Source organism: Lysinibacillus sp. NPDC097231 (genome assembly GCF_044761885.1).
Lineage (GTDB): Bacteria > Bacillota > Bacilli > Bacillales_A > Planococcaceae > Lysinibacillus.
Map to the genome: position 1 here is coordinate 1 of NZ_JBIWDH010000011.1, position 57,671 is coordinate 57,671.

Here is a 57,671-nt window from a genome sequence, read left to right on the forward strand (position 1 = left end):
CCAAAGAAACGAGTACTCCCATCATCTGTCACTGCAACAGCAGGGACTTTCAAACCCAAATCTACACCCATTATCTTTGTTCCTGTTTTTTCACTTGTCGGGATAGTGACAGCTATTTGTGCCATCCATTTATTCGCTTTTTTCGTGATACGAAGAGTACCTAATTTGTGTGTCAACAAATCCAAATTGTGGTTATCTTTATCGACCAGCAGAGCCCGAATAGGTGTTTTAGTTGCCTTGCCATCCATCATGATAGGCATTGAAATATGCGTGAGATCAAAAGAATAGTTTTGGTTATTCCACATACACACTGGCTTCTTTAACACAGGAACTATCTTGTATTTATTTTTCTTCACTTTCTTAAACACACTTTTAGCATCTTTAATCGCTTGGTTTTTAACAGCACTTGGCAGGTAAGCAGAAATATCCTTGCTTGATTTTTTTGTACTTTTCTTTTCTGCAACCATTTCAGAAACAAGGGTATTGATTGTATAAACATACGATTGACTCATAGTCTGTAAAATAGAAGCCTGTTCCTTTGTGGGAAGCAGTTTGACTTTAACGGTTATTGTTTGCGACACGTGATTCACCCCCTTGTTTTTTGTTGTTCCACATAACGTTTGATGGTTTCACTCGATAGGTTTCCTGCGGTAGAGACAAAATAGGAACGTGTCCATAGGCTTGGCAAATGTCCGAGATGAGGAAATTCCTCTCTCAACTTTTTAGACGTCACTCCTTTGATTTTTGCCATAATATCAGCAGGACTAAGCGTTGGTACGGTATTTAAAAACATATGTGTATGGTCTTTGTCACACGCCAAAGCAACAATGACAATCTCTAACTCTTCACATATTTCCTGTACCAACTGTTTAAAGCGTTCCTCTACATCTGCACGAAGGAAAATCTTTCTTCTGTATCGGGGACAAAAAACGAAATGATAGTTAATTAATGATACGGTTGTGTTTGTTCGTCTATATTCGTTCATATACACAATGTATCAGCTTTATTTATAAACTGCAACATTCATGCAAAAAAGAGTGGGCTTTCCTGTTTGGAAAATCTGTAACGTATTCTCTGCTATATGTATCGTCAAAGCAAGTGACTATTCGTCAAGAATAGTCCGTCTATTGGACCACTTTAACAGAACACTCAAGTTATTATCCAAAATGCTCGGCTCTACACTCTTTTCGCTCGGGTCAGACCCTGGACTCAGCGGTTGTTTTCTGTATGAAAGCGCAGTGACAGAAACAAAACGAGGGAAGCAGCTCGACCCCGCCCGCAGAAAGTATCTGCCCGTAGTGAAAATCAACGGCTTTATCTAGTTTCATTGTAAAAAAAGACTGTAGGCAAACTCGAAATTTTTGAGTTTGCCTACAGTCGGAGACGAGGATTTAATTCTCCTCGTCTATATCCTGTTATTTTAAGCGTTACGCATTTCATCTAAAACGCGATTCACACGTTTTTCTAGCATTTTCATGCCGCTTCCACCAGCTTGCATGTGACGAAGCTGACCATCTTTATCGAAAACATAATACGCAGGTACATATTGATTTTCAAATGCATCTGTTAGCTTTAATTCGTTATCAACAAAGATTGGTTGTACAATATCAAACTCTGCTGCTACCGATTTGATTGTTTCTAAATCTGTATCTTGCTCAGCACGAGGCATATGTACCGCTACAACGTTTAACTCATCTTTGTATTGATCACGGAAATTGTTCACATCCGGCATTGCTTCTTTACATAAATGGCAGCTAACTGACCAGAAGTGGATTAACGTTGGTTTTTCGCCTACTAAATCCGCTTTTGTTACTTCACCATTTAGCCAAGTCGTAGCGCCTGCCAGTTCAGGCATTTGTTCACGAAGTTTCATCAAAATATCCTCCTTTATTTTCCCTATCAAGTTTAAAATCCCCACAAAAGTTTCGTGGGGATTTTGAATTTTTAAAAGAACTCATTTCGCCAAGTTTCCGTCTCAAGACAAAACCTGACAAAGTTATCTACTCAGATTATAGAGTTGCTTGACCTGGACGCCAGTTTGCTGGGCAAAGACCACCAGTTTGTAAAGCTTGAAGTACACGTAAAGTTTCGTCAACATCACGGCCGATGTTGTTATCAAATACTGTTTGGTATTTCAATTCACCTTCTGGGTTGATGATGAATAAGCCGCGTAGTGCGATACCTTCTTCTTCGATTAAAACACCATATTCTTTTGAAATTTGGTGATTAGTATCTGCTGCTAATGGATATTTTAGTTCACCAAGGCCATTTTGAGTGCGGTCAGTGTTGATCCAAGCTAAGTGAGTGTGAATTGTATCAGTAGAAACACCGATTACTTCTGCATCTAAGTCTTCGAACTCATCGTAACGATCGCTCATTGCAGTGATTTCTGTTGGACATACGAAAGTGAAGTCCATTGGATAGAAGAAAAGAACTGTCCATTTGTCTTGTGCTTTAATATCCTCTAATGATACTTTACCAAATGATTTGTCTGGAAGTACTGCTTCCATTGTAAAGTCAGGTGCTTGTTTACCTACCATGCGTTCTGCCATAATAAATCCCTCCAAAAAATATGTAGTGTATATATTCCATTCGCACCAGCGAACTCGTCTTCTACGATAGCAGAGTAATCGTAGTTTTTCAAACAAGTAAACTTCACAAAAGTGCGCACTTTAAATTATCTGACAAATTTTCGTCAAATCCCAAAATGGAATTGCTACTACAGCTTATTTATTAACTATTTTTAACAGTTTTATTCTTAAATAAACAAAATTTTTCTACGCGCCATTTATGTATAATTTCTAAAAATTTTATCTACTATTTTTTCTTAAAAAACGATTGCAAATTTTTTATTTTTATGTATAATTGTAATGGTTTTAGTAAACTAAAAGTTTCGTTAAAGTAAACTTCATATTTCAAAAGTTTATGATTGCTAAACTTCTTCTAGGAGGGAAAAGATGCAAATAGGAGCAAAAATTAAAGCGCTTCGTTTAAAAAAAGCTCTTACCCAAGAGGAGCTTGGAGAACGTACAGATTTAAGTAAGGGTTATATTTCACAATTAGAACGTGATCTTAATTCCCCTTCCATTGAAACGCTATTTTCAATATTAGAAGTTTTAGGGTCCACACCAAAAGACTTTTTCGACGATGAAGCACCTGAACAAAAGGTTGTATATACAGAGGAAGATCAATCCACTTACACAGACGAAGACAAAAAATATGAAATTCAATGGCTCATTCCAACTTCGAACGAAAAAGAGATGGAGCCTATTTTCTTGACATTTGCCGCTGACGGTGAGTTCAAACAATTTGAACCCTCGCTCTCAGAAACATTTATATATGTGGTCAAAGGACGTATTCGTCTCATTTTAGGGAATGAACAGTATATCGCAAGTGAAGGCAATGCTCTCTATTTTGACGCGACAGATCATCACCAAATTTTTAATGCACATGCTGATGAAACAAAAATTTTACTTGTCGCAACGGATTCATACTTATAGCTTAAGGAGGCGCATCTATGACAACGAATTCAATTATCCGCTTTGAAAATGTTTCAAAATCCTATAATGACGGTACGATCGTCTTAAAAAACATTAACTTGGAGCTAGAGAAAGGAAAATTCTATACACTACTAGGTCCTTCTGGTTGTGGTAAAACAACCATTTTACGTATTATTGCTGGATTTACAGAGCCGACTACAGGAGATGTCTATTTCCACGATAAAAAAATCAACTCAGTGCCAGCAAATGAACGCCAAGTAAACACTGTTTTTCAGGATTATGCGCTGTTTCCTCATTTAAATGTTTTTGAAAATGTCGCATTCGGACTTCGCATTAAAAAACTTCCTGAAAGTGAAATTAAAAACCGTGTTGCTGAGGCACTAAAATTTGTTAACTTAGCAGGCTATGGCAATCGTGAAATTTCTGAGATGTCTGGTGGTCAACGTCAACGTGTAGCTATCGCACGGGCAATCGTAAATGATCCTGAAGTGATTTTACTCGACGAGCCTCTTTCTGCTTTAGATTTAAAGTTACGTACAGAGATGCAGTATGAGCTACGAGAATTACAGCAACGACTTGGTAAAACGTTTGTGTTCGTCACACACGATCAAGAAGAAGCGCTTGCCATGAGTGATGAAATATTTGTCTTAAGTGAAGGTGAAATTCAACAATCAGGTACTCCAGTAGATATTTATGATGAACCAATTAACCGCTTTGTTGCTGATTTTATTGGTGAATCAAACATAGTTCCTGGCGTGATGATTGAAGATTTCAAGGTAGAATTTGCTGGTAAAGTTTTTGAATGTGTCGACCAAGGTATGAAGCCTAACGAAAAAATTGATATTGTTATTCGTCCAGAGGATTTAGAAATGACAACAATAGAAAAGGGCAAACTTGTCGTTAAAGTTGATACTCAGTTGTTCCGTGGGGTACATTATGAATTATCCACATATGACAAAGATGGCAACGAGTGGCTCGTGCATTCATTGAAAAAAGCTGCGGTAGGGACAGAAATTGGCTTAGACTTTGACCCAGAAGCAATTCATGTCATGCGCTTAAATGAAACAGAAGAAGAGTTCGATAAACGTCTAGAGGCGTATGGAGACGACGAAGATGCAAACTAAGACTTCGAAATCAGCCTTATTTCCTTATGTTTTATGGATTGCATTTTTCGTTATCGCGCCAATTGCACTGGTTGTTTACTATTCCCTACTAGATATACACGGCAATTTTACGCTCAATAACTATAAAGCATTCTTTACTTCAGTCTATTTAAAAATGACATTAAGTTCATTCTGGTATGCATTCTTAATTACGTTCTTTACGTTACTTGTTTCGTATCCAACAGCCTATTTTTTAACTAAGACGAAACATAAACAGCTTTGGCTTTTACTAATTATTATTCCTTCTTGGATTAATCTTTTGTTAAAAACATATGCCTTTATCGGAATTTTCGGCTTGTATGGCCCATTAAATGCATTTATCGAAGTATTTGGTTTTGATCCGCAGCAAATGCTATTCACTGACATTAGCTTTGTGTTCGTATCCGTTTATATTTTTATTCCATTTATGATTTTACCGATTTTCAACTCATTAGATCGTTTAAACCCGGCACTTATTTATGCAGCACGTGATTTAGGAGCATCTGCCTTTACTACATTCCGTCGCGTTATACTGCCATTAACAATGGACGGCGTAAAATCAGGTATTCAAGTTGTATTTATTCCTGCATTATCACTCTTCATGATTACTCGTTTAATTGCAGGAAATCGTGTCATTACACTTGGTACAGCTATTGAGCAACAATTCCTGGTGACACAAAACTGGGGTATGGGTTCTACAATTGCTGTTTTCTTAATTTTATTTATGGTGATTGTGATGTTAATTACGGGACAAAAAGATAAAGGAGGTCGCGTACGATGAAAAAACTATCTGCTACAGCAAGAGTGTATTTAGCGATTGTTTTTATCGTTTTGTATGCACCTATCTTCTATTTGGTTTTCTATTCATTCAATAGTGGCGGATCAATGAATAATTTTGAGTCCTTTACGTTAGAACATTATAAAGCAGTGTTTGAGGATTCACGCCTACTCGTAATTCTAATTAATACAGTCATCGTGGCATTACTTTCTGCATTGATTTCTACAATCATTGGAACATTAGGAGCTATAGGCATTGTTACTGTTAAAGATTCAAAAATGCGCAATACATTACTTTCTTTAAATAATGTATTAATTGTTAGCCCTGATGTTATTATCGGTGCAAGCTTTTTAATTTTATTTACAATGATCGGTATTAAATTAGGTTTTACTTCAGTGTTATTAGCACATGTAGCGTTTAGTGTGCCAATTGTTGTATTAATGGTCTTACCGAAACTATTAGAAATGAATAAATCATTAATCGATGCTGCATTAGATTTAGGTGCAACGAAGAAAGATGTAATGATGCGTGTTATTTTGCCGTATATTCAACCTGGTATTTTTGCAGGGTTCTTCCTTGCCTTAACGTATTCTCTTGACGATTTTGCGGTAACGTTTTTCGTGACAGGTAACGGCTTTAGTACTTTATCTGTTGAAATTTACTCTATGGCACGTGCCGGTATTTCCTTAACGGTTAACGCTATCTCTGGTTTAGTATTCTTTGTAACGGTTATAGTCGTAGTTGGCTATTACTTCATTACAAGCCGCGCCAATAAAAGAACGGGGGGGACTCAATGAAGCAATTAATTCAAGCAACAATCGCAATCCTTGTCGTTTCCGCCCTTCTATTCTATGCTGCTGACACCCTGAGTGCAGGTGGTGGGAAAAGTGGAAAAAATACGTTAACGATTTTTAACTGGGGAGAATATATTGACCCCGATTTGCTAAAGCAATTTGAGAAAGAAACAGGCATCCACGTCATTTATGAGACATTCGATTCCAATGAAGCGATGATGACAAAAATTCAACAAGGCGGTACGGCTTATGATATTGCAGTACCTTCTGAATATATGATTGAAAAAATGAAGGAAGAAAACTTACTTATTCCTTTGGATAAAACCAAACTCCCTAATTTTAAAAATATCGATCCTTATTTTTTAGACTTACCATTTGATGAGGACAATAAATATTCTGTTCCATATTTCTGGGGAACAGTTGGCATTGTCTATAATCCAAAACTCATTGGTCATCTCGATTTCTCATCTTGGCAGGACTTATGGGACTCCTCGTTAAAACGAAAAGTCTTTTTAGTTGACGGGGCACGTGAGGTTATCGGTATGGGCCTAAATAGTCTTGGCTACTCACTTAACTCTCTAAATGACCATGAGCTACGTGAAGCAACTGATAAATTAATTACATTGGCACCAAATGTTAAAGCCATTATTGGGGATGAAATTACGCCATTGATGATTAATAACGAAGCAGCAGTAGCACTCACTTGGTCTGGTCAAGCAGCTGATATGTTGTCAGAAAATGAAGACTTAGACTTTGCTGTACCAGAAGAAGGCTCGAACTTATGGTTTGACAATATGGTTATCCCAAAAACGTCAAAAAATATAGAGGGTGCACATGCCTTCATTAATTTTATATTGAACGCTGAATCGGGTGCTAAAAATGCTGATTATGTAGGCTACTCTACCCCTAATATTGCAGCAATGAAATTAATGGATAAAGAAGTTGTGTCTGATGAACGCTTCTATCCTTCTGAAGAACAACGTAAAACATTAGAAGTTTATAAAAACTTAGGCCCTGATTATTTAGGTAAATACAATGAGCTGTTTTTAGAATTTAAAATGGGCATTCGATAAACCATTTAAAGCTGTTCTCACGTTATTGACGTAGAGAACAGCTTTTTCCTCATTTAATACGAATGCACTCGATCATGTTAGTATGAAGCTTTTCCATTCATTAGATTGCAACCCTATAACCTTATTTCAGACTTCTAGTCAATAGCAAAGGTACAAGCCTTGTGGTAGACTGTAGTATATTTGATTAGAAAAGGGGGATATTCGATGACCCAGCAGAAGTCTAATAAGGCGGCTTTGTATATTTTAATGTTTAATATGTTTATCGCAATGGGGAGTATTGGGATTATTATTCCTGTTATGCCTGAGTATTTAAAAATATTCGGTGCTGCAGGCCAAGTTCTTGGCATGCTTATTGCAACGTTCGCCTTTGCACAATTCGTATTTTCTCCAATTGCTGGGAATCTTTCGGATCAATACGGTCGGAAGAATCTTATTATTTTCGGCCTAGTAGTAACAGGGCTTGCACAAATTGGTTTTGGACTTTCTACAGACGTGTGGATGCTCTTCCTGGCACGCTTTTTAGGTGGCCTCGGTTCAGCATTTATTGCACCTCCTATTATGGCTTTTGTAGCAGATGTTACAACATATGAAGAACGAGGTAAGGGGATGGGAATGCTAGGAGCAGCCATGTCTCTTGGCTTTATGATTGGACCAGGAATCGGTGGCTTTTTATCAAAAGTAAGCTTACATTTCCCATTCTATACGGCTGGATTTGCTGCTATTTTAGCAGCGTTACTATCATTTTTCTTATTACCATCAACAAAACCAAACTCTGCGAAAAAAATACAAAAACAAGACAATCTAGTGAAGCAAATGGCACGTTCCATACATATGCCTTACTTTGTTATGCTTATTATAATGTTAGTATTCTCGTTCGGTATTGCTAATTTCCAAACAACTCTATCGCTGTTTGTTACTGAAAAATTCAATTACACACCCGTGGATATTGCCATTATCTTAGTTGTAGGTGGTGCTTTCGGTGTAGTGGTACAAATGTTTATTATTACACCGCTCTTTAATCGTTTCGGTGAGATGAAAGTGGTATTAGTCAATTTATTTATTGCAGCCGTTTCTATTTTCTTAATTTTATTTGTTTCTGGCTTTGCACTTGTTTTAACTGTAGCGACAATCTTCTCTACTGCCACTACATTAATTCGCCCTGCTGTTAACACGCTCATCTCGAAGCTCGCTGACAATGAGCAAGGGTTTGCGGCTGGTCTTAATAATGCATATATGAGTCTTGGTAATATGATTGGTCCAGCTTTAGCGGGTATCCTATTCGACTGGAATATGAACAGTCCTTACATTTTCGGGGCTATCATTCTAATGGCCTGCTTCTTCCTTGCCCTTATTTGGACAATGAAAAGAGCACCACATCTTATGCAGTCTGATTCGAAATAGTCTGACAAGTCATTGACTATTTGTAGTAGTATGTTACATTTATGTTGTTACGCTGCTCAACAAAAAAATGAAATAATTATTACCACTAGGGGAGTCTTTAAAAGGCTGAGACGTGTATTGTTATATACGGACCCTTTGAACCTGATCTAGTTCACACTAGCGTAGGGAAGTGGCGACGCTTGCTTTTTAATATGTAAATGCAAGGCCGCTTCCTATTGTTTTTCAGGAAGTGGCTTTTTTTCGTGCTAGAGGTCTAAGCGGCGATAACAATTAAATTTAAATATTTTAAAGGAGCGGACATTATGTCAATTCGAAAATTAACCATTATGGCCTTATTAGTGGCAATTGCTGTAGCAGGCTCTGCCTTTGTTTCAATTCCGACAGGCATAGCACGTGCATATCCAGTGCAGCATGCCATTAACGTTATTGGCGCTATTTTTCTTGGACCAGTGCCTACTGTTATGGTCGCCTTTGTTACTGCGATTATTCGTATTTTAACAGGCACAGGTTCATTGTTAGCTATACCTGGTAGTGTCATTGGCGCACTGTGCGCAGCCATTGCTTTTAAATATAGCGGCAAGCAATGGCTAGCAGGTGTTGGTGAAATGTTTGGAACAGGAATCATTGCCTCATTCATTGCAGTACCTTACGCACATTTATTAATGGGAACATCCGTAGCTGCATTATTTTTCATGCCAGCCTTTTTAACATCAAGTACTATTGGTGCCATCTTAGGCGTTGTCGTTGCTAGTAATCTGCGAAAGACCGTATTTGTAACTAACCTTAATACAATGCTTAAATAGCCTGGTTTATAGAAACAAATTAGAGCATTATCGAAACTATTTGAGCTTTTATCGAAACATAATGTCATTTTATCGAAACTTTTTGTGCCTTTATCGAAAAAATTCCTTAACAAAAAAAGAAAAGATGGCACATTGCTAAAAGCGATGCACCATCTTTTTGTGTTTACTATCTTTTTTTCATGCCCTTTAATAGCTGGGCAACATTTGTATCCTCTGCCTGCAGTTGTTTTTCCTCTACAAGCTGTTCGTTTCTCTTCGGCCTTGTTAGGAAGCCCCAACCAAAGCGTCGTATTGTTATATCAATGAAGAACAGTAGCATCCCCGCTAATAAAAGCCAGGTTGTAATATTTTGACGTTCTGCACCTTTTTTCGTAAATTCACGGAATACTTCCTCCGGCTCTTTCAAAACGGAGCCGCCTGTTTGTTTTGTCAGCTCTTCTGTTAGCTTGTCATTCACTGGACGTAACTCATATTCGGCACTATACGGAACACTTAAGCCTGCCTGGTAAATAGCTTCGTCTTCATCTGCAATGCGGAAGAAGATCAGTCCTGGTTCTGCCTGTACAACCGCTCGAACTTGTGACGCTGAAATGGTTTCAAGTTGTGTTTCAAGTTCTTCACCAGATTCGTTAACAGCTACAATATCTAAAAACGCTACTTCATTTGTTGGATCAGTTATCATAAATGAACCGTCTGACTCTAGACGTACATCATAGGCTACATCATTATAGCTCGGTAGCATCTGTGAAATAAGCGTTTGCCAAAACGTACCCCAGTCTTGCCATCTTGCCCAGTCTCCTGTCCATTTTCCTGTCGAATCAGTAGTGAAAGCGAATGTCTTGCCAAGGCCATATTGCCACTGCGCTAGCACGGGATCCTCCTTCTCACTTTCAGCGATCACAGAAGCCCCCTGCTTTGCTGTCGTACCGATATAAGCATTCATTTGAGGTACACCATTTGCAAATAACGTGTTCCATCCAGATGCATTATAGATAGTTGGATAAAATGGGCTATCCTCTATATATGTGCGTGAAATCATTGCCGTTTCACGAGATAAAATCGAAGGGATGGTCTGCTCATCAACAACGTCGTAGAATCGTCCACTGCCCATTTCACTAAGTGCTTCAAGTAAATTGGCATCTGCATCTTGTCCAATGGCTACAGTAGACAATGTCACGCCATTGTCTTTTCCTTCAGCGATTAAATCTTCGTAATTCCCTGGCTGTGACTGTCCATCCGTTAATAGAATAATATGCTTACGCTGTAGCTTTAAATCAGCTAGGTTTTCATAAGCTTTTGCAAGTGAACCATAGATTTCTGTTCCTCCACCTGGTGTTACAGATAAAATGGTGTCTACAGCTTCTTCCTTATTGCCAAGCGGTCCAGTTTCGATAATTTCCCAAGGTCGATCATCGAAAGCAATAAAGCCGAGTGTATCTTCTTCTCTTAACATTTCAACTGAACGAGCAGCCGCCTCCTTAGCGAGCTCTAGCTTCGCTCCAGACATACTGCCAGAACGGTCAAGCACGATAACAAGTCCTAATGATGGTAATTGTTCCTTACCTTTAATCTCCATTTCAACTGGTAGTAACGTTTCGATTGGTGTTTTAAAATAGCCACCCAAGCCAAAACTATTTTCGCCACCGACCATTGTAAAGCCGACACCGAAGTTTTTCACTGCCTGTTCAATTACATTCATTTTTGCCTCGCCTACTAAATGCCCTGGCACATTATCAAAAATAATAGCATTGTATTGTAAATAACTTGAAAGTTCATTTGGTAAACTTTCAGCACCCACAACATCATAGGAAATGGATTGGCTACCAAGTGATGCAGCGATAGGTGATGCTGTGTCATAGCCGTTAACGATTAATAAATGTGGTTCACTTTGCACCATCGTAACACTTGTTAGTTTATTATTTTCAAAAATGGCATCTTGTTCAACTTGCATGAGTGCCTCATATTTTACAAGTCCCTCTGCTGTTGCTGTATGTTTATACGTAAATACATTTGAACCTTGTGCAAGCTCCACTGCCTCACGATGAATGAGTTTATCATTTTCATATAATAATAATTCCCCTTGTCCTGCCGCAGTTGCTTGAATTTCAGTCACCAACTGCTGCTGCTCCCCTATATAAGCCACTTGTGGGGTTACAAAGCTTTTAAGTGATACATCGTTAGCAACAGGTTGGCTAAACGGTACTACATCAACACTAATGTTTGAACCTTTAAACTTTGAAGCAAAATCTAAGGCATCTCCCTTTGTTTCATTGCCATCCGTTAACAATACTAGGCGTGTTGCTTTTTTTGGATCTACGATACCTGAAGCGAGCTGTAGGCTTTGCTCAATATTCGTTTGATCTGTTGACTTTATGGCTGTAAATTTTGGTACTTCCTTTAATGAATTTGATAAAATGGCTTCCGTTTGCAGTGTCGATGAAAAAGAATAAATCCCTGCAAGCTGTTTATCCTTTTTCGACTGTAAACTTTCCTCTATAAAATGAGCCATCTCATCCTCTGTACCATTCATGGAAGCAGAACGGTCAACTAAATATATTATTTGTTCTTCCTTTACAGGTAATAAAATATAAGGCCCTGCAAGTGCGAAAACCAAGCAGCAAATTGCTACAATGCGTATACCTAGTACCACGATATGGCTCTTTTTTAGTCGCTGACGTTCACGCCAATAGGTCCAACCAAAATACGCAAATAAGGGAAGTAACAGCAACAATGCTAATGGCATATCAATTCGTAAATCCACGACGTCGTTGCACCTCCCACTCTGAAACAAGTAATACTAAAATAATGAGGATGAGCCAAGGCACGAACGAAGTTTTCGCTATTTCTTCTTTACCATTGTCCTGAAGCTCTCCCAATGTATAACTTGTCCCTTTTTCAATGACACGCTCTTGAGCTTGAAGCTGTACAATAAAGTGCTTTTCTTCATTGTTTGAACGTGCTGTATAGATCCCTGGCTTCATTGGAGCTGTTAATAAACCATTCATAACAGACGATAAAAACTGATCATCTTGGGAATATACACTCCATTCACCCTGTGCTAAAGCCACAGCACGTTGCTCATTTGGTGTAAAAATACCGAGTGAACCAATTGATTGTGAAAGCTGTTGTTCAACACTCCATAAAAATAACGGAAATGAAGGATAAAGTGGCCAATCTGTATCTGCAATATCAGCTAATACTACAATATCTCCTTCAGGTGAACGCTGTATAAATGGCTGATCTCCAACCGATGCAATCGTTTTATAGCCATCGAAACCAGGATATACAACACTGATGTATATATCCTTTAGCTCGCTAAAGGCAAATAACGAATCACTTGTTGTTGTTACTTTCCCAGAAGCTTCAAGCTTTTCAGCATCATCACGTCCAAATAATATAATCGGCTTGTCCATCTTTTCGAGTAGCGCCGTTTGATTTGTTACAGCAGTGGCATCTCGATTATCAGCTACTTGTAAAGACGGAACAATTTTCACACCACTATTAATCGTCTGCAAACCTTTTTGAATGAGTTGATGCATGCCTTGATCGACAACTAGTTTTGAAGAAGCTGTCTGTAGCAACACTGTTTGCGAATTATCAACAGCAAAATCATCATTTGCATCTATCTTAGCAGTCAATGAATCTTCTAATGGTAAATCTTTAAATGTTTTCGTCACTGCTTCATTCGGTGGTAATGTGACACCCTCTGTAGTAATCTCATTCCCCTTCCCATTTTGTAGAGAAAGTGTTACTTTTTGCTCTCGGTCAGTATCATTTTGCAATTGTACAAGCGCCATCGTAGATTGACCATCTGTAGTAGCAGCAAAGCGTGTTATGGAAATATTCATTAAATCCTTAGCCGCGCCTTTGACAAACCACTTCACTGTATCCTTTTCCATTGGTAAAAGCTTTTTATCAAGAGTATCTGTAAAGACATAAATAGATGTTGGTGTATCTCCGACAAAAGCCTGTGCCACATCAAGAGCCTTATTCATTTGAGCTGTTTCATATGTTACTTGTAACTCTTGAATGGCCTTCTCAATATCTTTTGTATTCGTTTCCTGCTGTAATATCGCTTTTGGTATATTACCTGTTGTAATAAGCGTCACTGGCCTTCCGTCAAGCTGATGAACCAATGACAGCATTTCCACTTTATGTGTGTCAAACGTTGACTGCTCTTTCCCTGCTAACATCGTAGCGGATGTATCCACAATGAAAATCGTTTGTGCACCAACAATTGTTGGTTTTTTAACATAAGGATTCATTAATGCAAGTACAAGTAAAAGAAGTGCTAATAGTTGCAAATAAAGCAGTGCATTTTTTTGTAAATGCTTTAAGTACGGTGATACACGTGTTTCCTGCATAATTTCTGACCAAAAAAGTGTCGAGGACACGGTTTGATCGGTATATTTTTTCCGAAAGAAATAATATAGAAGGACAATGACCGGGATGATGGCCGTCCAGCTAAAAAGTAATTGACTAAAGCCCAATACGGCTCACCTCACCTGATCCAGTATGCTTTTAATAGTTGCTGAAAGATGGCATGCTGTAAACCATCCTCCACTTTAAGCTGTAATTTTCGAACGCCAAAGCGTCTACAAATTGCTTCCAATTCCTCTTCGTGTAATAAACGTCGAGCTGTATACGTGTCTAGTACTTTGGAAGACATTGTAACATTCACATCTTTACCAGTTTCACGATCCAAAAGGCGAACATCACCCGTATAATTTGGTGCTAATTCCTCTTGGGTTACTATTTGCAATATGCGTACATCCCCTGCATAACGTGGTAACCTTTTTAAAAGCTGTTCCCACTCTTCGATTGGCTCTAGCCCATCTGTAACAATAAATAACACTGTACTATCCTTTGGTAATGCTTTTAAAGCTCCCTGTGCAAAGCTACCCGTATAATCCGCTTGCTCTATCTCTGTTACGATTTGTAAAAAAGCACGTCGATACATAGCTCCTTTACGGCGAAATGGTGGTTTCATCTCATCTTGTACAAAAGAAAATGATAACCGATCATCTCGTCCAAGCACCATTAAACCAAGGGAAGCAACAATTTGACGAGCAAATGTCCATTTGGCGTCATCACCCATGGATTTAGTGGCATCTAACAAAATGTGTACACGCATCTCTTGTTCATCTAAAAATCTTTTTATAAAGTATTTATCTGTTCTTGCAAAGACGTTCCAATCGACCTGACGTACATCATCACCTAAATGATATTCACGAAAATCCGAAAAATCGAGGGATGCTCCGAAGCGCTGCGAACGGTGCGAGCCCTTATGCTGCCCACGTAATTTGGAGGCCGTCGCCACTTGGAAGCGACTAATTTTCGCTAACCAATCCTCGGGCAATAATAATTTTTGCGTCACCTGCTAACACCTTGCTGTACCTTTTCTAAAATTACATCAATGACATCATCTGCTGTTTTACCTGAAGCCTCCCCTTCATAATTCAGCAACATACGATGACGTAATACTGGCTTTGCAACAGATTTTATGTCTGCCACGGAAACGTGGAAACGCCCATTCATAAGCGCTCTTGCTTTCGCTAACTTTATTAAGCTCTGTAAACCACGGGGACCACTTCCATACATGGCATATTGCTTGACCTCATCAATTGCATCGGCTCTATCAGGATGTGTAGCCACAACTAGGTCCGTCGCGAATTCAAGCATTTCATCAGCGACAAGTATTTCCTTTACCATTTGCTGTGCTTCAATCAGTGTGTCCGTATTCATGATCTTTTGTAAATTAATTTCCTTGGCGCCTGTTGTACGCTTCATAATTTCCATTAGCTCACTTTTCTCCGGATACGGTACTAGAATTTTACATAGGAAACGGTCCATTTGTGCCTCTGGTAAAGGATATGTTCCCTCCATCTCAATCGGGTTCTGTGTTGCTAATACGAAAAATGGTCTAGCCATCTTCTTTGTATCTCCCAAAATCGTGACTGTTTTTTCCCCCATCGCTTCCAGCAAGGCACTTTGTGTTTTGGGTGTTGCACGGTTAATTTCATCTGCTAGTACCATCTGACTAAAAATCGGACCTGGTTGGAACGTAAACTGCTGCTTGCCATCAGGTGTACGTTCAATCATACTTGTTCCCGTTATATCTGCTGGCATTAAATCCGGTGTAAATTGAATTCGTGAAAATGATAGATCAAGTACTTCAGAAATTGTACGGATTAACATCGTTTTCCCTAAACCTGGAAGTCCCTCTAATAAAGCGTGCCCATCAGCGAGGACAGCATATAATGTATAATCAATTGCTTCCTCTTGCCCAACGATGAAACGATGTATTTCTTCCTTTACTAGCTGTAATTTCGTACTCATTTCAACATACTGTTGCTCTGTAAATGCCATTCCTTTTCCTCCTACTGCGACTCAATTGACGTGAAATAAGATTGCACGACATTTTGTAAATCTTTCGGTAATTGTAAACGCTCTGAGCTTTCTAAATAGCTATCTTTATAGGAGCCAATAACTTCCTCATACGGGCGGATTGACCCCTTTGTAATAGGGCCATTTCCTTGTTGTTCTGAAACATGCGAGCCATCTCCTAATGCTCCGCCATCAACTGACGCCTGGCTAGAACCACCAATTCTATTCGGTGTAGTTAATAAATCGCGACTGCCCTGTCCTTTACCTGCACCACTACCTGAACCTGTGCCATTCCCTTGTCCTTGTCCTTGTCCTTGTCCTTGTCCCTGTCCTTGCCCTTGACCGTTTCCATTTCCTTGCCCTTGTTGATTGTTCTGTTTTGAACCCTGTCCCTGACCATTGTTATTCGACTGTTGAGAACTTTTTTGGGAATTATTTTGATTCTGTTGTCCTGCTTGGCCCTGCTGATTGCTTGACTGTGGACTCCCCGTCGAATTTTGATTTGAATTAGCATTATTTTGTTGATTGCTATTTGTATTATTGGCACTCGCAATAGCATTTTGTAGTGTGTTACTTGCGGGTTTCCCAAGCTGACTCATAGCTGTCTGGGTAGCATTTGCATTTTGTGTTAGCTCTTGTTGCATTTGAGCAAGCTCCTTCAGCTGCTCAACTTCTTCCTTCGATAAGCCTTGGCCTTCAGCAGCACCATCCTTACTCGCTGTTTGCTTATCTTTCAATTGCTGCTCCTTTAAGGCAAGCTCTTTTTGTTTTTTCATGACTTCACGCAATGCCTCTTCAGCTGTTTCTGTCTCTTTTAACGTATTTTGTAATTCTTTTAGCTGCTCTTTCACTTCTTTTGTTTCTGCTTTTTTCTCTAGTTTTGCAACTTCCTTCTTTACATCCTCTATAACGGCCTTTTCTTTCTCCGCCTCAATGGCTTCAATTTGAGTCGCAGCTGGGAACATATAAAGAATTGCCAGCACAACAGCTGTCACAAATAATCCAATAAATGCTTTAGGACGGAACAAAATTTTCTTTCTAGCTTTAAAATTAGTAAACGCCTTTTCGACGCTTTGTATCGCTTTAGTGAGTAAAGATTGCACAAGCGGGTCCTTATCGTCCTCAAACGATAGGGCTGTCACGAGTTCATTATGAGAAAAATAATCATCCAATATATGCAATGCTTCCTTTATTTTCACACGCTTCCACCACATAAACAGTACGGTGGCTAGTATAACAACGATAAAGACAGCAAGAGCTGTTTGGCGATAATAAGGCCATACGAATAATCTTGAGACGAGAACAAGAGAAGCACTCGAAAGCGATGCCAAAAACAAGCCGTACTGTGCAATAGGAATGCTTCTTTCTACTGTCAAACTCGTCTTTGCACGTTGAATATATTTTCGTAATTGCTTACGGCGCTCCATAAGATATCCTCCTCATCGGTTACTTTTCATATTGGCACGTAATTTTTTAATCGCAATTGTTAAACAAAAAACAATAATCAATGAATACGCTATTAAATAGGTAATCCAAACAGGTAATTTCACACCTGAAAGTTCTCTTAGCGCATCTCCCATTTCTGGTGAAATAAGTGTTAACATCAATGCACCTGGGTTAATAGAGGCCCAGAAGTAAGTCATGTAGGAAGTGTTAGTACCAATGGCATTCCCCATTTGATGGAAAGCCATTGTTAAAAAGAAGAAAAATGCCGTAATCCCACCTAAAAAGATGATTGAACCATATGTTGCAATCATGGCAACGATTGTTTTTTTTGTAATAGTTGAAAACATTACCCCAATACTACCTATTGCAACTACTGTTACTAAGTAAAATAAAAATATTGAAATTAGCTGAGATGGTGATACCCCACCAAATAAAAATACTAAACTATATAATGGTAGCCCTGCGATTAGCATTAATACTAAAAATGCTACTGAAGACAATAGCTTTCCAATAACAATTTGCGTAGAGCTTTGTGTCGTTGTTAGCAAAATATTTAAGGTTTGCTTTTCCCGTTCACTACTAATTGCCCCAGCAGTTAAGCTAGGTGTAATGAAAAGAACAAGAGCCATTTGCAGTATAGTTAATACCGTAAACATCATAAAGCTTGTATCTGGTCTAAAAAAACCTTTACCTGTGAATCCAGTTGTTAATAAAAGGAATCCCGCTATAAAAATGCAAAGTACCGCTAAATAAAACATCAAGCCTGAAAAGCTTTTAAAAGATCGGAAACGTAACTTCAATTCTTTTACGAATACCGGATTATTAAATCGTTCCATCATTGATTGTCCGCTCCCTTCGTAATAGCCATAAAGACATCCTCTAAATCTTTCTCCTCTTCACTTAATGCATAAATAGGTAAATTTGCTAGCATCGCTTTTTTCAAGAGTGCTACTTGATTAGCATCCGTTCCACGATAGTTAAAGGCAATTTCTAGACGGTTATCTATCACATCTATCGAGGAGATTAAAGGATCCTCCTCTAAAAATGCACGTACCTCATTTACTTGGTCTGTAACCTTTATAACAATTCTCTTCTCACCTTGCAGCTGTGCCTGGATGGAAGTGACATTACCATGAGCAATCAGCTTTCCATTGTCAATAACGCCAATTTCATCACACATTTCCGCAAGCTCTGGTAGAATATGCGAGGAGATTAATATTGTTTTACCCATTGATTTTAAATTTCGTAAAATATCTCGCATTTCTACACGTGCACGTGGATCTAAACCTGAGGCAGGCTCATCCAATATTAATACCTTTGGATCATGGATAAGAGCACGTGCTAAACATAGACGCTGCTTCATCCCACGTGACAGTAAGTCTACATATTCATAACGTTTACTTGTTAAATTCACAAGCTCAAGTAGCTGTGGAATAAGTACTTTTCGCTCGGCTGCCCCAATGCCGTAGCTTGCACCATAAAAATCGAGATACTCATCTACTTTTAGCTGATCATACACGCCAAAGAAATCTGGCATATAACCAATTTGTTTTCGAACTTCCTTTGGTTCCTTAATCACACTTTTTCCATTAATCAGGGCATCACCAGAAGTTGGAGACAGCAGGGTTGCTAAAATCGAAAATGTTGTCGATTTACCAGCCCCATTTGCACCTACAAAGCCAAATACAACCCCTTCCTCCAACGATAGATTTAAATGATCTAGTGCTGTAAAAGAGCCATATTTTTTCGTTAAATCACGAATTTCAATCATTATTTCGCCACTCCTTTCAGCTCTACTTCTGGTAATTTTGTTTGCTCACCTGTTTGATCTGGTCCGAATTTTACCTCAATCAGCAATTCACTATCTTCATTGAAGTATTTTGTAATGTGATCTGTAAACACCTGTTTCGTATCTACCAACGGCTCATAATTTTTCGTTTCATTATTCCAAATCGATAGCTGCATACGGTTAACATCTTTATTTGAAACTGTCAGTTCGTTTAATGTTTGAACTGAACTCATAAAATTATCTGGCATCGCAATGGATACTTCATATAAACCATCAGACAACTGCCATTTATTTAACTGCTCATCCATTTTTTCATAATACGAATTAGTAGATTGTGGGTTTACAGAATACGTAAAGTTGTTGCGCTTCATCGTAAATGGACCTGATAGCTCTACTTTTCCGTCAAATGGCTGAATAAAATATGAAATTGGTGACATATTAGCACTTGTTTCGAGCTCCACCCCAACGATTGCCTGATCTGCCCAAGCTGTAATGACAGGTTTCTTTTCATTTTCTACAAGTGGTATTGCCAATGATTTCATACGCTCGATGCGTAGAGGATTCACTTCTTCCTTCTTTGTTGGATAATTATAATTGTAAGAAGTAAATGTAGATGGCTTTTGAAGAACAGTTGTTGTTAGCTCATTGTCCACTTTAAGTGTTCCGTTCGCTTCAATGTCGCCCAGTTTAACTTCCTTAATGCCAGAGATTAACGTAACATCCTTTAGTGCAAACGGGAAATTGTTCTTAATTGTCCCAGTTAACTTTTCATTTTTTAAGGTAATATCGATATCCATCTTGCCAATATTTTGTGCCGCTGATTTACCCGCAAAGGACTGAACAGACCAATAGCTTAAATTCCGTAATGTTAACGTAGATCCATTTGCATTTTCTTTAATATAGGATGTTTCATGTAAATTCCCCGTTGTCCCTGAGAAATTATTGTAATTTCTTAGCCCAAACGCACTTGTATCCTTATCTACGTTCACTACAAAATCACCGCTACGATTTGTTAAAATGGATTCTACATAATAACCATTTAAACTACTATCCTCATTTACTTTATAAAATGCTGATTGCTGAACTTGCGGTTGAACAATTCGATCTTTAGCACCAATAATAAATAGAGCAATAGATAACACAACTGATATTGCAGGGATTATCCACCATGCATGCTCTCGCTTGTCTATTTTCTTTAAGACGAAATATAAAACAGGTCCAATAATTAAAATATATAAAATAATAACAATTAATATATAACTAACAGATACCTCAAACGAAGGGAATAGTTCATTCACATCACGAAGATCATAAGAAACTTGATTTATTGTTGACTGACCACGCATCATCATTCCCTGTTGTGAAATGCCTTGAATATTCACCGTTTTTGCCATTAATGCTGCATAGCCTTCCATGGATGCCAGCGGTTGATCTCCTAATGAAAAGGTTGTTTGAATAATTTCCCCACTACCAACCTTTTTCTTAGAAGCTAGAATAGTATTATTATCTGTCAATACAGGTATACTTCCTTGATTTTCAGTTGCTGCATAAACCGAAATAGGTTGTGAGAAAATGCCTCCACCTGATAATTTGGATAAGCTATCTGCAGAGATACTTATCATTTGCTGTGATAATGTAAGCGGTAAGTCCTCTTTAAAAATGCCAGCTGTAGCATTTATTTGATCGGCAGCTCCCACTAATAATGTACCGCCATCCTGTACCCATTTTGATAAAGCCTGTTGCTGTTTTTGCGATAAATCAGCAATGGCAATTTCATCAATGACAATGATATTCGCCATCGCAAAGCCTTGCGCTTCTTCAGGCAATGTATATTCTTTTATTTGCTTTAAATTAAAAACCTCAACGTTGTTTTGAGCAGCAAATTGAGAAAGACGTAAAAATGCAGATAGGCGATCACTTTTATCTGTTAGCGTATAGATAAATACCGATGCAGGATCTAAAAAGTTACCTTGTAGGCGCTTTGTTCCTTTATAATCAACCTTTTTCCCCTTTTCAATGCTTCCTTCATAAAATGCAAATAAGTCCGCATCCGAATAACTATAGTCAGCTAAACCATCTAGATAGAAATCAAATGTTTTTTCTTCACCTGCCGCTATATCTATTGGAAGCACTAGTGCTGAAGCAGCCTGATAGGAACCTGAAGCATTGATGGCCATATCTCCAGAAAAATCAGCACCATTATTTTTCACTGTTACATGAAGTGGCACAAGTGATTCATATTTAGCTTTACCCGAAACCCCTACCTTAGCTTGAACCTCTAACGTAGCAGCCGCTTTTGCTTGCTCCATGGGTAAAATAAAGCTAATAACAAGCATGAATAATAGTATGAGTGCCGTTATATTTGTTTTTTTCAAAACTTCAACCCCTTTTTATATAAATAGATGATCAAATAATTATACGTTTAAAATTGCATTAAGTTCCATTTCTTACGACATCTTCATGAATATTCATAAACTCTTAAGATTTAGGATATAGGAGGCTAACAAATCACTTATGCCTCGGCATAAGTGCATCTGGAATCGGCTTTGTGCTTGCACAAAGCACTCCTTCCCGATTTCGTGACATCCGCCGGAGGCTCTAACTTCTTTCAGCGGGTGTCCAAACATCTGCTGAAAGAAGTTAAAAAGGCAGCCTCAAAAATGAACTAGTGTTCATCTGAGACTGCCTCTCTCTTATTTTAATTTTGAGTAATCAAACAAACATCGTGCATGGTCTTGTATCACTTCTACAAAAGCCTCTACTTGTCGTAATTCAAATGAGGATTCATAGCCTATGAGCCAAGTATCGCGTGTTAAACCAAAATCTTTTTCATTGTTATTAAGCGCGATTTTATTTATACCATCATGATCATTTAACGTTATTGAAGGTAAAATGGCATAGCCGATTCCATTCAGCACCATTTGCTTACAAATTTCAATTTGATCAACTAAGATTTGTTTTCTCGGATTTGAAGCGAAATGCTGCTGCCACCATTGTTGAATCTCCAAATAATAATTAGAGTCACTTTTGAATTGAATAAAAGGTCGCTCTGTCATCAGCACATCTTCAATCGTTTTTAGCTCTTTATCTACTAAATAAAGGGTATCACGAAAAAGGTGAATCTTTTCCCCCTTCCAATCAACCTGCCCCCGTACAATGCCTACATGAGCCTCGCCCTCATATAGAGCTTTTACAATTTCTGAGCTCCAGCCGGTCATAAGTGAGATTTTTGCCTCAGGATATTTTGAAACAAATTCCTTTACTATTTTCGGAAGCCAGTTTTGCCCGACAATTGATGCACAGGCAATTTTCAATGTCCCGTTTACTTTTGTCGTTAAGGATTGGATTGTTTCAAAAATCTCTTCTTTTTTGCTCAGCATTTCAGTTGCATAGGTAATAACAAGCTCTCCTGCAGGTGTTGCAGTAAGTCCTTTTTGCGAACGAATAAATAACTGTGCGCCCCAGTCTTTTTCAATAGTTTGCAACCTTTGAGAAAGTGCTGGTTGGGATAGAAATAAACGTTCTGCTGCTTTTCGCATATTGCGTTCCTCTGCTAGCACTTTTAATATTTCAGCTTCCGTTGCCATCAATCAGTAAACCTCCGATACAAGCAAAGAGGGCCTCATGATTTTCATCTGAGCCCCCTTTTAAACTACTACTCTTTTTGATAAATATATTTTTTCAATTGCTTTAAAATAACACGTCTCGTTAAAATCCCTGCGAACGTTCCTTCTTCGTCCACAACACATAAAAAGGCGTGATTAATAACTAAATCGAGAGCTCTCTGGAAAGTATCCGTCAACTTTAATACAGCGATGTTTTTATCCATTATTGTATCCACTTTTATATCGGGTAGCTTTTCATATTCAATATGTTCAAGTCCTAGAATGGATTCAGTAATCATTTTCATGCTAAGTAAACCTTGAAGTCGATATTTCAAATCTAAAACAGGTATCGACGAATACCCTGTACGTGTAAGTACAAGGAGTGCGTGTTCAGCACTATTCCCACTTTGTACATGCGCAACCTTTTCAGATGAAATAATAAAATCACTAATTGGCATTGCTAATAAGTCTTTGCTGTTAGTTGAAATCATGAACTTCTTCTCCTTTTCTGTCCTCGCTTTGCAGAACAGGATGCTTCCCTTTTATCATATCATAACTTTTCCTTTTATGACCATGACAAGGTCGAGAAGAGTTTTTTACTAACAACGAATTATTTAAGCATTTTGAACAAAACTAAATATTAGAACTGCCCAACCACTAGCGTACTTTTTCCTCAACTATCAAGGAATTAAGGATCTTCATTCAGCCATATTTATTGCTCAAAATATGAGCTGAATGAAGAAAAAATAATTTTTTAATACCCTGCTTTACTCCAGTAATAAAAAATCATTATCCCTAAAAAAAGTAAAAAAATGATATATACCCATACAATAGGGTTTAACATTGTTGCATACTCTTCAACCGTTTCTGAAATCGGTGTATCGTTCTCTGACTTCCGTTCAGAGGTCATTCTGGCAATTTTCAGCGTTGACACGAACGAAATAACCGAAATGATCGTAATGGCAATAAGAGCCGGTATTAACCACATACCCATAAGCAAAACTCCTTTCTTTGCCCTTAGTATGCGTCAACCCGGCTCTTCATTATGCAAACATTTTATCCCGCTTTAACGGGCAGTACCAAAAAGCCTAACTGCCCGTAAAAGCCCGATTGGTGAGGGGCAATAGGATGTTGGTCACACAAGCGTTTTCACAGGATGTGAAGGTTTTAGCTTGTGTTCCCCTATCAGTGGGGATAAAAAACCCCACTGATTAAGTTTCACTTTATCCCGCTTTAACGGGCAGTAATTGATTTGTTCCAAAAGGAAAGAAATTAGGCAGGAGATCAACTGCCCGTAAAAGCCCGATTGGTGAGGGGCAATAGGATGTTGGTCACACAAGCGTTTTCACAGGATGTGAAGGTTTTAGCTTGTGTTCCCCTATCAGTGGGGAAAAAAAACCCCCACTGATTAAGTTTCACTTTATTTAGAATGGATACTGATTTAACCATTGCCCACCATCAAGTGTCACACATTCACCGTTCATATAACTTGCTTTATTAGACATCATAAATGTTGCTAAATCAGCAATCTCTTCAGGAGTACCAGTACGGCCTAACGGAACAGAATCTAGTGTACGAGCAGCAGCAGCTTCCGATTCCCAGAGCTTGTCGGCACCACCTGTACGCTCAATTGGACCTGGCGCAATGGCATTTACTCGAATCCCATACTGTTTCCCCCATTCCACAGCTAACGTTCTTGTTAATGATAGTACTCCTGCTTTAGCTGCTGCTGAATGAATAACACCGGCTCCTGCATTCCATGCATAAGTTGCGACCATATTAAGAATGGATCCTTTAATATTATTTTGAATCCAATACTTACCGACTGCTGAAGAACAGAAGAATGTCCCATTTAATACAATATCGACAACTGCCTTCCAGCCATTTGGTGATAGATCCTCAGCACGTACTATAAAATTGCCAGCAGCATTATTGACAAGTCCATCAACTTGTCCAAATTTTTCAACGGCGAAAGCTAGCATCGCATCTGCATGTTCTGGTACTCGAACGTCCATTTGAAAAGTTTCAATCGTATTTCCAGCCTCTAAAATAAAGGCCTTTGCCTCTGCTAATCGTTCTTCGTTACGACCTGTAATAACAACATTCGCTCCTTCAGCAACGAATTGCTTTGCCATATAAAGCCCCATTCCATTTGATCCACCAGTAATAATAATTGTTTTCCCCTGCAACATACAATTTCCCCCTTCGCAAAATGAATGATGATTCACTAAAAATATTACTATATTTTCTCGTATATGTCATATTAATTCTACAAAACGATAGAAATGATTGAAGTTGAATGGTCCTACTAGCAGAGATTCGTATGTTACGGGGTATTTGCTTCAGTTTCGGGGTATTTTTCCTGTCGCGCGGGTATTCGCTTCTCTTTCGCGGGTATTTCCCTGGCGTGCGCGGGTATTCGCTTCTCTTTCGCGGGTATTTCCCTGGCGTACGCGGGTATTCGCTTCTCTTTCGCGGGTATAGTTAGAATCCATTAAGAACTTGCTTCCTGATCACTTGCTCTCGTAGCCTCTTTTGATATGTTGATATTCCAAAAAACGATGGTAGTGCTGTCTCTTACACCATTACGTCTGATGTTCTTTAACATGGACTCAATGCTTTCATTATCTTTAGAATTTAAAAAGGAATTATAAATATTAACAGGGTTAGAATAGGGTTCATTTGGACATTCAATTAAACCATCTGTAGTTAATAAAAGACGATTTTCTCCTTTTCTTAATTCCTTTATTCCAATACTATAACAAGGAACATCCTGTTCAAACGTATTAACCTGCCCTATCCATTCGTAAAATTGTCTTTGATTAATTTGAAATTGACCTAGTGCAGCCAGCTCTTGGTGAAATAAAAATAGAACACAGTCCCCAACAGAAAACCACCACACATACTTTTCCTTTCTAACGACAATTAAGCACGCTGTTTCTCCTGTAATATTTCTGCAAACAGTTAAAAACTTTTCAGATTGAAATATACTTAAGATCTTTTCTTCTATGCTTTTAAACGTTTTCTGGTTCGCCGGTAAAGATAATAAATGTTTGATTTCATTCTTATGACTAATAAATTGTTCTATGATGATTTCTGCACTCTCAGATGTATTATGAGCATCGAGTAAAATAGCAAATTCCCAATCTTCTTTTTTATCTAACCATATCAAACATCCATCTTCATTCTTATATTGTCCTGCATCGGAGTTACCACCATATCGCCCAACAATAACATGCTCGATTTGATAAAGATTTGGTTGATCAATGAAATTTTCTTGGCTACCTATCCAGCTAAAGTCTTCAATAAGTTTACTCATATGCATTATTCTCAATATATGTTTTTATTCGAGTACAAAGTTTAACAACTTCTTTATTGTCACCCATTGGTGCCTCTTCCCAATCATAAACAGCACTTGGTCCCCAGTACTGCTTCGGCGTATTGGGATAACGAGGAACTAGATGCATATGCAAATGCGGTACTGAATTTCCAGAAACAAATGAATAGATATGCTCTGCCTTTTCACATTCCATTATTGCCTTGCTAACCCTTGCCATAATAACCCCAAATGATTTTGCCTCTTCTACTGTCATATCCCCAAGTGTAGGTGCATGTCTTTTTAAATCAATCATAATATGACCTAAATAATTTGGAGCACCATTGTTATCAATATGTCCAACATAAACATATTCGTCTTCATAAATCATGACCCCTGAAGTTTGAATGTTGCCTGCGTGTTTATTACAAATAAAACAATCATCCATGAAAATCCCCCACTTTGTATATATTTTCTAAATTAATATAGATATATAATAATTAGAATACCCACCATTATTTTACATAGTATTAAAAATGGAGTTACAAAACGTTTATGCTTTGTAACCCCAGTAATTTTGCCATTTTTTTAAATCCTAGAACTCATAATGATAAGCTATTTTATAAAGCTCCATTAGCTCTTCATGTGTTGGCACCTTAGGATTATTTCCAGGGCTACCGCTGGCAATCGCATCCGTTGCCATTTTTGGAATGGCTGCGTAAAATGCTTCTTCATCAATTCCCCATTGCTTTAAATTACCTATATTCATCCCCTTACACATGTCCTTAATAGAAATAATAGCTAAATCGGCAAGCTCTTCTTGAGATAAAAAGGATTCATCCTTTTTAAAGAATTGTCCAATATCTGCGAGTCTGTCGATACAAGCATCTTTTGAATATTCTAATACCGCTGGCAAGAGCATGGCATTCGAAATCCCATGTGGCACATGGAATAAGGCTCCTATTGGACGAGACATGCCATGTACTAAAGCAACAGATGCATTTGAGAATGCAAGACCTGCTTGCATGGAACCTAGAGACATCGCCTCACGAGCATCAATATCGTTGCCTTGTTCATAAACCTTTAAAATATTATGAACGATTAAATCCATGGCAGATAATGCAAGTACATTCGAGTAAGGATGTGCTAAACGTGATAAATAGCTCTCAATAGCATGACTTAATGCATCAATACCTGTTGCTGCAGTGATGGCAGGTGGAGATGTAACCGTTAAGATAGGGTCAACGATAGCTATGTTTGGCATAAATGCAGGCTGCTTAATCATCATTTTTACTTCATTCTTTGTGTTTGTAATTACCGTTGCATCCGTTGCTTCTGAGCCAGTACCAGCGGTTGTCGGAATTGCAATATGAGGAATTGGTGCTTGCTCTGCCACTTTTGCCATTTTCATATAATCACCGATATAACCACCATTCGTTGCAACTACTGCGATGGCTTTTCCAGTGTCGATGCAGCTTCCACCCCCGACGGAAATAATGATATCACAACCCTCAGATTGCAAAACATTGAGGCCTTCTGCTACATACGTATCTATTGGCTCAGTTGTTACACCCAAATATGAAACCGCTTCCAATCCTTGAGCCTTTAACAAAGAACTACATTGATTAACGAAGCCAAGGCTATCCATTATTGGATCACTAATTACGAGAGCCTTAGTTCCCAGTTTTTTTGCATAGACCCCCACTTCTTCAAAAGAATCCCGTCCATAAACGATTGTGCCTGGTGAGTTTACTGTGAAGATTGTTTTTGTTTGAATCATATTTCATCCCCCTTAACTATTGTGCTGTATAACCGCCATCCAAAATAATGGCCTGCCCTGTTAATCCCTTTGCCTGATCACTAAAATCAATTTCGCCTTGGCGTAATTGCGTCCGGATTTTGAATTGTGCCTGCACAATTCATTCCTTTGAAAATCCGTGACATCCGCCGGAGGTTTTATCTTCATTCAGTAGACACCCCTGAAAAAGTAATCAAAATCGCATTCATCTCACCACATATAGAGTTGGGAGTCTTCTGCTGAATGAAGATAAAGTGCAAGTCCCGTAACTTCTGACACATCCAGTAAGCGTTTTTGAGGAACAAGTGGATAAAGTATCTGCTCCAGTACCTCCTCTACTTGAATCCCCCTTGTTTTTGCCAAATCCGTAAATTGATTGCGCACTAAGTCTGTATCGACATACCCTGGACAAATCGCGTTCACTGTTATACCTTCAGTTGCAACCTCCAATGCTGCCACTTTTGTTAAACCAATAACACCATGCTTCGCTGCATTATATCCAGCTTTACCCGCAAAGCCAATAACACCATTGATAGATGATATATTAATAATGCGTCCAAATTTATTTTTCTTCATATGTGGTAATGCATATTTCATTGCTACAAAAGGTGCAACAAGCATCACTTTTTGCATAGATTCAAAGATCTCTGTTGCGAAATCCTCGATGAGAGAAACATGCTGAAACCCTGCATTATTCACTAAGATATCAATTGTCTTGAATTTTTCAACAGTAAAATCAATCGCATCACATATTCCCTGCTCGTCCGTAACATCACAGGTGTATGCAGTTAGCCGCGGATTGTGCTTTGTTGTCTCCGCTAAAAGCTGTTCATTAATATCTGTGATGACCACATTCGCACCCTGCTCAGCAAATGCTATGGCTATGGATAGCCCTATACCGCGGGCTGCTCCAGTAATGAAAACTGTTTTTCCCTTCACGCAATATCCTCCTACATCCTTAAAGTAATAATATGATTACGAGTATCGTACCTATGATTCTTGAAAGCTAGTAAAGTTGTTTATAGTACGCTTATCCCCTAGAAAGAGCTGTATAGAAAAATACAGCTCTTCGATTCTATTAGTCGTTATTACTTGGGAATGCAAATGTAGATTCTGTCGATGCATTGCCTGTCAGCCAACGTTCTGATATTGTTTTTGTTTTTGTATAGAAGCGTGCCTGATCTGGTCCAAACATGTGTCCCTCACCAAAACGAGAACCTTTAAATCCTGCAAAATTATGATAACCAACTGGAATAGGAATTGGGACATTGACACCAACCATGCCTACATCAATTTCTGTTGTAAATTTACGAGCAGCTAGGCCGTCATTCGTAAAGATTGTTACACCATTTCCAAGCTCATGCTTGTTAATAAGTTGGATGGCTTCATCTAAGGAATCAACACGTACAACATTGCGGGCTGGTCCGAATATTTCTTGTTCATAAATTTCCATGCCTGGTTTTACATTATCTAGCAATGTTGGCCCTATAAAGAATCCTTTTGACTCTTTTACAATATCAAGCTCACGACCATCACAAACAACTGTCGCGCCTTCTGATTCCCCTCGATTGATTGCAGCAATAATAGCTTCCTTCGATTGCTGTGAAATGACAGGTCCAAAATCTGTCTCTGGATTTTTATATGAACCTACCTTCAAATTCAAAATTTTTTCCTTCAATATCTCCACTATACGATCCGCTGTGTCTTTGCCAACAGGCATAATCGTTGAAATGGCCATACAACGTTGGGAAGCGGCTCCATATGCTGCACCTATAAATGCGTTTGCTACCTGCTCAAGATCAGCATCCGGCATAACAACCATATTGTTTTTTCCACCACCAAGAGCCGTCACTCGTTTTCCGTATTTGGCGCCTGTTTCATAGATGTATTTGGCAACTGGAGTTGATCCTACAAATGAAATTGCTTGTACGATTGGATTTTCTAAAAGCTCATTGACGGCATCTTTATCACCATTGACCACCGTCCAAATGCCATCAGGCAATCCTGCTTTTTTCCACAACTCACTAACAAATAGAGCTGTCATCGGCACACGTTCAGATGCTTTTAAAATTACTGCATTCCCTACTGCAATGGCCATACTTGTTTGCGCTAAGGGCACCATAATCGGGAAGTTAAATGGCGAAATAGCCGCTACCACACCTAATGGATATTTTGCAGAGTAGGCATTAATCTGACCGCCCACATTGACAGAATACTCACCTTTCATTAAATGAGGTGCACCAATTGCTAAATCAACTGATTCAAGACCACGTGTAATTTCACCTTTTGCATCCTCTATTGTTTTACCACTCTCAGTACAAATAATTTGTAGAAGCTTCTCCATATTTTCAGTAATAAGGTTCCGGAACTTTAACACAACCTCTGCACGCTTAGCTACTGAAGTATCTCTCCATTGTGGAAATGCTGCCTGTGCCTTATCGATAGCCTCTCGTGTTTCTTCTGCGGTTGCAAGTGGAACTTTGGCAATAACCTCACCAGTTGTTGGATTGAACACCGAGCCAAAACGACCACTTTTTCCTTCAACTAATTCCCCATCAATAAAATGTTTTAATGTTTTAACTTCTTGTACTGTTGTCATATATGTCGTCCCCCTTTAAAGTTGTTCTATTTTACATCTTTCTTTTAAGCTAATAAGCTTCTGACATCTCATTTCTCCATATCCCTCTTGAAAAATATCATTGTAAAATCCCACTAATTCCCCCCAATTTGAAGTGGTTCCCCTTCAACTTTTCTATCTGTTGTAAGCCAACTCTACCTTGCGCGATGAATTTTTAATGAACACTAGCCAACTCAAATTTTTTATCGTAACATTAGAAACGAGAAACACTGAACGACCTCGGTCATTGACTACGGTCAATTAAATAATAATCAAATCATTTCCATATCGTCAACCTAAAATTTCGCATTTTCAGAATATTTTTATAAAAATTTATCCCACAACACTTAATCAGGAGGAATAATCATATATGAATTCATTAACTAATCGCCAAATAAAAGCACTAGAAACACGCGATAAATTACTTAAAACTTCCTTAGAATTATTTAATAAACATGGATTTGAGCATATATCTGTTGAACAAATTACTAAAGCATGTAATGTATCGAAGGGCACATTTTACACACATTTCCCATCTAAGTACGATGTTATTTTAGAAAAGTTTAAAGAACTTGATAGTTTTTATAGTACGGTGGAAGAAAATATTGACCGTTCTTTACCAGCAAGTGAAAAAATCCTACTGCTATACAAAGAACAAATGTTGTATCTAACTAATGTCGTGGGAAAGGATTTAATGCGAACAGTATATACTGCAGCGATGACAAATCAAGTGGAACAAGAACATTATTTAATTAGTCCACAACGAAAAATATTTCAAATTATGAACACTTATATTGAGGAAGGCATTCGACAAGGAGAGTTTCGTCAAGATTTACAGGTTTCTCAAATGCAGGCTATTATTCAACGATGTATGCGTGCAAATGTCTATGATTGGTTAATTCATAATGAGGACTTCAATTTAGCTACGGAGATGGCGCAATTTACGACTATCGTATTAGATGGATTAAAAGTTCACAATAAATTGTAGAAGTGCTTCTAAAGAAAGATCTTTTTTCGCTCAGGTTCTTCTATTTTTTGATCGGATGCAGGCCTTTTTTGCTCGGGTCCCCCTACTTTTGCTCGGCTCAGCTCTATTTCCGCTCAGGGATTTCCATAAATCGCTCAGGTTGACCTCTCTTCCGCTCAAGTCCTCCTAAAATTTGCATAGGTAGTAATCTCTTTCCTGAGCTCTACAAAAAAAGTAGCACTTCAATCAATCCATGAAGTGCTACATTATCATTTAGCTGACAAAATATTTCTCAACAATAGTTTCTACAGGTAACGGTTTGTTATATAAGTAGCCTTGCCCCTTTTGGCATCGATGGCGCTTTAGAAAATCGACCTGTGATGGCTCTTCAATACCTTCAGCAATGACCTCTAACCCCAAATTATGAGACATTGAAATAATAGCCTTGATAATGGCCTCATTTCTTTCATCCTTTGCAATATCAGCAATAAATGATTGATCGATTTTTATAATATCAATCGGATAACGCTTCAAATAGCTTAATGATGAATAGCCTGTGCCAAAATCATCAACGGAAACATAAACACCTAATTGCTTTAATTCAGTTAAAATAGAAAATGTTTCGTGAACATTAGTCATAGAGCTTTCGGTAATTTCCACTTCTAATAATTCAGGCGGAACATTATGTTTTTTCAAGGCATCATGAATCTTTCTAGCAAAGTTTTCTTTTCTAAATTGCTTCGGAGATATGTTAACTGCAATTCGTACTGGACGATACCCCTTCATGTGCCACTCTTTTTGATAGCGACACACTTCATCAATAATCCAATCACCAATCTCAATTATTAAACCTGATGCCTCTGCAATTGGAATAAACTGTGCAGGTGATACAAAGCCAAATTTACGATTATTCCATCGTAATAATGCCTCGAAGCTATTGATGCTATTATTAGTTAAATTCATTTGAGGCTGTAAATGAATACTTAGCTCATTAAATTCAATGGCACGGCGTAAATGTGCTTCCATCAATGCCTCATTTGGGAAAACGGTCGTCATATCTTCTCGATAATAGCGATAGTGTGATCGACCATTCTCTTTTACTGAAAATAATGCTTGATCAGCTTTACGTACAAGTGTCTCTAAATCTTTGCCATCTGCTGGGCTAAGGGAGATACCTATTGACACACTAATAAAGTATTCCTGCCCATCGATCATGAATGGCTCTTTTAAGACGTCTAAAATAGCGTTTGCTGTATGTTCAATTTTATTGATAGTTGCATCTTTTAGAACAAATATAAATTCATCACTGTTATAACGATAAAGTGAGCATTTTGAATAGCAAAGCTCCCGAAGTCTATGACTAAACATTCGCATAAGCTCATCACCCTTACTTTCACCAAGGGATTCATTAAACTTTTTAAAACGATCAATATCCACTAGAATAAGAGCTGTCTGCTTATTTGCATGCTTCTTTTCATTGATATGATGTTGCCAATGCTCTTTAAAAGCTTTTCGATTCCAAGTACCCGTTAATTCATCCACTAACGCTAGGTAATAAAATGCCTCATGATCATTCATAAATGAGTTGGCATCCTTTACAAATACATGTACACCGATAATTTCACCATTGAAGTACGTTGGATGTGTTTTTAAATAAAACGGTTCTTTACTTAGTAATTGACGCTTAAACAAGCATCTGGGCATACCAAATGCTGTCCCCTCAACAGTTTTTGAAAATAATAATTTAAATTCGTTGATATACTTACTCTCTAATAATGAAAAAATATCTAGTCCTATCAGGTTGTGATGTTCGCTGGATAATAGAGAAGTGGCAGCAACGTTTTGATGAATAATACGACCTTGTAAATCAGTTGTTAATACAGGATTTACATGTTGCTCCACAAATTGCAAATACGGTTCCACATTTTTTTGTTTCTCACGTAAAATAACTGCTACAATGGAATTTTCTAAATGTTGGACATGAACTAGAAATGTTTTTAATTTGTGACTCGTACCAATCTCTAGCCTTTGACCCGTATTAAATTCTTGTTGTAATAAATTCGATAATTGCAACCAGCATTGCTCCGTAAAAAAATGTTCTGCATTGGTGGCCTTCACATCCTGTAGCTCAATAAATAACGGTAGATTATCGTTAAAATTAACGACTTCAAATGCTTTTGTATCAACTTTTCTTAAACATACGACTGCATCAAATGGATTAAGTTGTATGACTTGTTGATAGTCTGCAAATTGCGCTACACTCTCTTTATATTTTTTCATTATATCCCTCACTAAGTAGCGTGTTTGCTTTATTCTTCGTCTAGCGTAGGCTTAAGTGCATCCTTTAAGAAAATTTCCTGACTATTAATTGGATTTTCACTACGATCAAACTCTTTGTAATGATATTTGCCATTGGAGTCTTGAATACGAGCTTTTGCTGTATCCCTTAATTGGGTGTTCATAATGTCAATAATACGGGCTTTTGCTTCACTTGCATATACAGGGAATAAAATTTCTACTCGTTTAATCATATTGCGTGTCATCATATCTGCCGAAGATAAATACACTTTGTTTTCCCCATTATGGTGGAACCAATATATACGAGAATGCTCAAGAAAACGGCCAACAATACTTGTCACTGTTATGTTTTCACTAATTCCAGGAATACCTGGTCTAATACAACAAATACCACGAATGATGAGCTCTACTTTTACCCCCACAATGGACGCCTCATACAGCTTCATCATTAAATCTTTATCTGTTAGTGAATTCATTTTTGCTCGAATAAAACCATTACCATGCATCTTATGGCAAGTAATTTCTTCATCGATTAGCATGATAAATTCATCCCGTATATCGAACGGTGCCACGACTAAATGATTAAAGGTTGGCTTCTCTGTATAACCGCTTAAATAATTAAAGAAGTTAGTGGCGTCAATCCCAAACTCTTTATCTGTCGTTATTATGCCCATATCTGTATAGATTTTTGCAGTTGCATCATTATAATTTCCTGTTCCAAGATGTACAAAACGCTCAATTTTTTTATTTCGACGGCTTACAACTAACGTTATTTTAGAATGTGTTTTTAGATTATTCATACCGTAAATGACAAGGCAGCCAGCTTGCTCTAGTTGCTTTGCCCAGTGCACATTATTTTCCTCATCAAAGCGTGCCTTCAATTCAACTAAAACCGTTACCTGTTTGCCGTTTTCTGCTGCTAATTTTAATGCTTGTATAATGGGAGAATTACCACTTACTCGGTACAATGTTTGCTTGATTGCTAAAACATTCGGATTAACAGCCGCCTCTGAGATAAAATCTACAATTGGCGCAAACGACTCATAGGGATGATGGAAAAAGATATCCTGTTGCAATGCCTTTTCAAAAATATTTTCATCTGATTGTAAATCTAAAGGAGGCTGTGGGATAAAGCTTTCATATTCTAAATGCTCTCGACCTACAGATATACCTTTTACAAATGAGAACATAAATGTTAAATCTAAAGGGCCATCTATATGAAAGACATCCGTTTCTTCAATTTCAAATTCATCTAGTAAGTATTTAAGAACCTCCTCGTTCATTTCACCCTCACGCACTTCTAGACGGCTACCTACTCCCCATTTACGCTTTTTCAGCTCTTTTTCAATTTCAACAAGTAAATCCCTTGCACCTTCTTCATGAATTGTTAAATCCGCATTACGTGTTAAACGGAATGCCTGTGCGGATTTTACACTATAACCATAAAAGAGCTTTTCTATATGTGCTACAATTACATCTTCTAGTAAGACAACGACTGTTTCACCTTCTGCTGAAGGTACTTTAATATAACGATCTAAAACAGATGGTACTTGGACAATCGCTACTTTTTCACGATTTTCTAAGTCTGTTTCATCGTGCTCTAATAAGACAAGTAAATTTAATGTTTTACCTAGCAAAGTCGGAAAAGGACGATACGCATCAACGGCTACGGGTGTTAAAACAGGGAAGATTGTTTCTGCAAACATTTCATTAATAAATGCCTTTTGCGCACTATTTAAGTCTTTCATGTCTGCAATATGTACATTATGTTGTGGTAATAAATCATATATTAAATGTCTGTATACTTCAGTTTGTCGACGCACTAATGCCTGAGTGCGTTCTGCAATTTTCGCTAATTGCTCTTTCGGTGTTAGGCCTGATTTATTTTCAGCCTTATGGAAGCCTGCACGTACCTGATCTTGTAAACCTGCAACACGTACCATGAAAAATTCATCTAAATTCGAGCTAAATATAGCTAAAAATTTTAGGCGTTCTAGCAGAGGATTATTAACATCCTCTGCTTCCTCTAAAACACGTTCGTTGAAGGCTAACCAGCTTAATTCGCGATTATTATAATATTGTGGCTTTGCGATTTCCTCTAGTAACCGACTATGTGTTTCAGAAAATTCTTCTTCATGTAACTGATTTTTTGTAATGTCAGTTGTCATAATTGCTCAACCCTTCTTCAATAAAGTTTATTTTTATAGGTATCTTTAATGCTCGTTCAAGATGTTTTTTGTGTCGATCGACTTGATACTTTTCAGCAGCTGCATTGTTTTTTACATATATACTAAGTTGTACATAGTCCTCCTCATTGTTCATCTCAATAGCTTGTACAATCCTTCTCTTCGATACATTTAATGCATAAACAAATTTTAAAAGCGCTCCAAAATCTCGTATTTTGCGATACTCCTCACGGTTCATCCATTCTATAAAAGGAGCAGCAAAACGTTGATAATAATCCCTATTTTTATACGAAGCTAGAAGTGCTAATTTCACACGTTCCTTGTGGTTTAGCCCATCTATAGATTGATTTGCAATTAAATAAAAAGTATGTTGACTTGCAGAACTTAACTCAATATACTCTCCGATATTAAAAACTTTCGCCGCTTTCATTAATAATTCCAAATCCTTTGGATTATAATGTAAATATTTCAAGTGGCAACACTCACGATAGAATTGATCTGTTAGATGAATGAGATAGTCCACTTCTTCCTCAGTTCGACCATATTGGCGAGCTAATCTTCTAGCGTTTCCATCAAACACATTATACTTATCAAAAGCACTCGCATCAGTCTGCAAAATACGCTGGATAATGAGCCCCTCGCGCAAACCCTTCTTCGTTAGTTGGAACATTTCACTGCCAACGACTTCCATTAACACGCGAAAAACTTCTAATGCTGGGACAATGATATCGGCACGATCAGCTGAAAGTCCATCTAACTGTTTCAATTCATTAAAGCTTAAATTGCCTAAAAATACACTAAGCTCCTCTAAATTTCCCTTAGTCATTTCGTAGCCATGAACACTTGCTATTGGATATGCATGTTTTTGTTGGTGAATTTGAGCAATATTCCTCGCACTACCACCAATAGCGATAATCGGTAATCCAGTATCCTGAATCCAAGGAAGTGAATTGAACTGCTCTTTTATAAATGCAATAAGTTCCTTTTTTTCACTACTATTCATAATGTCGCCCTTCACAAAACGTTGCTTTAATGATACCGTACCGAATGGAAAACTATAGGATTCCTTAAGCTCTTTATTTTCGAACAGTGTAATTTCTGTACTACCACCACCGATATCGATGGTTACTGCTGACTTTGTGCCTATTGAATGCGCTACAGCAACAAAACCGTAGTATGCCTCTTCTTCCTCAGATAAAAGCTCTATTTGAATACCCGTCCGTTCCTTCATTAAAGCAATAATTTTGTCTCTGTTTGTAGCTTGACGAATTGCCGCTGTTGCAGCCGCTTTAACGTCAGTCACTTCAAAATCATCAAGCATTGCTTTAAAAGTCAATAATGTCTCCGTTAAAACTTGGATTCCTTCATCAGACATTTCTCCTGAGGGCTGTAAATATGTACGTAAACGTGCAACCGTTTTAATATTTCCAAGCTCTCGAAGCCCTTCTTCTTTTTCGTATTGGTACAATACTAATCGAATGGTGTTTGAGCCAATATCAATGATAGCTGTTTTTAATTCAATCAAATAATCACTTCCTTAACGCATACATACATAGTCTTAGTATTTTGTTCAAGCACCTTGATCTATACAAAAAGTCGGAACCTAAAAAGGCATCCGACTTTCTTTTAGTTATTCATATACTTCCAGGATACCCATTATTAATATTGTGAAGTACCTTTTTTAATTTTATCCTGCATGAACTGGCGCCCGCTGATCAATTTCGCCTTGGCGTAATTGATTTTATAGAATTAGCTGGTCTACACGTAAAATAAGCTCTGCAATTTCTGGCTTACTAATTTGATCCTCCGCTCCTACTTGATCGCCTTTATGACGAAGATCGTCTGTAATTAAGCTAGAGAAAATAATGACAGGAAGCTTTTGAAGATCTGGATGCTCCTTAATTTTACGCGTTAAATGATGCCCATCCATTTGTGGCATTTCAATGTCCGTCACTACTAATTGTATATGCTCGGCTACATCGCTACCACCTTTAACAAGTGACTCTAAGTATTCATAGGCATCACGACCGTTTTCAAAGAATTCGACATTCTCATAACCAGCTTCATTCATTGTATCGAATAATAATTTACGTAATAATGGCGAGTCTTCAGCAATTAAAATACGTTTTTCAGAGCGTTGACGTTTACCAAGCTTTTTAACAGATTCTACACTAATACCTGAATCAGGATTAATGTCCACCATAATCTTTTCGAAATCTAGTAATAGAATCATTTCCTCATTTTGCTTAATAACACCGATTACTTGTGATGTTCCACCCTGATACATATCAGAAGGTTTCTCGATTTGATTCCATGAAATACGGTGAATTTGAGTAACGTTATCAACATGGAATACTACGCGTTGCTTATTAAATTCAGCTACAATATATTTTTGTTGAGGATTACGCTCTGTGCTTTGAATTCCTAGTACTCGAAGCATATCAACTACTGGAAGAACCTCACCTCGTAATTGAATAATCCCCTCTACATGCGGGTGCGCGTGTGGAATAAATGTTACTGGTATCGGTTGAATAATTTCTTTTACTTTAATAACGTTAATACCGAATTTATTGTTGGCTACTTCAAATTCAACGATTTCTAGCTCATTTGTTCCACTTTCTAATAATATTCCTTTATGTTCCAAAGCAACCCCGCTCCTTTCTGTTCAGCTTCTATTTATAATTCAATTGTATCATAGGCGATACATTTCTCCTACTTGCTATTTCCATTTTTATCATTAACTTTTAGATGTACCAATAGACCAATTACCGTCATCACAATTAATGTTGATAACGCTACTCGACTTGCTAACGTTCCGTAGTCCTTCATCCATAATGTGACCGTACCGTAGACTGCTGGCCCAATAATGGAAGATACTTTCCCTGAGAATGCAAACAACCCAAAAAATTGACCTCGTTTTTCATCTGGAGACAATTCAATAATATACGTTCTAGATGTAACCCACATCGACCCTAATGATATTCCAAACATACTACCAGCAAGCCAGAACATCCATTGTGCTGTCGCAAAGACAGCTAATGATAGAGCCACAATCATCAATACAGCTACCATCGTGATCGCACGTTTAGCTCCGACTGCTTTTGTAATATAGCCAAACGCAAGTGAGCCGATAATTGTTGAAACAGTAGATACTAAATAAAGAACGATAAACTGACCAGAAGTAAAGCCTACAATCGTTGTGGCATATATAGCCATCATTGCAATGGTAGTTGCAATAGCATCATTTATAAAGAAATACGCAATCATAAAAGTAAAAATTGCTTTATATTTCTTCATTTCTTTAAAGGTTTGAACAATTTCCTTATAGCCATCTAAAAACTTAGTGGTCTTACGTTGAGATCTTGGAATCGGTTTATCTTTATTAATAAAAAATAATGGCAATGAAAATAATAAATACAAAATTGCAGTTGGAATAAACGCACGATGAAAATCATTGTTTCCTACATACAAGTAAACAAGTAATCCAAAAATTGTACCTAAGTAACCAATTGCTACCCCATAGCCGGAAATAAGGGGCATTTCCTCCTTTGTCCCTAAATCACCCATCATTGAATCATAGAATACTAGACTTGAATTAAAGAAAAATTTCGCAATCACAAAGCTAGCTACAACTAAGAATAGACTAAGCGGTACTCCTGAATAATTTGTTGCTGTCTGTACATTTGCAAAAATCCCCATCATAAAGGTAAAGAAGATTGAAATCGATGCAAACCAAACAATAAATCTCTTTTTATAGCCAGTATTATCAACCCATACACCAAAAAGTGGTGAAAAAATAACAAGAAAAAAACTTGCAATGGCATTTGCATACGAAATAAAAGTGCTCGCCACCTGCTGCATGACTTCATTTGTTCCTAAAACCTCATCCATATAAAACGGGAAAAATATTGTATTAATGTTCGACGAAAATATTGTATTCGCAAAATCATAAAATGCCCATGACAGTATTGGCAGCGATAAATAAAGAGCTAGCTGACTTCGATGCTGTACATCTACCGGTGATTTCCGCTTCATAAAACCCCTCCCTATTCTTTATCATATTAAATTAATTTCTCCCTGTAATAAAAAGCAGTCTTTATTTAAAGAAAGTTAATACTATTTACAATATACATTTAATTTAATTGAACTAACACTCTTGAAAGATATACTTTTTAAAAATTTGTTGTTGCTGCCGCTACGTTTTCACTACGCTTACGCACAGACAAAACCCTTTTGCTTTCACAAAGTAGATATTTGTAGCTGTCGCTTTGCTTACGCACAAAAAAAATTGCTGAATGAATAAAAAAGATACCCAAGCCCCCTCGCTCGGATATCCACTGCATTATTCTTCTGTATTCACCCACATGGAAGACCATTGTTCAATTGCTCCAAGGACTGGTGCAAGTGCATGTCCTTTTTCTGTTAGTTCGTACTCAATCACTACTGGCGTTGACGGGATAACTGTCCGTGTCACTAAATGCTCACTCTCTAATTCTTTTAATCGCTCCGTTAACACACGACTGCTAATACCCAACTGCTTTTTAATTGTAGAGTACCGTTGAGGACCTTCTAATAACTGATAAATAAGCAAGGTATTCCACCGATGATTTAATATTTTTAACGCCTTTTCAAACCGTGGACAAATTTTTTTTTGCTCCAATTTACCTTCCTCCATAGTATTTCGTTCTTATATAACAGTATATCATTTTTACTAAAATCAGTTTCAAAAATAAAATTTAGTTACTTGACAAAAGTTGTTTTTAAAAATAAACTAAGTTACGAAATGTAAGTTAAAAAACAAAAGGAGTTATTAAATTATGCAAAATATTGGTTCAACTATTTTACGTGTCGTTCTTGGCATTATCTTTGCAGTTCATGGATATCAAAAGTTTCAAAGTGGTATCAGCTACACAGCAGATTTTTTTGATGCAATTGGAATACCGGGCTTCATGGCTTATATTGTTGCCCTTATAGAACTAGTTGGAGGAATAGCAATTATTCTAGGCTTAGGTACAAGACTTTTTGGGGCCTTATTGACAGTGACAATGATTGTTGCCATTTTTACAGCGAAGCTTAGTGTCGGCTTTATCGGCGCTGACGGATTAGCTGGTTATGAATTAGATTTAGCTTTAGGTGCAATTGCTTTATACTTTGCCCTTGCCGGAGCATCTAGCCTTTCTTTAGACGCAAAACTGTTTGATAAAAAATGATGCTTCCGTAGCTTTCTATTTTCTGTGTGGTAGTAAGCTGCTTTATATAAGAAAACCCGAAGTATCCACTCTTCCATAAGAGGATACTTCGGGTTTCCTAAATTATTTGCTTTCTATTTCAGTAAAAATAGTATGCACTGTTATCTATGATGAAATCGTGAAGCGTATGCGTTTTCTAGAAATTATTTATAAGCCTTTAGAAGTGCCTGTGTACCATTTTCACCATAGCCCTCTTCAATTAGCTTTTTATACATTTCGTAAGCAAGTGCTAAACCTGGTAATGTAATCCCCATTTTTTCAGATTCGTCTAAAGCAATTTTCATGTCCTTGACAAAATGCTTAATATAAAAACCTGGGGCAAAATCTTCTTTGATCATACGGGGTGCTAAATTACTTAACGACCACGATCCTGCTGCACCAGACGAAATGGATTGCAATACTGTTGGTAAATCAAGCCCTGCCTTTAAACCATAAGCCAGCGACTCACACACACCAATCATTCCTGAAGCTATAACTACCTGATTACACATTTTGGCATGCTGTCCTGAACCAGCTTCGCCTTGATACACAATATTTTCACCAAAATGTTTCATGACAGGTAAAACTTTATGGAAAGTGGCTTGGCTTCCACCAACCATAATTGATAAAGTACCATTTTGAGCACCGATATCTCCCCCAGAAACAGGTGCATCTAACGCCTCTATCCCTAGTTTTTGGGCATGTTCAAAAATTTTCTTTGCTAATGTGGGTTCTGAAGTAGTCATATCAATAACGATATTGCCTTCTTCTACTGTTTGAAATAATCCGTTTTCCCCAAAATAAACTTCCTCTACATCTGAAGGGTATCCGACCATCGTAAAGGCTATTTCCTTATTTTTAAATGCTTCTGCTGGGGAGCTTGCCCAAGCCGCCCCTAATGCCATAAGTGGTTCAGCTTTCTCTTTGGTGCGTGTATAAACCGTAACTTCATGACCATTTTGTAATAAATGCTTAACAATGCTTGCCCCCATTACACCTGTACCGATAAATGCAATACGCTCTTTTCCCATTATGTAATACTCCTTTGTTAGAAAGGGCTATCGATAGATTCTTTTTACCATTTTTCAAATCTTCACGAGTAGCACTTATTGTATCTTTTCAGTGTAGTAGAATAAGTTCGAAAATTCAAACTCTCCTTATGACTTGTACTAAAATTTTTATATTTAGCATATATACGAATAAACAAAAAAGAGAGCAAGTGATGGGGTGTCACTGCTCTAAAGGGGGAAATGAGAATGTTGCTGTGTTCTTTATAAGTATCCCCCATTGAATGCTTTTTAAACATATTTTTTAAAAAGTTTATACTCTGAATACTGGAACATTCTATTTACTCTTCTTGATCTTCTTCGTCTTCAAATGTTGTCTGTCTATAGTAAGTGTTCATTAACTGATCTAATCTGCGACTCAGTTGAATGGTTTTTGCATTTTGTAACCCGTTTTCTACACCTGAGCGAATCATCATCTCACGAGTTTGTTCCATTTGTTTCAAGAGTAGATTGACCATTCATGCAACCCTCCACATACAAATAATCATACCATTATTATACATTTATATTTCATTTCTTACAGCATTAACTTACGACAATGTTCGACAAATTAGCTTCTAGGAATTTCCAAATAAGTGTAAATCACTCGTCCATTTTGTTTGGCCTCACCTCTGAAATGTTTGAATAAAGGGTGTTTTACAAGTACTTCTCGAAATTCATAAAATTGTTCCTTTTCAATTTCTATACTGTTTAATTCCCCATTTTGTAGTTGTTTAAGCATGTTTTCGTATTTTTCCATTAATACTATTCCTTTCTATTTAATCATTTTGTGTATTAAATTATGAATTATTCAAAAAAAGCTTTACGTATTTCATTTTTTATTGCAAACTGTATATTATTAGTCGATGAAGGAGCTGACTGTCTGTGAAAATAGCTGAAGTTGGAAATATTATCGAGTTTAAAGATGGCTTACAAGGTATAGTCGAAAAGGTAAATGAAAATTCGGTGATCGTTGATTTAACATACATGGAGAATTTTGATTCCCTTGAAATTGAAGAAAAAACGGTCGTCAACCATAAACGCTACAAAATTTTATATACAAATGAAGCTTAATAGTCTGAATAGTCCCTATTTGTCTTTATAGATGATATGGGGCTTTTTTTTTGATAAAATCAATGCATGGAGGTCGAATTATGCTTACAAATTCGAAACAAACAATAATACTTCTCCTTTCTTTATTATTCGTTTATGGCATGCTAGCTTTTACCTTTGCTAACCAAACTGTATTTTGGTACTTATATACATTTACTTTACTTGTATGTATTGCCATTGCAATTTTGGTTGGTAAAATCGAAGATCAGTTACCAACCTGGCAATTTTTACTTTTTGGTATCGGATACGGTACAATAACATACGGTATCATACGTTTTGGCTATTGGCTAACACCATACATTAGTGATTCGTTAGTTCAAACAGTACAAAAATTTCTAGCAAATTATGGACCACAAAATATTTGGCACTATATTTTACTCGTATTCATAGTTGCTATTGGTGAAGAACTATTTTGGCGCGGCTATATTCAACAACAGCTGAAACGCTTTATGCGTCCCACTTTGGCTGTTATTGTCACTGCAATTTTATGCGCTATCTCCATTGCATTAAGTGGCTTTATGCTTGGTATGGTTGCTGCACTTGTAACTAGCCTAATTTGGGGCTTTTTATATGAATGGCGTAAAAGTATGCCACTTGTTATTGTTGCCCATGTAGTTTTTGTACTATTATTGTTTTTAGTGTTACCTTTATCATAACATTAAAATTTGGAAACATTTTATCTTAACCAACGTTTAATTTAGAAAAGGAGGGCTTTTCATGCCAAAAAAATTATTTTCCTTATTTGCCTTATTACTAACAGCCATTTTAGTTGTAGGATGTAATACTTCTGATAAAACAGAGAATTCTGATGCTCAAGAAAACGAGCCATCAAATACATCGGCTGAACAACAACCATCTGACGATGAAACTACTGGTGAATCACCAGAAACGCCTACATCAAATGATACTGAAACAGACACTTCTGCTACTAAGCCGCAACAAGAAGTTCAATACGTACAAAAAGGTGTAGATAAAACTGAAAAGGCAACTGAATCTAAAAGTGCTGAACAAGACTATAAAATGCAACAACTACCAGGATTTACACTTTCTCAAGAAGAACCTGGTAAAGACATGTTAGTTTCAAATGAAAATGATCAAGTGTTTATGCGTATTGAAACAATTGATGCTTCAGAATCGAGCTTTGTTGATGTAAAAACATCCATGCAAGATTATATGAATGCTGTTGGTGAAACAGTAGCATTATCTGCTGAGAATCTAGCTGCATTTAAGGATGTTAAAAACATTGAGGGCTACGTTGTTGAATTCGATACAGAAAAAGAAAAAGTGACAGGCGTTGTTTTTGAAAAAGACGGCTTAATTACAAAACTAACAATTCATGATAATAATGATCAGGATTTAACAGATGCTATGCTCAATATGGCAGCAACCATTTCTAAAAAATAATACGTCAAGGAAGACTGTAGACAACTTGTTCTACAGTCTTTTTATTATTGATATTAGCTCTACGACTATGTGTAAGAGGCGATAGCATTCGTCGGTACGGTTTTAGTTGCACCTCACCTATCAATTGATATAGAGCCTTTTAAGCCACAAAAGCGACTACTCTAAAATCCGAACCACCAATATAACTGGTAATTTCATAGTGTTGAAAAACTATTATGTCAATGAAATTATAGTGATTTAAAAAAAGTATAACTTTTCGGCAAACTGAGGGGTTGATTTCCGTTCCGACTGGTCGCTTTCCTGGGGGCGTCCGATGAGCCGCTTCACTCGCGTTGCTCGCTCCAGGGTCTCATCTGTGACGCTAATCCCCAAGGAGTCGACCAGTCTCCACTCCAATCAACCATTTCACTAAGTGTGTATCTTCCTGCATTCACATTAATTTATAGTGATAAATTGATAGCTCAACACTGAGTGTTTTATATGCAAAAGAAAACGGGTGCGAAAGCGGAGAGACAGCAACATATGCTTTTATATGCTTGCAATCGGTACATAAATCACTCTGTCCAATTACGATGAGTAGGCTTTTGATATACAGTAAATTTATAAAAGGTTACGCTATTTTTGATTGGAGTGGAAGGCTACTCGACTCCCGTGGGAAAGCGAGACAGGCGAGACCCTGAGGCCAACACGATGTTGGTCACGAAGGCATTGTCACAGGACGTGACGCACTTAGCCTTCGTTCCTTTAGCGGAGGAAGCGGCTCGGCGCTCGCCCACAGGAAGCCTTGCTCTGTGCGAAAGCGAAGCGTCAGCAATTGTTTTATCTGTGCGAAAGCGTAGCGACAGCAACAACAAAGCGAGTAGCCTGGAACGGAAATCACCTCAGCTAAAGTGCCTAATATTCACTAAGACTTTCCGACCATTTTGTTTTTCAACAATATACCACCAATATAACTGTTGGTTTGCTCTACGCGTGAAACGCTGGGGGACTGGCCCATGTCTATTTCAAAACTCATATATAAAAGAGTTGCCTCAAATTCATTGAGACAACTCTTTTTAATAAGACAAATCCTTAATAGACAACCCTAATTTTTTTATTAAAGTAATGGCTTCGTCTCTTTCTTCTACTGAAAGCACACTCATTAGTTCATGTAAATGCTGTTCGTGTTTTGGAAATAGCTCTCCCATGAACGCCTCACCTTTTTCTGTGATTTCAGCATAAGTAACACGACGATCCGATGGACAAGAGACACGTAATAAATACCCTCTTTTTTCAAGCTTATCAATGACATACGTAATAGACCCACTGGCTAGCAAAATTTTATTGCCAATTTGCTGTAAGGGTTGTCTTCCTTTATGATAAAGAAGCTCTAATACAGCAAATTCAGTTGGATTCAAACCATTATCCTGAAATAATTGATGGGTCTTTTCATTAATTGCTTTAAGTGCACGCGATAATACAATATATAATTTTAAAGATTGTCTTAAATCTTCTGACGTCATATTCTTTTCCTCTCAATTCGCTTTATACATGCCATTATAGCGATTTTAGAAAAGCAATGTCAAAAGCAATATTTGATTCCGTTCCATTTATGGCATTTTATACAACCATATTTACTTTCTCTATGTTACTAAATAAGCAGAATCTTTTGTGGATACATCCATTGTATCCATCTGATTAAATGTGTAAATTGGGAATTGCAAGTGGAAGCATGTCCCCTTCTGTAATTCACTATTCACACCAATTACACCTTCATGCTCTTCAATCACCTTTTTCACGAATGCAAGGCCCAGTCCTGTCCCTGATGACTTAGTCGTGTAAAAAGGTTGGAATAAGTTTTGAAGGGTAGTACTGTCCATACCAGCACCTTCATCTTTAATCCTTAGTTCTACAATCGTACAGTCAATGACATTCATTTCTACTGTAATGGTTCCACCGTTATTCATGGACTCCATCGCATTTTTTATAAGATTCATGAATACTTGTTTTAAACGATTTTCATTACCACCAATGTAAACTTGATTAGAAGGAGACATATATTGAATCATAATATTTTTCATAAGTGCATCTGGAAGCATAAACTCAATCACTTGCTTTACAATATTGTCTAGCTCTAATAATTCCACCTTCATACTTGTTGGCTTGGACAATACTAAAAGCTCGGATAAAATTTGTTCCATACGCTGAAGTTCACTATCAATAACTGATAAATACATGCGTGACTCATCATCAGCATTTAGCTTTAGTAATTCGGTAAAACCCTTCAACGATGTTAATGGATTACGAATTTCATGGGCAATACTCGCAGCCATTTGACCCACAACATTTAAAGCTTGCTGATGCTCAACTTTGTGTTGAAGTTGCTTCTTCTCCGTTTCATCATTAATGACTGTGACAATGATATTATTATATTCATCAAAAATACTGGAGATTTCATAATAACAAGTTCTACTAACTTGAGTTTCATCTATTACATGAATACTTGCATTTTTTTCACCCATTAGTTTAGATAGGTATGTTATAATTTGACCTTTCTTCATCGTAAATGAATCAAATATGTGTTGATGTGCCTTGTGAAGAAGCTGCGATTTTTCTATTCTTAAATACATCTCAGCATACCTATTTAGCCCAAGAATTATCCCGCTAGCATCACTTACAATAACAGCGTATGGTAAGTGATCATAAGCATTGAAAGACTGTAATCTCTCTTGCTCTTGACTAACATATAATTCATGAGCTATATCATTATTTAACGTTGAGATTTGTGCAACAATTTCTTCAGTGTTCGGATCATAAAAACATTTGAAGGACATCATTTCAAATTCGTTTCCAGCAGTACGAATATTAAAGATTTCTTCTGATCTTAAATCACTTTGTATTTGTTTGACAAACTTTGTCCATTTTAGATTTGATGGCTCGTCCATAGCTAGATAGCCAATATACGTTAAATTAAGGTTAAAAAGTTTAATAGCAGCCTCATTTACATTCAAAATTTTTCCTGCTTTATTCAGAATAAGTGTTGGTGACGAAGTACTTTTCATAAGATTTCCAAAACATTGATTAATATCATTTTGCTTCAACTTTCTCACCGAACCTTTCAAAAGAGTAAAAAACCTCTAAATCGAATTTTGAGCCTTTACTATACTTTATGACTGCACGATTCTATTATTACAAAATTTAGTAAATTTAAGTATTTAAAATTATTTCACGAACTGTTCACAAAATAAATAGGTAAAAAGGATTATATTGTATGACAGCAACTTGACTGTTACAATTAGAAATTGAAAGGAAGATTATTGCATGAATACTATTTTAACTACTTTAAATGCAAAGTATATTCACACAAATTTAGCTTTGCGTTATTTAAAAGGTGCTGCTTTACCAGAATTTAACCCAGTCATTGCAGAATATACAATTAAAGATCCTGCTTTTAATATTGTATCAGATTTATTTCAAAAAAAACCTGATATTGTAGGATTTAGTTGCTACATTTGGAACATTGAAGAAACTATTCACGTTATTAAAATGTTAAAAACTGTCTGTCCAAATGTTAAAATTTTGCTCGGAGGACCAGAAGTATCTTACGATGTCCACCATTGGTTACGTCGAATTGAAGAGATTGATTTCATTATTATGGGTGAAGGAGAAACTTCCTTTAAACAATTACTACGTTATTTACACGGAGAAATTGCATTGGAGGATGTTCCAGGGATTTGCTATTTAGAGGATGGTAAAGTCCGCATTCACGCTCAGCCACCAAAAATAGACTTACGTGAATTACCGAGTCCATTTCGTTTTGAGGAGGATCTTCCTCATCTAAGCAAACGAATTCAATATATAGAAACAAGTCGCGGCTGTCCATTTAGCTGTCAATTTTGTTTATCTTCTATTGAAGTAGGGGTTCGTTACTTTAATCGTGAAAAAATAAAAGAAGATATTCGCTTCTTGATGGACAACGGTGCTCGTACGATTAAATTTGTCGATCGTACCTTTAATATAAGTCGTAGCTATGCAATGGAAATGTTCCAGTTTTTAATCGATGAACATAAGCCAGGGGTTGTTTTCCAATTTGAAATTACTGCAGATATTATGCGTCCTGAGGTTATCCAATTTTTAAATGATAACGCCCCAAGAGGTCTTTTCCGTTTCGAAATCGGTGTACAATCAACGAATGATTTAACAAACACGCTTGTGCAGCGCCGCCAAAACTTCGAAAAACTTACGCGCACAGTGACAATGGTCAAAGAAGGTGGAAAGATTGATCAGCATTTAGATTTAATTGCTGGTTTACCCGAGGAAGATTATGCTAGCTTCCGTCAAACCTTTAATGATGTTTTCGCAATGCGACCTGAAGAATTACAGCTTGGATTCCTTAAACTATTGCGTGGTACAGGCCTTCGTCTAGAGGCTGAAAAATTCGGCTATACTTATGTGGACTTAGCTCCATATGAAATTTTTTCAAACAATGTCTTAACGTTTGATGATATTGTACGCATCAAACATGCAGAGGATGTACTTGAGAAATACTGGAATGACCACCGCATGGATCATACAATTGAATACTTGGTAACTGAAGTATTTGAAACACCATTTGATTTCTTCCAAAGTTTTGGTACGTACTGGGAAACAAAGGGCTGGTCGCGTATTGGTCATCAGCTAGAGGATTTATTCCTACGCTTACTAATGTTTTTAGAAACTGTAGAAGGCGCAAATTTAAATACCATTCAAAGCTTAATGCAGCTAGATTATTTAATGGTACAGCAGTTTCAGCCACGCAAATTATGGTGGAAGGAACGCCCAACAGAAGAACAACAAAAAGCTATTTATAGTGCATTACGAGAAAATCCTACAATTGCGGGTGAAGAATTTGCTAGCTTTAAGCTTTCTGAAAAAGAGTTATTTAAACATACACTCATTATTCCTCATCACCTAGATTACCAAGATTTCTCAAAAGGCAAAATTGTACAAAAAAACGGCTATCTTTTAACTTACTTCCGTCACGGTCAAGCACCATATTTTGCAACAATCCACTCCATATAATAAGAAACGCTAGTCCATTAATAAATATAAGGACTAGCGTTTTTTTATATACTTAAAAAATTCTTAAACCTCATCCTAAAATCTAAAAATTACTTTTTAGAATTTTTATTACACTTATTACAAGTAAAAATCATAACTTCTCTATGGTCATCAGATGTTAGTAAAGGAATAACAATAAGCCTAAAAATATTTAGTGCAAATTTCTTAACTTTATAACACTCAATCATTGTAAATATTACCCATTTATTTGTATTTATTTCGGGAAAAACAATTTTAACTTTTTTGACAACTTTATGAATACAACAAGTTTTTCTCAGCACACAATGAAAACTCCTGCTAAGAGTTTTCATTGCGAACTAATGATATTGTTAATAGCTATTTAACTTACCCAATAATGACGCGTTTATTAGTGCTAAATTTGTATGTAATTTTTGCTGTGTTTACATTATGAAATCAATATATAATTTATCTTCGAATTCTTTGTTTTCTTTATTTAGCCTACGTATAGAGGGCAAATATATAATGTCTATACAGCTGTAATTACAATGTTCGACAATTTATTTAATTTTTCCACTATAGAAGGAAATCACTCATTTTGATATTCAGTTTATACTGACAACAACTACCATTATTGATACAATTTAAATGTTACAAATATATTACATAAAGGAGAGTAATTTACAAATGAAGAAAAAATTAATTTTCAGTGCTGCTCTTGTTCTTTCACTCGGACTTGCTGCATGTGGAGAAGAAGCTACACCAAAGGAAAATGACACTAAGCAGCCAGTGCAAGCAGATGCAGAAAATAATAAAGAACAAGAAGCTCAAAAGGAAAAATCTTTAACTGTTGGTGATTCTGCTGAATTTAAAAATGCGAAATTCACATTAAAAGCTGTAAGCACAACAGATGACCGCAATCAATTTGACGAAACTAATCCAAATCAGGTAATTAAGATTGAGTACGAATTAGAAAACCTGTCTGATGCTGATATGTCTTATGGTATGGATCTATCTGTTTATGATGGAGCTGGAAATAAAATGGAGTTATATCCTTTAGATAACAGTATGGGATCTATCGCAAGTGGTAAGAAGGTTCAAGGTATTCAATACTTCGGTGTCATTGAAGGTGGAAAAATTGAAATCCATTATGCTCCTATTGTTTCCTTCGATAAAGCTGCAGTATTTGAAGTAGAAGTTCAATAATTTATTACAAGCCAGTCCTCAAAACGAATGGCTTTCTGTTTGCAATAAAAAAGCCCAGGCTCAAATTAATTGAGTGCCTGGGCTTTTTCAAATAAGAATCAACATTTATAAATTAACACAGCGTTCTATACAACTTCTGAACAATTTTTGTTGTGAAATAATTATTTTTAGACCTTCGAAATCATGTTATTAATTCATTTGTATTTAATAAGAAAAATACCAAATACTTAAAATTTAAGTACCTGGTATTTGGTGCGCGTGTTAGTTTGCTTTCGCATCCTGACAAAATTAATAATATCCTATGATACTATACAATTTCTGAACAAATCATTTACTGCTCTGTTCAATGGTCATTTCCAGTCCTTCGAAATCCCCGTCAGTCATGGGTACCTGCATTAAATTTAATTTGACCATAAATAATTTGTCTTCTATATTTCGGGGCAAACACGATGTGATACTTACAATTCCATGTTGCTAAACTTTTATTATCCATTTTTGGAGGCTCCTTTCGTACGAAGTCGGTTGACCAGACCTGACTTAATTGTACGAGTGGAGCTTTTTTGTTGTCCACAGCTAAAAGCTTTCATGAACCCTCTGCACCACAGGGGGGTTCAAAGCATACAAAAAGGGGGCAATTTAAGAAATCGCTCCAGTAAAACCCTGTCATATCAACGACTAACACTACCTACCCAATAATGACACGTTCCTTAGGGTAATGGTATTTTGATTTTTTGCCTCTACCGCCACCACCAAGTGAATAAAGGAAGGAAATTAAGCCGACACGACCGATAAACATCAAAATGATAATAATGATTTTTCCTATGACTGATAAATCAGAGGTAATACCTAAGGACATCCCACACGTACCGAACGCTGATGTTATTTCAAAGATGATCTGAATCAGTGTTGCATGTGGCTCCGTGATAAGTAAAATAATTGTCGCAACTAATACCATAAAAAATGCCAATAAAATAACAACAAATGAACGGAAGACATCAATTAAATGTATTTCTCGTCCAAATACCTGAATATCCTCTCTTCCCCGCGAAAAGGTAATTAGAAATAATATGGCCATCGCAAACGTTGTTGTACGTATCCCTCCACCAACTGAACTTGGTGAAGAACCAATAAACATTAAAAAGCTCATGAAAATATCTGTCGCTTCACTGAAGGTTGTTACATCATATGTTGTCAGTCCAGCTGATCGTGTTGAAACAGAATGAAACATTGCAGAAAACAGTGCCTCATGCCAAGGCATCCCCTTAAATGAATGGAATGATTCGAGCAGTAATATGACGACAGCACCAACCACAAATAAAATTGCATATGTGGAGGTAGTTATCTTTGTAAATAAGCTGAATCGAAAATTCACATGGCGATTAAGTAAAAAGGTTTTCACTTCTATTAGTACTGGGAAGCCTATGGCACCAAGTACGATTAACACCATCGTTACAAGTTGAACAAAATAATCATTATGAAACGGTAGCAAACTCATTCCTGTAATATCAAAGCCGCCATTTGTAGTAGCAGAAATGGAGGCAAAGACACCATGAAGAAAAGCTTCTTCTAACGTATCGAAATAATGGATGAAGTGCATAGTTAAGATAAATGCCCCCATCACTTCAATGCCAATTAAAATTTTTAATATTTCTCTAATTAATTGAACAACACCAGACAAATTATATTGGTTATGGTCAATCATAATTAATTGACGCTCACGCATACCAATTTTTTTCCCAACAAGTAACCAAACAAAGGTACCAAGTGACATAATACCAATAGCGCCAAGCTGTAAAATGACCAAGACCATCACGAGTCCAAATGTTGTATAGCTTTCTGATATATTGAATGTCGTTAAACCCGTTACACTAACCGCGCTAACTGCAGTAAATAAGCTATCTAATAATGAAATTTCCACACCTTCTTGATGAACACCTGGAAGCCGTAGTAACAGGAAGGAAATCGCTATGGCTATAAAATAATAAGAAACAAGTACCTGAAACGGTGTTACAAGCCTATTTGAAGATTTTTTCCAAGGCACTTTAACAACTCCTTCCTCGCATGATGCTAAACTCGATAGATATTAGTATAGAAAAAATACATAAAAAAAGAAAGAGGAATAGCTACGACTATTCCTCACAGACTGTAGATAAACTCAAAAAACTTCGAGTTTGCCTATAGTCTTTTTTCTTTTACAATCAATTGGTACCTCAAGATCATTGAGTAAAAAAACTAATTGCTGCTATGTTCTTAGCCTCAGTTCCTCTGTTAAAAATTATTTAGCTTTATTTTTATATCGAACACCTACTAGATAACCTACTAGAGCAATGGACACTAACACAATCCAGAAAGTTAACTCCCATACAGTGGAATGTGGAAACTCTGCTGGTAAAACCCCCACTTTCTCATGTGACAAAGTTAACACCACAAGCTTCACGCCTACCCAGCCTACAATTAAAAATGCAGCGGTTTCAAGAGATGGGTAGTCATTTAATACCTTTACAAACCACTGTGCTGCAAATCGCATCATAATGACTCCGATAAATCCTCCAAGTAACATAACAATAAATTGACCACCATTGATGCCACCAATATCAAAGTGCCCTAACTGCGGTAAAGTTACAGCAATGGCAACGGCAGCAAGCATAGAATCGATAGCAAATGCGATATCCGCCGCTTCCACCTTAAGCACGGTCATCCAGAAACCAGAACCTTTTTTCATAGCTTGATCATTAGTTATTTCAATTGAATCCTTTTTATAACGCAAGTCATATATATTTTTTGCTGACATGAATAATAAATAAGCCGCTCCCACCGCTTGAATTTGCCAATAATTCACTAATATCGTAATGATAAAGAGAGCTGAGAAACGGAAAATTAATGCCCCAAATAATCCATAAAATAATGCCTTTTTTTGTTGCTCTCGTGGTAAATGCCTTACCATAACAGCCATCACAACCGCATTATCTGCTGCTAATAATCCTTCTAATACAATTAGTACAATAAGTACCCAACCGTATTGTAATAAAATCGCTTCCATTCAAATGCCTCCTCTAAGCTCTGTATACCCAAAATAGTCGTTACTATAACGAGTTCAAAAGAAAAAGACCTCTGCCCTATGAAAAGGCAAAGGTCTCGCTAAGTAAATAAACACCTGACACTTTTTATCAGTGTTTCAATCTCAATGCTATTAGCTTCTACCATTAACATCGAGTTATTTACTATCACACCCGATGGTAAAAAACCATGTATTGACGAATGTGAAACCAAATACATCGTTCGTATCTGTTAGCTACTCCCCTTTGACAAAATGTCGAAGGTTTTCTTCTGTGAAATCATTATAGCACTATCATATAAGAGTGGCAAAATTATCTATTCACTAATTCGCATTATAGAGTTAGCATGGTTTGGTTAATATCCTACTTTATCTGGATTTGATAACTTTTATCTTCTTTATGTGCTAAATAGAAATCAATCATTCTAGGCATAGTCTGTATAAAATCAGGACACTTTATATCGCCTTTTTTCAAAATATCCACTGCCTCTGATGTATCAAACTTAGCATTCCAAACTAAGTAATCTAAAGTTTCTTGCTCAACACCTAGCTTTTGGCGAATGAGTGGGACTTGCAAAGATACCTTCGCTACTATTAATGGTAAACGGCCTCTAGGATAATGGTTAGTTAATAATTTTACCATTGTACGGTACACTTCCTGCACAGGATGCGGGTGTGGATCAGTTAAATGCAACGTCTTCCCTTCAGCACTTTTTTCATCCACTAGATAAGTCGAGGCATTGATAATATAATCCACCGGAACCACGTTTATCGTTGAATTTGAATGGCCGATATAGGGAATAAAAGGCAGGCATTTTATTCTGTCCACCATATTTAAAAAGAAATATGGCCCATCAAATTTGATGGTCTCTCCTGTTTCAGAATGACCACGCACAATACCAGGTCGAATAATTGTCAATGGAATCTCTGATTTTAAATCCTCTACACGATGCTCAGCCTCATATTTCGTTTCCTCATAATAATTTTTAAATGCAGAGGGGCGAATTAGTTCATTTTCACGTAAAACACCCTCACGAGTGCCTGCCACATATGCTGTGCTAAAGTACATATAACGTCTTAAATTTGGAAGTGCTCGAACAAAATCATTGACCATAGTCGTACCATGTACATTAACCTTCCAAGCTATATCACGTGGCACTGCTAAATCATAAATTGCTGCTAAATGCCAAAGTACTTCAATCTGAGGTACAATTTCCTGTACAATTTGATTTTCTAGACCAAGATTCGGTAATGTAATATCTCCCTCTACAATACGAATTGAACACTTAGGAAACTCCGCTAATATATTGTCTTTTTCCATATTTGCTTTTATTAATTCACCAGCTAAAACAATAACGATAACATCATGCGTTTGATTTTTTCTGAATAACTCTCTTATTAATTGACTTGAAATGAACCCTGGAAAACCCGTAAAAAAATGAACACCCATCTCCCATTCCCCCTAAACCTACTGCATCTTCCGTGTTTCTTTATCCATTAAGCTATAAACAGTCGGAACAATATATAATGTCAGCAAAGTTGATGTCACAAGCCCCCCAATTACTGCAATCCCCATCGGTTGATTCATCTCAGTTCCTTCACCGAGGCCTAACGCAAGTGGCAACAATCCTAAAATTGTTGTTAAAGCAGTCATTAATATGGGGCGAAGTCGATCCTGTGTGGCAACTATAATAGCATCATATGTAGCTATTCCTTTCGCCTTTTGCTGATTAATGTAATCTACAAGTACAATCCCGTTGTTCACGACAATACCAACAAGCACCAAAATACCAATTACAGATGTCACACCCATTAGCGTGTTCGTCACAAACATCGCAATTGCCACACCAATAATCATTAATGGCACAGTGAACATAATAACAAATGGATATTTAAATGATTCAAATTGTGCAGCCATAACGATATACACAAGCACTATTGCTAGTGCAACTGCTAAAAGCATATCATTTATGGCACTATCATATAACTCACGATCTCCACTAAAGATAACTTGAGTTTCTGATGGTAGATCGGCTTTTTTCAATGCTCGGTCTACTTTAGCTGAGACACCCCCTAATGATTCCTTCGATTCATACTCAACAAAAAATGCCACAGCTGCCGCCTGATCAGAACGCCTAATCGATACTGGTCCTTCTTGTACAGAAACGGTTGCAATATCCTCAAGTTTTACAAATAATCCAGCAGGTGAACGCAGCTGCATCGACTTTAATGACGCGATACTATCATTAAACACTTGTCCAAATCCTGTATAGACTGGTAAGACAGCATTATCCTCCGTAATTATTTGCGTAGTTAGTTGTCCCTTTGTCATTTGATTGACCATTTGTGCAATTTGTGCAGGTACAAATCCGTAATCTTTCGCCTTTTCTCGATCTACTTCCACTTGGATTTCTTTTGCAGTTTTATCTAAATCTGTCGATACATTTGTGATAGCATTTACCTTTAATAACTCCTGCTGCACTTTATTAACGGAGCTATTCAGTCGTTGCTCATCAGAATCTGTTAATCTAAACGATAATGTATTCGGTGAAGAGCCAGTTGACGTTGATACATTAAAGGTTATTTCAGCCTGCTCACCAAGCTCTGCGTGCAAATCTTGCTCAACTTCTTCCACAAATTCAAAAATTGAACGCTTCCTATCTGCTAAAGGGACAAGCTTTACATAGAGCTCAGCTTGATTTGCACTTGTCTGTCCTCGAGCTTGCGACTGCTGTGTGCCACCGATTAAGCTTACATATAATTCAACATCTTTCTCCTGTTTTAAGCGCTCTTCAATTTTCGCAACAACCTTTTCTGTTTCTGATACAGCTACACCTTTTTCAAGATTCACACTTATAGATGTAAAACCTTCATCGGTTGGCGGTAAAAACTCTGTACCAATTCTCATAAGACCAAACAATGCAATGCCAAAACAGACAACTGCTGAGATTAGTACGAGTATACGGTGTCGCAATACCCAAATAACTGATGACTTATAGCTTTTGTAAAATAACGACTCATTACGCTTTTCATAAATATCGGCAGCTTTCATTTTTAAAAGACGACTTGCAAGCATTGGGACAACTGTTAGCGCAACCACTAAAGAAGCAATTAAGCTGAAGGAAATGGTTAATGCAAATTCTGTGAAAATTTGTCCTATCAATCCTTCAATAAACATTACAGGTAGGAATACTGCAATAGTTGTGAGAGTGGAGGCAGTAATCGCAAGTGCCACTTCCTTTGTCCCTTCCTTAGCAGCTACTATCGGGTCCTTACCAAGTCCTAAATGTCGTTCAATGTTTTCAATAACGACTATAGCATTATCTACTAGCATACCGATGCCTAGCGCTAACGCTCCTAATGTCATAATATTGAGCGAGAAATTTGCAAAGAACATTAAAACAAATGTGACAATCACCGAATATGGGATAGCGATTCCAATAATAATAGGGCTTTTCACACTACGTAAAAAGATAAATAGCACAAACATCGCGAATAAACCGCCTAAAAGTAAAGAAGATCCGATATTGCTAATCGCTAAATCCACATAGTTCCCTTGATCCACTAGCACATCCGCAATGATTCCTTGATATTGCTTCTTCGTTAATAATTTATTTAAGGAATCTTGAAAAGCCTTTGATACTTCTGCCGTATTAGCGCCAGATTCCTGTAAAACAGACAT

50 protein-coding genes, 1 pseudogene and 1 riboswitch (1 of these 52 running past the window's edge) are annotated in these 57,671 nt (G+C 37.2%); of the genes and pseudogenes, 14 read left to right on the forward strand and 37 right to left on the reverse strand.

Going from position 1 to position 57,671, the window contains the following annotated elements; translation table 11 throughout:
- From ACIQXF_RS08755 to ACIQXF_RS08770, 4 genes are all read right to left on the reverse strand, one after another.
- Positions 1–581 (reverse strand): nuclease/transposase family protein (locus tag ACIQXF_RS08755; RefSeq protein ID WP_483869725.1); only part of this gene is annotated, 581 nt, incomplete at its 3' end.
- A 5-nt stretch (positions 582–586) separates the two neighbouring features.
- Positions 587–985 (reverse strand): IS200/IS605 family transposase, encoded by a 399-nt coding sequence (gene tnpA / locus ACIQXF_RS08760; RefSeq protein WP_402781566.1) that lies wholly within the window; start codon positions 983–985, stop codon positions 587–589.
- A 435-nt stretch (positions 986–1,420) separates the two neighbouring features.
- Positions 1,421–1,873: a redoxin domain-containing protein gene (locus ACIQXF_RS08765; RefSeq protein WP_402781568.1), complete on the reverse strand. Its 453-nt coding sequence runs from the start codon at positions 1,871–1,873 to the stop codon at positions 1,421–1,423.
- Between the two features lie 136 nt (positions 1,874–2,009).
- A complete protein-coding gene (locus tag ACIQXF_RS08770) occupies positions 2,010–2,552 on the reverse strand; it encodes a peroxiredoxin (RefSeq protein ID WP_286923921.1) in 543 nt (180 codons plus the stop codon).
- 405 nt (positions 2,553–2,957) lie between these two features.
- On the opposite strand from ACIQXF_RS08770, the gene ACIQXF_RS08775 reads away from it, so the two are divergent.
- The 7 genes from ACIQXF_RS08775 to thiW all read left to right on the forward strand — a co-directional run bounded on the left by ACIQXF_RS08775 (position 2,958) and on the right by thiW (position 9,491).
- Complete coding sequence (locus ACIQXF_RS08775; RefSeq protein WP_402781573.1) at positions 2,958–3,500, forward strand: helix-turn-helix domain-containing protein; 543 nt, start codon at positions 2,958–2,960, stop codon at positions 3,498–3,500.
- Positions 3,501–3,517: 17 nt separating this feature from the next.
- Positions 3,518–4,624 (forward strand): ABC transporter ATP-binding protein, encoded by a 1,107-nt coding sequence (locus ACIQXF_RS08780; protein ID WP_402781576.1) that lies wholly within the window; start codon positions 3,518–3,520, stop codon positions 4,622–4,624.
- A complete protein-coding gene (locus ACIQXF_RS08785; protein WP_402781866.1) occupies positions 4,614–5,423 on the forward strand; it encodes an ABC transporter permease in 810 nt (269 codons plus the stop codon). Before ACIQXF_RS08780 ends, ACIQXF_RS08785 begins: the two co-directional genes overlap by 11 nt.
- Positions 5,420–6,217 carry an ABC transporter permease gene (locus ACIQXF_RS08790; RefSeq protein WP_402781579.1) on the forward strand — a complete coding sequence of 266 codons (798 nt, stop codon included), beginning with the start codon at positions 5,420–5,422 and terminating at the stop codon, positions 6,215–6,217. The genes ACIQXF_RS08785 and ACIQXF_RS08790 overlap by 4 nt, the downstream gene beginning before the upstream one ends.
- Positions 6,214–7,287, forward strand: a complete 1,074-nt coding sequence (locus tag ACIQXF_RS08795; RefSeq protein ID WP_402781582.1) for an ABC transporter substrate-binding protein — start codon at positions 6,214–6,216, stop codon at positions 7,285–7,287. The genes ACIQXF_RS08790 and ACIQXF_RS08795 overlap by 4 nt, the downstream gene beginning before the upstream one ends.
- A gap of 204 nt (positions 7,288–7,491) precedes the next feature.
- Complete coding sequence (locus ACIQXF_RS08800) at positions 7,492–8,688, forward strand: MFS transporter (RefSeq protein WP_402781585.1); 1,197 nt, start codon at positions 7,492–7,494, stop codon at positions 8,686–8,688.
- Positions 8,689–8,765: 77 nt separating this feature from the next.
- Positions 8,766–8,873, forward strand: a riboswitch (TPP riboswitch).
- A 117-nt stretch (positions 8,874–8,990) separates the two neighbouring features.
- Entirely contained in the window at positions 8,991–9,491 is a 501-nt protein-coding gene (gene thiW / locus ACIQXF_RS08805; protein ID WP_402781588.1) for an energy coupling factor transporter S component ThiW, read from the forward strand.
- Between the two features lie 166 nt (positions 9,492–9,657).
- Here thiW and ACIQXF_RS08810 read toward each other — a convergent pair whose 3' ends face one another.
- The 17 genes from ACIQXF_RS08810 to ACIQXF_RS08890 form a co-directional block, all read right to left on the reverse strand.
- On the reverse strand, positions 9,658–12,252 hold the full coding sequence (locus ACIQXF_RS08810) for a VWA domain-containing protein (RefSeq protein ID WP_402781591.1): 2,595 nt from the start codon (positions 12,250–12,252) through the stop codon (positions 9,658–9,660).
- Positions 12,236–13,981: a vWA domain-containing protein gene (locus ACIQXF_RS08815; protein WP_402781594.1), complete on the reverse strand. Its 1,746-nt coding sequence runs from the start codon at positions 13,979–13,981 to the stop codon at positions 12,236–12,238. Before ACIQXF_RS08815 ends, ACIQXF_RS08810 begins: the two co-directional genes overlap by 17 nt.
- Positions 13,982–13,992: 11 nt before the next feature.
- The gene (locus tag ACIQXF_RS08820) at positions 13,993–14,868 is read right to left on the reverse strand and encodes a DUF58 domain-containing protein (protein ID WP_402781597.1); all 876 of its coding nucleotides are present in this window, start codon (positions 14,866–14,868) and stop codon (positions 13,993–13,995) included.
- Positions 14,865–15,860 carry an AAA family ATPase gene (locus tag ACIQXF_RS08825; protein ID WP_402781600.1) on the reverse strand — a complete coding sequence of 332 codons (996 nt, stop codon included), beginning with the start codon at positions 15,858–15,860 and terminating at the stop codon, positions 14,865–14,867. The genes ACIQXF_RS08820 and ACIQXF_RS08825 overlap by 4 nt, the downstream gene beginning before the upstream one ends.
- A gap of 11 nt (positions 15,861–15,871) precedes the next feature.
- Positions 15,872–17,305 (reverse strand): hypothetical protein, encoded by a 1,434-nt coding sequence (locus ACIQXF_RS08830; protein WP_402781603.1) that lies wholly within the window; start codon positions 17,303–17,305, stop codon positions 15,872–15,874.
- 12 nt (positions 17,306–17,317) lie between these two features.
- Positions 17,318–18,163, reverse strand: coding sequence for an ABC transporter permease (locus tag ACIQXF_RS08835; RefSeq protein WP_402781606.1), 846 nt, complete (start codon positions 18,161–18,163; stop codon positions 17,318–17,320).
- Entirely contained in the window at positions 18,160–19,095 is a 936-nt protein-coding gene (locus ACIQXF_RS08840; protein ID WP_402781609.1) for an ABC transporter ATP-binding protein, read from the reverse strand. Before ACIQXF_RS08840 ends, ACIQXF_RS08835 begins: the two co-directional genes overlap by 4 nt.
- On the reverse strand, positions 19,095–21,488 hold the full coding sequence (locus ACIQXF_RS08845) for a hypothetical protein (protein ID WP_402781612.1): 2,394 nt from the start codon (positions 21,486–21,488) through the stop codon (positions 19,095–19,097). Before ACIQXF_RS08845 ends, ACIQXF_RS08840 begins: the two co-directional genes overlap by 1 nt.
- A gap of 318 nt (positions 21,489–21,806) precedes the next feature.
- Positions 21,807–22,700 (reverse strand): transcriptional regulator CcpC, encoded by an 894-nt coding sequence (locus ACIQXF_RS08850; protein ID WP_402781869.1) that lies wholly within the window; start codon positions 22,698–22,700, stop codon positions 21,807–21,809.
- A gap of 68 nt (positions 22,701–22,768) precedes the next feature.
- A complete protein-coding gene (gene cbpB, locus ACIQXF_RS08855) occupies positions 22,769–23,209 on the reverse strand; it encodes a cyclic-di-AMP-binding protein CbpB (protein ID WP_402781615.1) in 441 nt (146 codons plus the stop codon).
- A gap of 263 nt (positions 23,210–23,472) precedes the next feature.
- The gene (locus ACIQXF_RS08860; RefSeq protein WP_402781618.1) at positions 23,473–23,712 is read right to left on the reverse strand and encodes a short-chain dehydrogenase; all 240 of its coding nucleotides are present in this window, start codon (positions 23,710–23,712) and stop codon (positions 23,473–23,475) included.
- Between the two features lie 430 nt (positions 23,713–24,142).
- A complete protein-coding gene (gene fadH / locus ACIQXF_RS08865) occupies positions 24,143–24,910 on the reverse strand; it encodes a 2,4-dienoyl-CoA reductase (RefSeq protein WP_402781620.1) in 768 nt (255 codons plus the stop codon).
- A gap of 302 nt (positions 24,911–25,212) precedes the next feature.
- Complete coding sequence (locus ACIQXF_RS08870; RefSeq protein WP_402781623.1) at positions 25,213–26,037, reverse strand: PP2C family serine/threonine-protein phosphatase; 825 nt, start codon at positions 26,035–26,037, stop codon at positions 25,213–25,215.
- Positions 26,030–26,482, reverse strand: coding sequence for an HIT family protein (locus tag ACIQXF_RS08875; protein ID WP_402781626.1), 453 nt, complete (start codon positions 26,480–26,482; stop codon positions 26,030–26,032). Before ACIQXF_RS08875 ends, ACIQXF_RS08870 begins: the two co-directional genes overlap by 8 nt.
- Before the next feature lie 147 nt (positions 26,483–26,629).
- Entirely contained in the window at positions 26,630–27,814 is a 1,185-nt protein-coding gene (locus ACIQXF_RS08880) for an iron-containing alcohol dehydrogenase (RefSeq protein WP_402781629.1), read from the reverse strand.
- Positions 27,815–28,042: 228 nt separating this feature from the next.
- Positions 28,043–28,771 (reverse strand): 3-hydroxybutyrate dehydrogenase, encoded by a 729-nt coding sequence (locus tag ACIQXF_RS08885; RefSeq protein WP_402781632.1) that lies wholly within the window; start codon positions 28,769–28,771, stop codon positions 28,043–28,045.
- A 139-nt stretch (positions 28,772–28,910) separates the two neighbouring features.
- A complete protein-coding gene (locus tag ACIQXF_RS08890; protein ID WP_402781635.1) occupies positions 28,911–30,431 on the reverse strand; it encodes a CoA-acylating methylmalonate-semialdehyde dehydrogenase in 1,521 nt (506 codons plus the stop codon).
- Positions 30,432–30,819: 388 nt separating this feature from the next.
- Between ACIQXF_RS08890 and ACIQXF_RS08895 the strand changes: the two genes are divergently transcribed.
- Entirely contained in the window at positions 30,820–31,437 is a 618-nt protein-coding gene (locus tag ACIQXF_RS08895) for a TetR/AcrR family transcriptional regulator (RefSeq protein ID WP_402781638.1), read from the forward strand.
- 252 nt (positions 31,438–31,689) lie between these two features.
- Here ACIQXF_RS08895 and ACIQXF_RS08900 read toward each other — a convergent pair whose 3' ends face one another.
- The 6 genes from ACIQXF_RS08900 to ACIQXF_RS08925 all read right to left on the reverse strand — a co-directional run bounded on the left by ACIQXF_RS08900 (position 31,690) and on the right by ACIQXF_RS08925 (position 40,560).
- Entirely contained in the window at positions 31,690–33,696 is a 2,007-nt protein-coding gene (locus ACIQXF_RS08900; protein ID WP_402781641.1) for a putative bifunctional diguanylate cyclase/phosphodiesterase, read from the reverse strand.
- A gap of 29 nt (positions 33,697–33,725) precedes the next feature.
- Positions 33,726–35,882 carry an RNA degradosome polyphosphate kinase gene (locus tag ACIQXF_RS08905; protein WP_402781644.1) on the reverse strand — a complete coding sequence of 719 codons (2,157 nt, stop codon included), beginning with the start codon at positions 35,880–35,882 and terminating at the stop codon, positions 33,726–33,728.
- Positions 35,872–37,425 (reverse strand): Ppx/GppA phosphatase family protein, encoded by a 1,554-nt coding sequence (locus tag ACIQXF_RS08910; protein WP_402781647.1) that lies wholly within the window; start codon positions 37,423–37,425, stop codon positions 35,872–35,874. Before ACIQXF_RS08910 ends, ACIQXF_RS08905 begins: the two co-directional genes overlap by 11 nt.
- A 216-nt stretch (positions 37,426–37,641) precedes the next feature.
- A complete protein-coding gene (locus tag ACIQXF_RS08915) occupies positions 37,642–38,544 on the reverse strand; it encodes a chemotaxis protein (protein WP_402781650.1) in 903 nt (300 codons plus the stop codon).
- A gap of 68 nt (positions 38,545–38,612) precedes the next feature.
- Positions 38,613–39,935, reverse strand: coding sequence for an MFS transporter (locus ACIQXF_RS08920; RefSeq protein WP_402781653.1), 1,323 nt, complete (start codon positions 39,933–39,935; stop codon positions 38,613–38,615).
- A gap of 307 nt (positions 39,936–40,242) precedes the next feature.
- Positions 40,243–40,560 (reverse strand): winged helix-turn-helix transcriptional regulator, encoded by a 318-nt coding sequence (locus ACIQXF_RS08925; protein WP_402781656.1) that lies wholly within the window; start codon positions 40,558–40,560, stop codon positions 40,243–40,245.
- Between the two features lie 157 nt (positions 40,561–40,717).
- Here ACIQXF_RS08925 and ACIQXF_RS08930 point away from each other — a divergent pair, with 157 nt between their 5' ends.
- On the forward strand, positions 40,718–41,110 hold the full coding sequence (locus ACIQXF_RS08930; RefSeq protein ID WP_402781659.1) for a DoxX family protein: 393 nt from the start codon (positions 40,718–40,720) through the stop codon (positions 41,108–41,110).
- A 182-nt stretch (positions 41,111–41,292) separates the two neighbouring features.
- Here the strand turns inward: ACIQXF_RS08930 and ACIQXF_RS08935 are convergent, their stop codons facing one another.
- The 3 genes from ACIQXF_RS08935 to ACIQXF_RS08945 form a co-directional block, all read right to left on the reverse strand.
- Positions 41,293–42,159, reverse strand: a complete 867-nt coding sequence (locus ACIQXF_RS08935) for an NAD(P)-dependent oxidoreductase (RefSeq protein WP_402781662.1) — start codon at positions 42,157–42,159, stop codon at positions 41,293–41,295.
- 317 nt (positions 42,160–42,476) lie between these two features.
- Positions 42,477–42,653, reverse strand: coding sequence for a Spo0E family sporulation regulatory protein-aspartic acid phosphatase (locus ACIQXF_RS08940; RefSeq protein WP_402781665.1), 177 nt, complete (start codon positions 42,651–42,653; stop codon positions 42,477–42,479).
- A 92-nt stretch (positions 42,654–42,745) separates the two neighbouring features.
- The gene (locus tag ACIQXF_RS08945; RefSeq protein WP_402781668.1) at positions 42,746–42,934 is read right to left on the reverse strand and encodes a hypothetical protein; all 189 of its coding nucleotides are present in this window, start codon (positions 42,932–42,934) and stop codon (positions 42,746–42,748) included.
- 125 nt (positions 42,935–43,059) lie between these two features.
- Here ACIQXF_RS08945 and ACIQXF_RS08950 point away from each other — a divergent pair, with 125 nt between their 5' ends.
- The 3 genes from ACIQXF_RS08950 to ACIQXF_RS08960 all read left to right on the forward strand — a co-directional run bounded on the left by ACIQXF_RS08950 (position 43,060) and on the right by ACIQXF_RS08960 (position 44,691).
- Positions 43,060–43,248, forward strand: a complete 189-nt coding sequence (locus ACIQXF_RS08950; RefSeq protein ID WP_053483503.1) for a YkvS family protein — start codon at positions 43,060–43,062, stop codon at positions 43,246–43,248.
- A gap of 80 nt (positions 43,249–43,328) precedes the next feature.
- A complete protein-coding gene (locus ACIQXF_RS08955; protein WP_402781671.1) occupies positions 43,329–43,943 on the forward strand; it encodes a CPBP family intramembrane glutamic endopeptidase in 615 nt (204 codons plus the stop codon).
- A gap of 61 nt (positions 43,944–44,004) precedes the next feature.
- Positions 44,005–44,691: a hypothetical protein gene (locus ACIQXF_RS08960; protein ID WP_402781674.1), complete on the forward strand. Its 687-nt coding sequence runs from the start codon at positions 44,005–44,007 to the stop codon at positions 44,689–44,691.
- A 1,055-nt stretch (positions 44,692–45,746) separates the two neighbouring features.
- Here ACIQXF_RS08960 and ACIQXF_RS08965 read toward each other — a convergent pair.
- Together ACIQXF_RS08965 and ACIQXF_RS08970 are read right to left on the reverse strand one after the other, a co-directional pair.
- Positions 45,747–46,193 carry a MarR family winged helix-turn-helix transcriptional regulator gene (locus ACIQXF_RS08965; protein ID WP_402781676.1) on the reverse strand — a complete coding sequence of 149 codons (447 nt, stop codon included), beginning with the start codon at positions 46,191–46,193 and terminating at the stop codon, positions 45,747–45,749.
- A 120-nt stretch (positions 46,194–46,313) separates the two neighbouring features.
- Complete coding sequence (locus tag ACIQXF_RS08970; RefSeq protein ID WP_402781679.1) at positions 46,314–47,732, reverse strand: PAS domain-containing sensor histidine kinase; 1,419 nt, start codon at positions 47,730–47,732, stop codon at positions 46,314–46,316.
- Between the two features lie 259 nt (positions 47,733–47,991).
- Here ACIQXF_RS08970 and ACIQXF_RS08975 point away from each other — a divergent pair, with 259 nt between their 5' ends.
- Positions 47,992–49,731, forward strand: a complete 1,740-nt coding sequence (locus tag ACIQXF_RS08975) for a B12-binding domain-containing radical SAM protein (protein WP_402781682.1) — start codon at positions 47,992–47,994, stop codon at positions 49,729–49,731.
- A gap of 684 nt (positions 49,732–50,415) precedes the next feature.
- The gene (locus ACIQXF_RS08980; RefSeq protein WP_402781685.1) at positions 50,416–50,934 is read left to right on the forward strand and encodes a DUF4352 domain-containing protein; all 519 of its coding nucleotides are present in this window, start codon (positions 50,416–50,418) and stop codon (positions 50,932–50,934) included.
- A 388-nt stretch (positions 50,935–51,322) separates the two neighbouring features.
- Here ACIQXF_RS08980 and ACIQXF_RS08985 read toward each other — a convergent pair.
- The 5 genes and pseudogenes from ACIQXF_RS08985 to ACIQXF_RS09005 form a co-directional block, all read right to left on the reverse strand.
- Positions 51,323–51,427: pseudogene (locus tag ACIQXF_RS08985) on the reverse strand (transposase); the annotation flags it as partial.
- Positions 51,428–51,619: 192 nt separating this feature from the next.
- The gene (locus ACIQXF_RS08990; RefSeq protein WP_402781688.1) at positions 51,620–52,975 is read right to left on the reverse strand and encodes a TrkH family potassium uptake protein; all 1,356 of its coding nucleotides are present in this window, start codon (positions 52,973–52,975) and stop codon (positions 51,620–51,622) included.
- Between the two features lie 234 nt (positions 52,976–53,209).
- The gene (locus ACIQXF_RS08995; protein WP_402781691.1) at positions 53,210–53,974 is read right to left on the reverse strand and encodes a TerC family protein; all 765 of its coding nucleotides are present in this window, start codon (positions 53,972–53,974) and stop codon (positions 53,210–53,212) included.
- A 379-nt stretch (positions 53,975–54,353) separates the two neighbouring features.
- Complete coding sequence (locus tag ACIQXF_RS09000; RefSeq protein WP_402781694.1) at positions 54,354–55,439, reverse strand: SDR family oxidoreductase; 1,086 nt, start codon at positions 55,437–55,439, stop codon at positions 54,354–54,356.
- A gap of 18 nt (positions 55,440–55,457) precedes the next feature.
- Positions 55,458–57,671, reverse strand: partial view of an efflux RND transporter permease subunit gene (locus ACIQXF_RS09005; protein ID WP_402781697.1) — the 3' portion only. Its footprint extends 840 nt past the window's final position; 2,214 of the gene's 3,054 nt are visible here — the last part of the coding sequence; the start codon falls outside the window, past its right edge; its stop codon occupies positions 55,458–55,460.

Coding starts and splice junctions, on each gene's coding strand:
- fadH (WP_402781620.1), bottom strand. CDS start 24,910: ATGTTGCAGGGGAAAACAATTATTATTACTGGTGGATCAAATGGAATG.
- ACIQXF_RS08875 (WP_402781626.1), bottom strand. CDS start 26,482: ATGGATGATTGTTTTATTTGTAATAAACACGCAGGCAACATTCAAACT.
- ACIQXF_RS08800 (WP_402781585.1), top strand. CDS start 7,492: ATGACCCAGCAGAAGTCTAATAAGGCGGCTTTGTATATTTTAATGTTT.
- ACIQXF_RS08895 (WP_402781638.1), top strand. CDS start 30,820: ATGAATTCATTAACTAATCGCCAAATAAAAGCACTAGAAACACGCGAT.
- ACIQXF_RS08920 (WP_402781653.1), bottom strand. CDS start 39,935: ATGAAGCGGAAATCACCGGTAGATGTACAGCATCGAAGTCAGCTAGCT.
- ACIQXF_RS08835 (WP_402781606.1), bottom strand. CDS start 18,163: ATGATGGAACGATTTAATAATCCGGTATTCGTAAAAGAATTGAAGTTA.
- ACIQXF_RS08880 (WP_402781629.1), bottom strand. CDS start 27,814: ATGATTCAAACAAAAACAATCTTCACAGTAAACTCACCAGGCACAATC.
- ACIQXF_RS08870 (WP_402781623.1), bottom strand. CDS start 26,037: ATGAGTAAACTTATTGAAGACTTTAGCTGGATAGGTAGCCAAGAAAAT.
- ACIQXF_RS08955 (WP_402781671.1), top strand. CDS start 43,329: ATGCTTACAAATTCGAAACAAACAATAATACTTCTCCTTTCTTTATTA.
- ACIQXF_RS08905 (WP_402781644.1), bottom strand. CDS start 35,882: ATGACAACTGACATTACAAAAAATCAGTTACATGAAGAAGAATTTTCT.
- ACIQXF_RS08970 (WP_402781679.1), bottom strand. CDS start 47,732: ATGAAAAGTACTTCGTCACCAACACTTATTCTGAATAAAGCAGGAAAA.
- thiW (WP_402781588.1), top strand. CDS start 8,991: ATGTCAATTCGAAAATTAACCATTATGGCCTTATTAGTGGCAATTGCT.
- ACIQXF_RS08860 (WP_402781618.1), bottom strand. CDS start 23,712: ATGGGTATGTGGTTAATACCGGCTCTTATTGCCATTACGATCATTTCG.
- ACIQXF_RS08840 (WP_402781609.1), bottom strand. CDS start 19,095: ATGATTGAAATTCGTGATTTAACGAAAAAATATGGCTCTTTTACAGCA.
- ACIQXF_RS08770 (WP_286923921.1), bottom strand. CDS start 2,552: ATGGCAGAACGCATGGTAGGTAAACAAGCACCTGACTTTACAATGGAA.
- ACIQXF_RS08960 (WP_402781674.1), top strand. CDS start 44,005: ATGCCAAAAAAATTATTTTCCTTATTTGCCTTATTACTAACAGCCATT.
- ACIQXF_RS08980 (WP_402781685.1), top strand. CDS start 50,416: ATGAAGAAAAAATTAATTTTCAGTGCTGCTCTTGTTCTTTCACTCGGA.
- ACIQXF_RS08850 (WP_402781869.1), bottom strand. CDS start 22,700: ATGGCAACGGAAGCTGAAATATTAAAAGTGCTAGCAGAGGAACGCAAT.
- ACIQXF_RS08825 (WP_402781600.1), bottom strand. CDS start 15,860: ATGGCATTTACAGAGCAACAGTATGTTGAAATGAGTACGAAATTACAG.
- ACIQXF_RS08890 (WP_402781635.1), bottom strand. CDS start 30,431: ATGACAACAGTACAAGAAGTTAAAACATTAAAACATTTTATTGATGGG.
- tnpA (WP_402781566.1), bottom strand. CDS start 985: ATGAACGAATATAGACGAACAAACACAACCGTATCATTAATTAACTAT.
- ACIQXF_RS08930 (WP_402781659.1), top strand. CDS start 40,718: ATGCAAAATATTGGTTCAACTATTTTACGTGTCGTTCTTGGCATTATC.
- ACIQXF_RS08775 (WP_402781573.1), top strand. CDS start 2,958: ATGCAAATAGGAGCAAAAATTAAAGCGCTTCGTTTAAAAAAAGCTCTT.
- ACIQXF_RS08975 (WP_402781682.1), top strand. CDS start 47,992: ATGAATACTATTTTAACTACTTTAAATGCAAAGTATATTCACACAAAT.
- ACIQXF_RS08995 (WP_402781691.1), bottom strand. CDS start 53,974: ATGGAAGCGATTTTATTACAATACGGTTGGGTACTTATTGTACTAATT.
- ACIQXF_RS08830 (WP_402781603.1), bottom strand. CDS start 17,305: ATGGAGCGCCGTAAGCAATTACGAAAATATATTCAACGTGCAAAGACG.
- ACIQXF_RS08790 (WP_402781579.1), top strand. CDS start 5,420: ATGAAAAAACTATCTGCTACAGCAAGAGTGTATTTAGCGATTGTTTTT.
- ACIQXF_RS09000 (WP_402781694.1), bottom strand. CDS start 55,439: ATGGGTGTTCATTTTTTTACGGGTTTTCCAGGGTTCATTTCAAGTCAA.
- ACIQXF_RS08935 (WP_402781662.1), bottom strand. CDS start 42,159: ATGGGAAAAGAGCGTATTGCATTTATCGGTACAGGTGTAATGGGGGCA.
- ACIQXF_RS08765 (WP_402781568.1), bottom strand. CDS start 1,873: ATGAAACTTCGTGAACAAATGCCTGAACTGGCAGGCGCTACGACTTGG.
- ACIQXF_RS08785 (WP_402781866.1), top strand. CDS start 4,614: ATGCAAACTAAGACTTCGAAATCAGCCTTATTTCCTTATGTTTTATGG.
- ACIQXF_RS08945 (WP_402781668.1), bottom strand. CDS start 42,934: ATGGAAAAATACGAAAACATGCTTAAACAACTACAAAATGGGGAATTA.
- ACIQXF_RS08900 (WP_402781641.1), bottom strand. CDS start 33,696: ATGAAAAAATATAAAGAGAGTGTAGCGCAATTTGCAGACTATCAACAA.
- ACIQXF_RS08795 (WP_402781582.1), top strand. CDS start 6,214: ATGAAGCAATTAATTCAAGCAACAATCGCAATCCTTGTCGTTTCCGCC.
- ACIQXF_RS08940 (WP_402781665.1), bottom strand. CDS start 42,653: ATGGTCAATCTACTCTTGAAACAAATGGAACAAACTCGTGAGATGATG.
- cbpB (WP_402781615.1), bottom strand. CDS start 23,209: ATGATTTCAACTAACAGCAAAGACTTATTAGCAATGCCAATTAGTGAT.
- ACIQXF_RS08965 (WP_402781676.1), bottom strand. CDS start 46,193: ATGACGTCAGAAGATTTAAGACAATCTTTAAAATTATATATTGTATTA.
- ACIQXF_RS08780 (WP_402781576.1), top strand. CDS start 3,518: ATGACAACGAATTCAATTATCCGCTTTGAAAATGTTTCAAAATCCTAT.